Below are 57,204 nucleotides of genomic sequence, written 5' to 3'. Positions count from 1 at the left end.
TCGGCGTCTGCCTGACGCTATCGGCGGTCGCACTTCTGGCGGTCGCCTTCAGGGAGCAACTCGGGCGACTGATGCGCAGCAGACCGCGGCTGCTTGCGGCGGCCTCCAAATCGATCGAGGCCGTCGCCGGAGCGATCCTTCTCGCGGTCGCTGGGTTCGAGCTTTCGAGGTGGGCCGGCCTCGCCTTCCTGTTCGGATGGGTCAGCAATGTTGCGATCTGGTTCCAGCAGACCTTTCCGATCTTGATGCAGAGCGGCTAGGCCACCGGCTGCCGACTTTCCATACATGTGACAGGTGGTGCGTGGGCTCCTCCGTTTCCTCCCGCGCCGTCGCTCGTCGTGTGCACGAACCGACGGGCAATGCGGCTTTTTGCGGGGCCTTTCGAGAAAAGCGTCCCACGTTGCGGGATAGCCCAGTTGTCAAAGGGCACTCCTCAGCACTCGCAGAACATCTGGCATCCGCCCACCGACCCTGCCATAAATGAGCTTCATCGAGGGAGGCATCGTGATGCAGAGGAATGCGCCGGACTTCAGCCTTGAGGGCAAGGTGACCTTAGTGACGGGAGCAAGCCGTGGGATCGGTCGAGCTTGCGCACTTGCCTGTGCCGCAGCAGGTTCCGATATCGTTTTGGGAGTCCGCGATGTCGCAGCGTCGGCGGGCCTGGTTGCTGAACTGGAGGGCGCGGGACGAAAAGTTCTGCCCGTTGAACTGAACATTCCCAATAAGGCCCATATCGCGCAAGCCGTTGGCGCGGCGATTGCGACGTTCGGCCGGATCGACATCCTCGTCAACAATGTCGGCGTGGCTCCGGGCAATCTCGCGGAACTCGTCGAAGAGAAGGACCTTGACGAGATACTCGATGTCAACATCAAGGGTACCTTTCTGATGACGCAGGCTGTGGGCCGTCACATGATCAAGCGCAACGGCGGCAGGATCATCAACATCAGCTCACAGGCCGGTACCGTGGCACTGCGCGGCGAGGCAATCTATTGCATGAGCAAGGCGGCCATCAATCACCTCACGCGTTGCCTTGCAGCCGAATGGGCACGCTATAACGTCACCGTAAATACCGTATCGCCAACCTTCATTCACACCGATGGCACAGCACCTTTTCTATCCGATGCCGACAATCTCGAAGCGACGCTCGCTCACATTCCGCTCGGCCGGATCGGCGAAACCGATGATGTGGTGGGTGCCGTCGTCTTCCTTGCATCACCGGCTGCGAGCCTGATCACCGGCGCTAATCTGCTGGTGGACGGTGGATGGTCCGTCGCCTGAAATCCCCGAGGAGTCGATTTCTTGGCGACTTGCAGACGCCAATGAGGGATCTAGATTCCCTGGATGAAAACCTTCGAATCCGACAACGGCTCTCGGCAGAATTCGCTTCGTCAGGTGCTGCGCAAGCTCGATAGGGCCGACGGCAGGCAGGCGGTCGCCTTTCGGCTGGTATTTGCTGCCATTGACGTCGCCATTCTCGCCTTCTTCCTGCTCGGCCCGTACCTGCGATCCGGTCCGTCCTATCTGATCATCGACTATGCGATAGCAGTGTGGATCGCCGCCGAGATGGTGGGCCGGGCGATCGCCGCATTCTCTCTGCGCGAGTGGTTTCGGCGGCCGATGACCTGGATCGACTTTGTGGTGCTGGCCACGCTGTTGCTGCCGGACCTGCTCTACAATTTCGCTTTCCTGCGGATCATGCGGTTCTGGGCGATCGGCAGGAGTCCGCTGCTTAGGGACTTGCTGCGCAAGGCCGGCTATTCATACCTTCTCGACGTCGTCCGGGCGGTAATCAATTTCCTTGTGTTCCTCTTCATGGCAACCGGGTTCGTCTATACGTCCTTCTTCTACAACAGGGAGGGAGGCGAAGGATTCGTCGATGCGCTATACTTCACGGTCGCGACGGTGACGACGACGGGATTCGGAGACATCACGCTTCCGGGAACGCTGGGCAAGCTCACTTCCGTTGTGACGATGATCGTCGGCATTTCCCTTTTCGTCAGGCTTGCTCAGGCAGTGGTCCGCCCTCACAAGGTGACCTATTCCTGCCACCGATGCGGCCTTCAACGCCATGACGCGGACGCCGTTCATTGCAAGGCGTGCGGAGAGGTCTTGAACATACCGGACGAGGGATCGTGACTGTCGACCCTGGCTAGACGATACGCCAGAAATTCGCACGCAGTCGTTGTCTAGAGCGGTTCAGCTTTCGGAAACGCAGAATCGCTCTAACTTTTTGTTTTAAAGCGATTCCGGACGGAAAACCGCCTTCGCACTTTTCCTGGAATTGCTCTAAGAGGGCGCCCAAGATCGTATTGGGACAACCAGTGAACGTGGAATCTTGCAAGCGAGCCACGTCTTCAGGTTGGAGCGCAGCCCCGCAGATGTTGTTGTGCCAGCTCATTGGTTTGCGCCGCCCTGGCGCACCATTTCAAATCGGGTCCGTCGGATTGCAGCCCGCCCATACCGGGGAGCACGCCGCTGCCGCCGACATCATCCTGTCGCGAGAGGATTATCCGCATCGTGGGCTGTTGCGAGATCGGTCGCCAGTTCATACGTTCTGTCATCCAACCTCACAGGAGCAGAAGATGCAGATCGACCTCACAGGCAAGATCGCCCTGGTTACCGGATCCACTGAAGGCATTGGATACGCAATCGCCCGCCAGCTCGCGAGGGCGGGTGCGGACGTGGTGGTCAACGGCCGGTCCGAAGAAAAGACCGCAAAGGCCGCCGACCGCCTGAAAGGCGAAGGCGCCAAGGGAAGCGTGACCGCGGCGGCAGCGGATCTCGCGACCGCTGGCGGATGTGACGCTCTTGTCGCCCAAGTTCCTGACGTCGACATCCTCATCAACAACGCGGGCATCTTCCAGCCGCTAGACTTCTTCGATGCGGACGACGAGGTATGGGACCGACACTGGCAGGTGAACGTTATGTCCGCCGTCAGGCTTTCGCGCGCATATCTTCCGGGCATGCAGAAGCTCGATTGGGGCCGCGTCATCTTCATCGCGTCTGAATCCGGCTTTAACATTCCGGTCGAGATGATCCACTACGGTGTCAGCAAGACCGCAGACATCGCGGTTGCCCGCGGCCTTGCTAAACGCATGGCTGGCACGGGCGTCACCGTGAACTCCGTCCTTCCCGGCCCCACGCTTTCGGAAGGCGTCGAGGCGATGCTCGCCGAGGAACGTGCGAAGACGGGGAAACCGATCGAGGAGGTGGCGGCGGACTTCGTCAAGAAGCACCGCGCCGGTTCGATCATCCAACGGGCCGCGAGCGTCGAGGAAATTGCCAATCTCGTAACCTATCTGGCCTCCCCTTTGGCGTCCGCAACGACTGGAGCTTCGATGCGCGTGGACGGAGGCCTGATCGACACGCTCTGACGGACTCCACCGACCGGCCACTGAACCGTCTTCGTCGGAAGTTGTCTCCGCAATGCGCTGCAGTGGCGGGCTATTTGGCAGCCTCCGAAGTCCTCCTATTCTTACCGTTTCGCAGACCAGTCGCTTGTCGAAAATACGGAGCTCGAAGTAGCCTCGATCTTTCGGCCCGCCATGGTCCGTTGGCCCGGCTAAACCACGGCACGTCAAGGAACCGCTGGCGACCGCCAAAGTTTAGCTTTGAGAACATCAGCGCAGATGAGTTCAATGGAAAACGCGGCGAAAGACTTGGCGAACAACGTCGACGGCTCGATGGCCGTCGCGTCGCGGCAATCGACGACTAGCTTGGGAATTCGGCATGAACATCGAGACGATCCTTTTCGGGCCGAGCGACTGGGTCCCGAACAACCCGCATCTTCCTGTATTGCTTTACAGAGGGCTGTTTGCTGACGGCAGACCGACCGATTTCGAACGTCGCTTCGCGGCAAACGGTTGGACAGGCATCTGGACAAACGGTGTCTTCGATTATCAGCACTACCATTCCGGTGCCCATGAAGTGCTGAGAATTGCACTTGGTAGCGCCACGCTGCTGATTGGTGGTCCCGGGGGGCAAGCAATAGCGGTGGCGGCCGGAGACTGTATGGTGCTACCAGCCGGGACAGGGCATCAGAATCTCGGCTGCACGTCGAACTTCCAGGTCATCGGCGCTTATCCTAAGGGACAGCATGCCGACATTCAGACTTCGGCTGCTTCAAGCGAAACGCTGACGAAAATCTCGTCAGTACCCCTACCCCACACCGATCCCGTTCAAGGACCATCGGGATTTCTCATCGAGAAATGGCGGTAGCAGGCTTGCCGCGTTCGCTGATCTGATCGGCTCCACCTCCATCAGCACCACGCCGGCAGTAAAAAGCCAGGCCTGCACCTATGCCGTGGTATGGCTTGCCCTGTCCCTCGGCCCCACCCGCCCTTATCCCTCGACCAATCGATCGCAAACACGGCTCCATGTAGCGTCGTCGATGCCGTGTTTAAGGCGGCGGTCAGAAGGAGACGAACATGAACCTTGAAACAAAGATGAGCCTGGAAAACACCGCACACACCGGCAGACCTCGGCTCGACGAATTGGTTCCGTCGCGCTACGCGGTGCAGGTCGGCGAGATTGAGGTGCTGGTGGTCAGCGACGGAGTGCTACCGCTCCCTACCGCGATGCTGGGACACAACATCGATCCCGCCGTCCGAGCGGCCTGGCTGAAAGACATGTTCCTGCCGGCGGATGCTTTCGACTGGGCGCTGAACGTGGTCGTGGTACGCAGCGGCGACCAGACCATACTCCTCGACGCCGGGCTGGGGATCGACCCAGACTTGCATCTGCCACGGGCGGGGCAGCTGATCAAGCGATTGGAAGCCGCCGGCATCGATCTTGCGTCGGTGACCGACGTGGTGCTGACCCACATGCACATGGACCATATTGGCGGGTTGCTCGTCGACGGGGTGAAGGACCAGTTGCGTCCGGATCTGCGGATCCACGTGGCGGCGGCCGAGGTCAAATTCTGGGAGGCGCCCGATTTTTCCCGTGTCTCCATGCCGCCGGGGTTCCCGGACGCGCTTCGGGCGACTGCCAAGCGGTTCGCCGAAGGGTATCGCAGCCACTTCAGGCTGTTCGATGACGAGTACGAGGTGGCGCCGGGCGTTGTCGTCCATCGCACCGGCGGCCACACCCCCGGGCACAGCGTGATCCGCGTGGCGTCCGGCGGCGACAGGCTGATGTTTGCCGGCGACGCCGTGTTCGCGGTCGGGTTTGAACATCCCGACTGGTTCAACGGTTTCGAACATGACCCCGAGGAGGCGGCGCGCGTTCGGGTTCGTCTTTTGCGGGAACTGGCGGGGACCGGCGAGCAGCTGGTGGCGACGCACCTGCCGTTCCCGTCCGTCGGCCGGGTGGCGGTCGACGGCGACGCCTTTCGTTGGGTGGCGGCCTTCTGGGACTACTGATCGCTTGTCGGGTTGGGATCTTAGAGCGTGTACTCATCGCGTAAATGAGTCCACGCTCTATCGATTTGTGTCTGCACAATTCCGGACGCAAAACCGCTACACACTTTTGCTGGAATTGCTTTGTTTCTACGCAATTCCGGGCGCAAAAACAGCTACACAGTTTCGTTGGAATTGCTTAAGTCAGATCCTGACCCGCCGATCATCCCCGCGCCCTGGAAGACCTCTTGGCCGAAATCGTCAGCCTGCTATTGCCGTTCTTCGGCCTGATCCTGATCGGATACATCGCCGCCAAGGCGACGAAGCAGCCGGCCGAAGCGCTCGGCTGGCTGAACACCTTCATCATCTATGCCGCCCTGCCCGCTCTGTTCTTCAAGCTGGTCTCGCGCACGCCGATCGAAGAACTGACGCGCGTCGATTTTATCGCCACCGATATCGCGGCGACCTATGCAGTCTTCATCCTGCTTTTCGCCATCGGCCGCCTGGTGCGCGGCAATTCGCTTGCCGATTGCACCATCCAGTCCTTTGCCGGCGCCTATGGCAATATCGGCTATTTGGGACCTGGCCTGGCGCTATTAGCGCTCGGCGAAGGCGCTGCCGTCCCGGTGGCGCTGATCATCTGCTTCGAAAACGCGCTGCATTTCATCGTGGCGCCGGCACTGATGGCGGCTGCCGGCGACGACAAGCGTTCAACAGGCCAGCTTGTCGCCGATATCGTCCGGAAGGTCGCGCTGCATCCCTTCATCCTGTCGACGGCGGCAGGCTTTGCGGTGGCCGCCTTGCACATCGACCAGCCGCTGGCGTTTCAGCGCCTCGTCGATTATCTCGCCCAGGCGGCGGCTCCTTGCGCGCTTTTTGCCATGGGCGTGACGCTGGCCCTGCGGCCTCTGAAGCGGATCCCGGCAGAAATCCCCTATATCGTGCCGGCGAAGCTAATCCTGCATCCGATCGCGGTTTTCATTGCGCTGACGGCGGTGGGTGGTTTCGAGCCGGTCTGGATCCAGGCCGCCGTGCTGCTCGCCTGCCTGCCGACCGCGACCAATGTCTTCGTCATCGGTCAGCAATATGGCGTCTGGCAGGAGCGCGCCTCGGCGACGATCCTGATCACGACGGTGTTTTCGGTGGTGACTGTTTCGCTCTGGCTGATCGTAATCCGCTCAGGCCTTCTTCCGCTTCAGCTTTTCCCGTAGCGCATCCGGAATATCGCGGAAGCCGAGGCCGGGCTCGATGCCTTCGCGCATGACGATATTGCGCAGCGGCGGTATCGCCGAGAGGATATGCAGGCCGGCAGCCCGCAGCATCTGGACGGGCAGGAAATCCGAAAGCAGCGAGCGGTTGAGAAGATCGACACTGGCCGTGCGCGTCATGATATCGGCGCGACGCTTGCGGTCGAAGCTTTCGCCGGCGTCGGCCGGGACCGGCAGTTCCGCCCGGTCGCAAAGGATATCGGCAAGCGCCATGATATCGCGCAGGCTGAGGTTCAGCCCCTGCGCCCCGATCGGCGGGAAGACATGGGCAGCCTCGCCGATCAGCGCGACGCGCCCCTTGCCGAAACGATGCGCCATCATGCCGGACAGCGGCCAGACCTGGACGCCCTCCTCGACATCAACCTTGCCGAGCATGGATTGCATGCGCGCCTCGACAAGAGCGCCGAGTTCGGCAAGCGGCAATTCCAGGCGGCTTGCCGCCTCAGCGGGATCCTGTACCCAGACGAGGCTGGAGCGGCTCCCCGGCAGTGGCACCTGCGTGAAGGGGCCGTGTTTGGTGTGGAATTCGGTCGAGATATTCTGGTGCGGCAGCGAATGGGCGAAATTCAGCACCATGGCCCACTGCGGATAGGACCAGTTGCGCACGGTAATGCCTGAGGTCTCGCGCAGCTTCGAGCTGCGGCCATCGGCGCCGACGGCAAAATCGGCCGACAGCGTCTCGCCGCCGGTAAGGGTAATCGAGACTGACACGGCTGATATCTCGATCGATTCGGCCATACCGGTGAAGCGGGTGATATTGCCCTCGCCGGCAGCGGCCTCCTCGAGGATATCGATCAGCGCCCTGTTGGGGAAATTGTAGCCGAAGGCGTCCAGGCCGACATCGGCCGCGCGGAAGGTGGTGGTCGGCGCGCGCAGCAGCCTGTCGGTGCCGTCGACGATCCGCATGCTGGTGAGAGGGGCGGCTGCGGGACGAAGCTTTTCCCAGAGGGCCAGGCGGTCGAGGAAGCGGATCGACTGATCCATCAGCGCCGTGGTGCGCCGATCCTCCTTCGGAGCAATGGGGGCAACCAGCGCCACGCTGCGACCACCGCGTGCCAGCGCGATTGCGGCGATCATGCCGGCTAGACCGCCACCGATCACCGCCACTTCGAATGTCTTCATGCTATCGTTCCGCCATCGTAATAAGGCGGACCGGTCGCTTATGCGGCCGGCTTCGCCTGACGGCGCCAACTATAGCCCTTGCCGGCTTCGGCGTCACGCACTGCCGGCTGATAATGATGGGGAATGGCGGGAAGACGGTTTTCGGCCAGACGCTTCAGCGCCGTGGGATTGTTGACCGAAAAGCTGTCGATGCCGACGCGCAGCATCAGCGGGATCTGATCGATCAGCACATCGCCGACGGCGCGCAGCTCGTTGGTGTAACCCAGGCGCTGGCGCAGCAGCGAGGCATGGCTGAAGGCGCGGCCGTCATTGAAAGCCGGAAAGGCGACGGCGACGATTTCGAGGCGATAGAGGTAAGGCTCCAGCCGGCGCACGTCGTCGGCCGGCTTGATCAGCACACCGAGGCCGACATCGTTGCTTTCGTCGGCCTTGGCGATCAGTTCGTCGAGACCCAGCAGCGGCTTCTGCTCCTCGGTCGCCTTTACTTCGTCGGTCTCGATCACCCAGGGATCGTTTTCGACAAAACCGGTTTCTCTCCAGATCTTCGTCATCATCCCCTCCTTATGCCGCTTCGGCCGCCGCGCCATAGAGCGCGGTCTTGAAAGGCTGCGGTCCGACGCGGCGATAGGCGGCAAGGAAGTTCTCGGATTGATCGAGGCGCAGGCCGAGATAGGTGTCGACGATCGTCTCGATCGCATCCGTCACCCGGTCCGGCTCGAAGCCGCGGCCGATGATCTCGCCGATCGAGGTATGTTCGTCGCCGGAGCCGCCGAGCGTGATCTGGTAGAGTTCGGCGCCCTTCTTCTCCACACCGAGCAGACCGATATGGCCGACATGGTGATGGCCGCAGGCATTGATACAGCCGGAGATCTTGATCTTCAGCTCGCCGATCTCTGCCTGGCGTTCGGCATTGCCGAAGCGGCGCGAGATTTCCTGCGCCAGCGGAATGGAACGCGCATTGGCGAGCGCGCAGTAGTCCAGCCCGGGACAGGCAATGATATCGGTGATCAGGCCGGCATTGGCTTCGGCGAGATTGATGGCGACGAGGCTGCGATAGACGGCTTCGAGATCGGCAAGTGCCACATGCGGCAGGATCAGGTTCTGCTCATGGCTGACGCGGATTTCGTCGAAGGCATATTCCTCGGCGAGATCGGCGATCGCATCCATCTGCGCATCGGAGGCATCGCCCGGAATGCCGCCGATCGGCTTCAGCGAGATCGTCACCATACCGTAATCGGGGTTCTTGTGCGGCTGCACGTTCTGCTGGACCCAGCGGGAGAAACCGGAATCGGCCTTCTTCCAGCGGGCGAGGTTTTCCCAGCCTTCGGCCCGCTGGGGCAAATCAGGCGGCGCGAAATAGGCAGCGATCGACTGGACGTCCTTTTCCGGCAGTTTGAGCTCGGTATCCTTCAGCGCTGCGAATTCGGCCTCCACCTGGCGTGTCAGCTCCTCGGTGCCGGTTTCATGCACGAGGATCTTGATGCGGGCCTTGTACTTGTTGTCGCGGCGGCCGTGCAGATTGTACACGCGCACGATGGCCGTGGTGTAGGAGAGCAGGTCTTCCTCAGGCAGGAAGTCACGGATCAGCTTGGCGATCATCGGCGTACGGCCCTGGCCGCCGCCGACATAGACGGCAAAACCGATCTCGCCCTTGTCGGTCTTTTTCACATGCAGGCCGATATCATGGACCTGGATTGCGGCGCGGTCGCGCTCGGCGCCGGTGACGGCGATCTTGAACTTGCGCGGCAGGAAGGAGAATTCCGGGTGGACCGACGACCACTGGCGCAGGATTTCGGCGTAAGGACGCGGATCTGCGACCTCGTCGGCGGCGGCACCCGCGAAGTGATCGGCCGTGACGTTTCTGATGCAGTTGCCCGAGGTCTGCAGCGCATGCATCTCGACGCTGGCAAGGTCGGCCAGCGCATCTGGAATGTCGGACAGTTTCGGCCAGTTGAACTGCAGGTTCTGGCGCGTGGTGAAATGGCCGTAGCCACGGTCATAGGTGCGGGCGATATGGGCGAGCATGCGAAGCTGGCGCGAGCTCAGCGTGCCATAGGGAATGGCGATGCGCAGCATGTAGGCGTGGAGCTGCAGGTAGACGCCGTTCATCAGGCGCAGCGGCTTGAACGCGTCCTCGGCGAGCTCGCCGGAAAGGCGGCGCTGGACCTGATCGCGAAACTGCTCGACGCGCTCGGTAACAAAGGCATGGTCAAATTCGTCGTAACGGTACATCGTCTTCCTCAGACTGCAATGAATTCGGGATCGGCAGGAGCGTAGCCCGGGGCATATTCCATGGTCGGGCCCTGTGCGCGGATGCGCTCGCGAAGGCGAAGCGGCCAGAGAATGCCGTTGGTTTCCTGAACGTCGACGACGGCGACGTCGACGACCTCGTTGTCGGCATAGGATTTCTTGCCGATCGCCTCCAGCGCCGCAACGGCTTCGGCATGACGGGCAACGAGCGCCTCCTGCAGCGAGGTGGACCACTTGCCGTTTGCATCCAGCCAGACGGCAATGCCGTCCGTCAGCCGGTTGGCGGTCAGAACCTTGTCACCCATATTCAGCTCCTTGCAAGTTCCTCAAGCCGGGCGTTTGCGCGCACCAGTGGCTCGGACAGTTCGAAATTGGCGCCGGCGACCGCATCGCCGATGATGACCATGACAGGTCCGGTCAACTCGTCGCGGCGCTGCAGATCGGGCAGGTCGGCGAGCGTGCCATGCAGCAGGCGGCGATCGGCGCGGCTGGCATTTTCGATGACGGCGACGGTGGTTTCGGCGGGAATGCCCGCCTGCATCAGCCGCTCAGCGACGGAGGCAGCAACCGTGCGGCCCATATAGACGGCGATCGTCGCGCCGGAAACGGCAAGGCTTGCCCAATCGGGCAGTACATCGCCGGTGAGATCATGGCCTGTGGTGAAGACCAGCGAGGAGGCGACGCCGCGCAGCGTCAGCGGCAGCTCGAAATCGGCAGCGGCGGCGAAAGCCGAGGTGATACCGGGCACGACCTCATAGGTGACGCCCGCAGCGCGCAGTGCGGCCATCTCTTCGCCTGCCCGGCCATAGACCAGAGGATCGCCGGATTTCAGGCGCACGACCCGCTTGCCCTGGCGGCCGAGATCGACCAGCAGGTCGTTGATTTCTTCCTGGGACTTCGAGTGGCAGCCCTTGCGCTTGCCGACGGAGAGCCGCTCGGCATCACGGCGGCCCATATCGACGATGGCCTGCGGCACCAGCGCGTCATAGACGATGACGTCGGCTTCCATCATCACGCGCTGGGCGCGCAGCGTCAGCAGATCTTCGGCACCCGGTCCGGCGCCGACCAGCCAGACGTGGCCAGCGACCTTGTCCATCGCGTGCAGCAGCCGGTCGGCGGCATGGCGGGCCTGCGGCAGGTTGCCGTTGGCGACCGCATCGGCAACGGCACCGGAAAAGAAACGGCGCCAGAAGACCCGGCGGGAGACGCCTTTCGGAATCAGTTGTTCGACGGCCTTGCGGTAGCTCGTCGCCAGCCCGGCAAGGCGGCCGAGCGAGGGCGAAAGAAGCTGGTCGATCTGCGCGCGGATCATCTGCGCCAGAACCGGCCCTGCCCCTTCAGTGCCGATCGCAACGGCGACTGGCGCGCGGTTGACCAGTGCCGGCGTGAAGAAATCGCAGTAATCCGGCTGATCGACGGCATTGGCCGGAATTCTGGCAGCGCGGGCAGCATCGACGATGCTGCGGTCGTCGGCCTCATTGCCGGTTGCGGCGAAGACGAGTGCTGAACCCTCGACCTGTTCGGCCGAGAAGGCAGCGCGCACGGTCTCGATCCGGTTGGCAATCAGGAAGGCATGGTAATCGGCTTCCGGCCGGTCGGCATAGGCGACAATCCGCGCCCGCGTGTTGAGCAACAGCCGCACCTTGGCGAAAGCTTCGTCGCCATTGCCGAAGACAGCCGTCTTCTGGCCTTCCACGCGAAAGAAGGCGGGAAATACCGAAAGCTGTTCAGTCTTGGGAGGCATCATCAATCCACTTCGAGGTTGCCGGAATATGCCCTTGATCGACAAGGGATTGAAGGAACAGAAATTCGAAAGCCCAAGCAAGCGGGTATTCTTTTGCTCGTGCCGTCAATGATTTGAGAAAAGTCACCCGTGCGGCCCAAAAGCCGCATATTTCTCAGCCCGCTTGCTGCAGCGCAGTATAAAGCCTGTGACAAAAGACGTCCACCGGCGCTTGACGCATTTCACTCGCACCGCCAAGGCGATAGACTGAGGAAAACTGGAGGGTCCTCATGCCTGATAAGACCATTGCCTCCCGCCTGCTTTCGGTCATGGAAGACGATATCCTGCCGCTGACGGAGCGTGGCGTTTTGCTTGGCAACAAGGTGTTCGGTGCGGCGATCTTAAGGAAATCCGATCTTTCGCTCGTCGTCGCCGAGACCAATAACGAGCTGGAAAATCCGCTCTGGCACGGCGAGGTCCATACGCTGAAGCGCTTCTACGAGCTTGGCGACAAGTCGCCGACGAAGGATTTGATCTTCCTTTCGACGCACGAGCCCTGCACCATGTGCATGTCGGCGATCACCTGGGCCGGCTTCGACAATTTCTACTATTTCTTCAGCCACGAGGATTCGCGCGATGCCTTTGCCATTCCGCACGACCTGAAAATCCTGAAGGAGGTCTTCGGGCTTGAACCCGGCGGCTACCGCAGGCAAAACGCCTTCTGGAACAGCTTTGCCATTGCCGATCTCGTCGAGACCGAAGAGGCTCAGTTGAAGACCGCGCTGAAGGCGCAGACCGCCCGCATCAAGGCGCGCTACGACGCGCTATCGACCAGCTACCAGTCATCGAAGAGCGCCAACGACATTCCCCTGAATTGAGGGCCGCTGAACTGAGGCCATCGAACTGAAGCCCCCTGAACCGAGGCAACATGCAACCTTCCAAAGACATTTCGCGGCTGATCGAGATCATGGCGGCGCTGCGTCATCCCGAAACCGGCTGCCCCTGGGACATCGTGCAGAGTTTCGAGACGATCAAGCCCTATACGATCGAGGAGGCCTATGAGGTTTCCGACGCAATCGAGCGTGGCGACATGGACGATCTCTGCGACGAGTTGGGCGATCTGCTGCTGCAGGTGGTCTTTCACGCACGCATGGCCGAGGAGGCCGGCGAATTTTCCTTCGGCGACGTGGTCAACGCCATCACCGCCAAGATGATCCGTCGCCACCCGCACGTCTTTGCCCGCTCGGCGGCGGATACGCCGGACGCGGTGAAGAGACAATGGGACGAGATCAAGCAGGCGGAGAAACGCGAGCGCGCCGAGCGACGGTCACCGCGTGGCATCACCGAGGACTTCAATAGCGGCTTCCTCGGCTCGGTGCAGCGCAGCTTCCCGGCTTTGACGGAAGCGCTGAAGCTGCAGGAACGCGCCGCCAAGGTCGGCTTCGACTGGTCAGCGCCCGAGCCGATCCTCGACAAGATCGAGGAGGAGATCGGCGAATTGCGGGTAGCCCTTCGCGAAGGCGATCAGGCAAAAGTCAGCGACGAACTCGGCGACCTGATCTTCGCAGTCGTCAATATCGGCCGGCATGTGAAGGCCGATCCGGAACAGGCGCTGCGTGGCACGAATACGAAATTCCGGCGTCGCTTCAGCCATATAGAACAGGTTCTTGAAGCAGAGGGCGAGACGCTGGAGGCAGCCACTCTCGAACGCATGGAAGAAATCTGGCAGGCGGCGAAGGCGATTGAAAGAGCTATGACGTCGGGGGTTGAGTAAGCGGAACGTTGCCACATCTCCCTTCCCACCGGGGGGAAGGGAATGCCTTACCGCTCCCAATCTTCCTTTGAAGACTTCTGTCCGTTGCCGATGCGGCGTTCGAGTTCGGTTGCCTCGGTTTCGGAGAGGCGCAGATCGAGCGTGATCGTGCCGTCCTCATTATCCTCGCGGCTGTCGACGATCGCGTGATCGTAAAGCCAGGGCAGCAGCGCCAGCTTGTCGACCGGAAGGCGGATCGTTGCTACGGTCATGACGCCTGACAGTCTGCGGCTGATCTCTTCCATCAGCGTGTCGACGCCCTCGCCGCTGACGGCGGAAACCGCGACCACGTTGCTGGCGCCGGCCGATTTCTGCACCATGGTGTCGTGCACCTCGGGCTCCAGCCGATCGATCTTGTTCCAGACCTCGATCAGCCGTTTTTCGGCTTCGGCCTCGTCGATGCCAAGATCGTTCAGGATGCGCATCACGTCGGAGCTCTGCGCCTGGTTGTCGGCATCGGACATGTCGCGGACATGCAGGATGAGATCGGCTTCCAGCACCTCTTCCAGCGTCGCCCGGAAGGCGGCGACCAGATGGGTCGGCAGGTCGGAGATGAAACCGACGGTGTCGGAGAGGATGACGGTGCGGCCGTGCGGCAGCTTCATGCGCCGAAGGGTCGGGTCGAGGGTTGCAAAGAGCATGTCTTCGGCCAGCACGCCGGCGCCGGTGATGCGGTTGAAGAGCGTCGACTTGCCGGCATTGGTATAGCCGACCAACGCCACGATCGGGTGCGGCACCTTGCGGCGCTTGGCGCGGTGGAGCTGGCGGGTGCGCACAACTTGCTCCAGCTCGCGTTCGAGCTTGATGATGCGGTCCTGCAGCATCCGCCGGTCGGCTTCGATCTGGGTTTCGCCCGGGCCGCCCATGAAGCCGCCACCGCCGCGCTGGCGTTCAAGGTGGGTCCAGCTTCGGACCAGGCGGCCCTTCTGATAATTCAGATGGGCGAGGTCGACCTGCAGCGTGCCTTCCTTGGTGGAGGCGCGGCGGCCGAAGATTTCGAGGATGAGACCCGTCCGGTCGATGACCTTGGCGTTCCATTCCTTTTCGAGGTTGCGCTGCTGCACCGGCGTCAACGGATGATCGACGATGACGAGACCGGAATCGCGCTCGTCGAGCAGCGCCTTGATCTCCTCGATCTTGCCGGTGCCAAGCAGCGTGGCCGGTCTCGGATCATTGACCGGGACGATCGAGCCATTGACGACATCGAGATCGATCGCCTGGGCAAGGCCCGTCGCCTCTTCGAGCCGGCTTTCCGGCGTGCGGGTCGAGGCCGATTCGCTCTGGCCGCCGCGACTGCGCGATTTCAGAACCGGCACGACGACGGTCGCGCGCATGTCGTCCCTGTGCTTGGCGGCCTCAGGGATGATCGAATCGTTCTTGGTATCGCGTGTCGAAATGACGGCTGATCCTGTTAGGACGCGGCTTCTTCGCTCTCGAACATCTGCATGGGCTGGCCCGGCATGATCGTCGATATCGCATGCTTATACACGAGCTGCGAGTGGCCGTCACGGCGAAGAAGAACACAGAAATTGTCAAAAGACGTAACAACGCCCGTGAGTTTCACGCCGTTGATCAGAAAGATTGTCAGGGAAATCTTTTGCTTGCGAACAGTATTGAGAAATAAGTCCTGAAGATTCTGAGAACGTTCCGCCATCGCGCCGCTTCTTTCTTTATTGCCGACCTGATCTGGCCGGTAGAATATCAATCAACCTCACCATGCGAAGACCGGTGGCATCCTCATTCCACCTGTCCAGCAAATCTTGGTATCAAATCGCAATCTTTTCCGCAACGTCGAAAAAGGCCTCGCGGACTTTCTGCGAAACGCTGCCTGGATGACCGTTGGCAATGGGCTGGCCATCGACGGAAACGACTGGAAAACAAATGCTTGTGGCTGCAGTGAGGAAGACCTCGCGGGCTGCTAGCATTTCCGAAACGGAGAAGTTCCGCTCGGTGATCGTCAATCCCAGCTTGGCTCCGACATCCATCAGAGTGGTGCGGGTAATGCCGCGCAGGATGCCGTGTTCGGCCGGTCGCGTGACCAGCGTTCCGTCCGGATCGACGATCCAGACATTGGTCGCCGCCCCTTCCTTCACCATGCCGTCGCCGTCGACATAGATCGCTTCCTGGGCGCTGGCCTCCTTCGCCTGCTGGCGGGCCATGGCATTCGGCAGCAGGCCGATGGACTTGATGTCGACGCGATCCCAGCGATTGTCGACAAGGGTGATCGCCTTGATGCCGTTAGCGTTCTTGGCAGCGATGATCCTGGCATCGGTGCTCTTGGCGGTAATGACAAGCGAGGGCGGCGTCCCCTCGGCCGGGAAGACATGATCGCGGCGGGCGACGCCGCGCGTCACCTGCATGTAGAAAAGCCCGTTGCGGACATGGTTGCGGCGCAGCGTCTCGCGAATGACCTGCGTCAGCGCCGCCCGGCCCATCGGCCAGGCGATGCGCAACTCGCTAAGCGATCGGTCGAGACGGTTCAGATGGCGCGTGAGGTCGACGATATAGCCGTGGCGCACTTCGCAGACCTCGTAGACGCCATCGGCAAACTGGTAGCCGCGATCCTCGATATGCACACTGGCATCGGAATGCTTGACGTAACGGCCATTCACATAGGCAATTCTCGGCATGGGAAACCTGGTCTTCCGGGAAGCAATATGGGACGCGGCGCGGCGTCGGCCGCGCCGGAAACGATCAGACTCCGAGCGACTTCAGCTTGCGGTGAAGCGCCGAACGCTCCATGCCGACGAATTCCGCGGTGCGCGAGATATTGCCGCCGAAGCGGTTGATCTGGGCGATCAGATAATCCTTCTCGAACATCTCGCGGGCTTCGCGCAGCGGCAGCGTCATGATGTGATAGTCGTTCTTGGCGGACACCTTGGGCAGCATGTCGCCGAGATCGGTCGGCAGCATGTCGGCGGTGATCGGCGCATCGGGGCCGTCGGTGCGGGCAAGGATCATCAGCCGCTCGATATTGTTGCGCAACTGGCGGATGTTGCCGGGCCAGTCATGCGCCTGCAGCACGGCCATGGCGTCGTCGCCGATACGGCGCGGACGGATGCCGGCCTGCTCGGATATCTGGCGCATCAGTTGGTCGACGAGGAAGGGAATGTCCTCGCGCCGTTCGGCAAGTGCCGGCACACGCACCGGCACGACAGCGAGGCGGTGATAGAGATCTTCGCGGAACCATCCCTCGGCGATGCGGCTCTCGAGATTGTAGGCGGTCGAGGAGATGATGCGGACATCGACCTTGACGCGCTTGGAACCGCCGACCCGCTCGAACTGCTGATCGACCAGCACGCGCAGGATCTTGTTCTGCGTCTCGCGCGGCATTTCGCCGACTTCGTCGAGATAGAGGATGCCGCGATGGGCTTCCTCGAGCGCGCCGATCTTGCGCGCCTGGCCGGGCGTGCCCTCGGTGCCGAACAGCGCCACTTCCATGCGGTCGGGCGTGATATTGGCGGCGTTGATCGCAACGAAGGGGCCGTTGGCGCGAGCCGACTTCTTATGGATCATCCGCGCCACCAGCTCCTTGCCGGAACCCGACGCGCCGAGGATCATGATGCGGCTGTTGGTCGGTGCAACCTTCTCGATCGTCTGGCGCAGCTGCGAAACGGCAACCGAGGTGCCGATCAGCTCCAGCGCGTCGCCGGTGCGGCGCTTCAGATCGGAGACCTCGCGCTTCAGCTTGGAATTCTCCAGCGCGCGTTCGGCGATCAGGATCAGCCGGTCGGCCTTGAAGGGCTTTTCGATGAAATCGAAGGCGCCACGCTTGATCGCCGAGACGGCGGTCTCGATGTTGCCATGGCCTGATATCATCACCACGGGCAGTTCCGGATGGCGGGTCTTGATCTCGTCGAGCAGCGACAGACCATCGAGCTTGCTGCCCTGCATCCAGATATCGAGGAAGATCAGCCGCGGCACGCGATCGGAAATCGCCGCCAGCGCGCTGTCGCTGTCATGAGCCGTGCGCGTCTCGTGCCCTTCGTCGGAGAGAATGCCGGAAACGATCTCGCGAATATCGTGCTCATCGTCGACGACGAGAATATCAGAGGCCATAAACGCTTTCCTTGTCATTGGCTGCGGGAGCAGCAGGCGTCGGATCCAGGCGTGGCAGATGCACGCGGATCATGGCCCCTCTTCCCCGGTCAAAATCGGCGGGCGCATCATGCAGCTCGAGCTGCCCGCCATGTTCCTCGATGATCTTCTTGACGATGGCGAGGCCGAGGCCGGTGCCCTTCTCGCGCATCGTCATATAGGGTTCCAGAATGCTGTGACGGTTCTCCACCGGCAGGCCGCGGCCATTGTCGATCACGTCGACGGTGAAGCGATCGCGGCCGGTATCGAGTGCGGCGCGGACGAGAACCTTGCGTTCGTCCCGCTCGTCGCTCGGAACGGCCTCGATCGATTCGACGGCATTCTTGATGAGATTTCCGAAAGCCTGGCCGAGCATGCGGCTGTCGAACAGACCCTCCAGCGGCTGGTCGCCGAAATCCTGCTCGAAGGTGACGTGATGGTTGCCCATTTCGCGTAGGAAGATCGCGTCGCGCAGAATATTGCGCAGGTCGCTCGGCTCCTTGGTCGGCTTCGGCATGCGGGCGAAAGCGGAGAATTCGTCGACCATGCGGCCGATATCGCCGACCTGGCGGATGATCGTATCCGTGCACTGGTCGAAGACCGTCCGGTCATCCGGGTCGATCTGCTTGCCGTAGCGGCGCTGGATGCGCTCGGCGGACAGCTGGATCGGCGTCAGCGGGTTCTTGATCTCATGAGCGATGCGCCTTGCCACGTCGCCCCAGGCGGTCGAGCGCTGGGCGATGACGAGATCAGTGATGTCGTCAAGCGTGATCACGTAGGACTCGCTCATGTCGCGCACTTCCTCGCGGGTCACCTGCACGCTCAGTGTCCTCACAGTGCCGCCGCGCACCAGCGCGATCTGCTTGCGGAAGTCGCCGCGATGACGCACCGCCGCCTCGGTCAGCACGTGATCGACCTCCGGCGCGATGTCGACCAGCTGCTTTCCGAGCATCTCGTCGGCCGACAGCGACATCAGCGTCTCGGCCGAGCTGTTGACGATGGCGATGCGGCGGTCCTGCTCGACGCCGATGACGGCGGCAGTGACACCCGATAACACCGCCTCGATGAACCGGCGGCGGTCGTCGACCTCGTCCTTGGCCTCGAGGATCTCGTCGCGCTGGGTGCGGATTTCCGAGATCATCTTGTTGAAGGTGCGCGACAGATTGGCGACGTCGCCGTCGACGGCATGCACCGGCACAACGATATCCATATTGCCCGATGCAACGCTGTCGGCCGCCGTGATCAGCAGGCGGATCGGCCGGACGATGCGGTCGGCGACGGCGATTGCGGTCCAGATCGCCGCCAGCAATACGATTAGCGCGAAGCCGATATAGAGCACGGCAAAGGCGACCTGCAGCGAGAAGCGATTGGCCTCCATCGAGCGGTATTCGGTGGCGTTCTCCTCCATCATGCGCATAGCGCCCATGACCTTGGGATCGACGGCGCGCACCGTGTAAAGGAAGGTGCCCTGGATGGCATCGAGCTTGATAATGGCGCCGACGAGGTTAGTGACGCCCGGCGGGATCAGCGTCGGCTGGCCGGCAGCCGCCTTTTCCAGCGCGTCCTGCGGAATGGCCGGCAGCGGCTTTTCAGTGGCTATATCGGCCTGGACGATCACCGAGCCGTCGCGCTCGACGAGGAAGGCACCAAGCAGGCCGCGGCCCCTCGCCTGGCGGGTCATCAGATCGGCAAAGCCGGTCCTGTCGAGGCTATAGAGTGCGCGGTTGCGCTCCAGGTCGTTGGCCATGGAGACCGTCTGCCCCTGCAGATAGCTGGCATTCTCCATCATGTAAGCCTGGCCGATATTGCGCGACGAGCTGACAATCGACTGGGTGCGCAGAGCAAACCAGCGGTCGAGACCGGCATTCAGCGTGATACTGGCGAAGATGGCGACGAGGATCGCCGGCGTGATCGCGACGATCGAGAAGAGCACGACGATGCGGATGTGCAGGCGGGCTGCCGCACGGCCGCGAGTGCGCGCCTTGAGCAGCCTTGCCACCTCACGCCCGATCAAGGCGAGCAGCGTCAGGACAAAGAAGGAATTGACGATCACCGAGGTGATGACGACATGGGACGTCGGGGCGATCGGCGTCAGGCCGAGCAGCACGAAAAGCGTGGCCGTGGCGCAGAGAAGCGCGCCGCCGGCGAGCACCAGGCCGGGCACGGCAAAAAGGGCGCGGCGGTCGGTCACCGTCGTCACCGTCTCGCCTGCCGCCGGCGATACCCCATCCTGCGTCATTCGGCCTCTCTTCAGACGGCACCCGCCGCCCTCGCCATCCGATCGAAAACCAAGCAACGCCGGCTTAAAAAAGCCAGCGCTGCAACGACTCGATCGGGAGCGAATTTCCAAAACCCTTGCGTGACCTTTAAGCAACGCATTGTGGCGAAAATGCAACGCGCCTCGTCACATTGTCAAGCCGTGCCTCTCTCGAAAGCCTTAATCTGACCCGCCGAGGAAGGTTTGTTTTCTCTAGAAGCGCCGTGGCCCTTCGGGTTTGTTTCCGACGATCGTGTCGATCCGCTCCAGCACGTCAGACGTCATCTTATCTCGGTGTGAGAGGGCCGCAAGATTGTCCTGCAGCTGGCTGGCGCGCGAGGCTCCAAGAATGACGGTCGAGACGTTGCGGTTGGCGAGGCACCACAAAAGGGCGAGATGCGTGATCGATAGGTCGATCTCGTCGGCGAGCTTTGCCAGCTCGCCAACTTGTTTGAGCTGGGCGCGGCCGGCATCACTGGACCACTTTTCCTTCAGCCATTCATAGCCCGGCAGATTCATACGGCTGTCGGCCGGCACACCATTATTGTATTTGCCGGTCAGGACGCCCGAGGCGAGCGGTGACCAGATCGTGGTGCCAAGGCCGATCAGGTCGTAGAGCGGCAGATAGTCAGATTCGACCTTCTGGCGTTCAAAGATGTTGTACTGCGGCTGCTCCATGGTCGGCGGCGTCATGCGCAAGTCCCGGGCAACGGCATAGGCTTCCGTCAATTGCTGCGCGGACCATTCCGACGTGCCCCAATAGAGCACCTTGCCCTGGGCGACGAGATCGTGCATCGCCCGGACCGTTTCCTCGATCGGTGTGTCGATATCCGGGCGGTGGCAGAAATAAAGGTCGAGGTAGTCGACCTGAAGCCGCTTGAGCGCTGCGTGGCAGGCGTCGGTCACATGCTTGCGCGACAGGCCGCGCTGCGTCGGCTTCTGGCCTCCCCAGAAGACCTTGCTGGAGACGACGAAGCTGTCGCGGCTCCAGCCGAGCCTGCTGAGCGCCTCGCCCATCACGATTTCGGACTTGCCGCTCTCATATCCCTCGGCATTGTCGAAGAAGTTCACCCCGTTGTCATAGGCAAGCTTCATGAGGTCGACGGCGTCGCCTCCATCGACCTGCTTGCCGAATGTCACCCATGAGCCGAAGGAGAACTCGCTCACTTGCAGACCCGACTTTCCCAAACGTCGATATTCCATCATGCAACTCCCGCAAATTATGAACATGTGCCGGCCTGTCACCGGGGTCGGCGTCGCCCGATTGATCGACGACCGATTGGCGTAATCTATGGCATGCGTAACGATATGCGAGGCTCAGCCGGCCAAGTTGACCAAAACACGATGTCGCAGTCCGCGTCAGCCCCGACCGTAAAGAAAAGGGCGCTCCACGACATCAGCCGGAGCGCCCGTGGCATGCAATCGACGACGTTTGCGGCGGAGGTCGACAGCAGCAACGGCAGAATGACGAGATTCGGAACGGATAGGCAACATGCGATTGGCATCTGCGACATTATCGCCCGCTGATTGATCCTGTCGTCCACCGGATATCCACAGCTCATCCACAGGCACGGCGACGATGATCGCAGCAACTTCAATGACATTCGCCTCTCGACAAAACACTCCTCACAAATGCTTATGTGACTGTCGAATGACACCGCATCTTTGTTTGTCTGCTTGGATATAAACCATGGCCTGGCTCAGATAGGCTCATCTCTCCTCCCGACCGTGGCGGCGGACGCCGGGAGGGGTGGGCGGTGGGCAAACATGAGGGCCCGCCGCCTTCTTTTTATCGCGCCCCCGAGCAGGCTCAGGCGGTGCGGGAACTCCTGTAGACCGAGACCCCAAGTTCCCTGATCTTCTTGCGCAAGGTGTTGCGGTTGAGACCGAGAAGATCGGCCGCCTTGATCTGGTTGCCGCGTGTCGCCGTCAGGGCGGCGAGGATCAGCGGATATTCCATTTCCGTCAGCACGCGATCATAGAGGCCGGGCGGCGGCAGATTGTCGCCGAAGCCTGCGAAATAGCTGCGCATGTTCTCTTCGACGGCTTGCGCGATCGTCATCGAGCCGCTGCGCATCGGCCCCTTGTCGATCGGGCTGTCGGGCACGTCGGAACGCAATTCAGCGTCGATGATCTCGCGGGTGATCACTTCCTGCGGATAGAGCGCCATCAGGCGGCGGATGAGGTTTTCCAGCTCGCGGACGTTGCCCGGCCAGGCATAGGCCTTCATCAGTTCGAGCGCTTCCTGATCGAAACGCTTGGAGCCAAGACCTTCCTTTTCGGCCTGCTGGATGAAATGGCGCACCAGATCGGGAATGTCCTCGGCGCGATCGCGCAGCGGCGGCAGGCGCAGCGGCACGACATTGAGGCGGTAATAGAGATCTTCGCGGAAGAGGCCCTGGTTGATCGCCTGCTTCAGGTCCTTGTTGGTGGCGGCAACGATGCGCACGTCGGTGCGGATCGGCGTGCGGCCGCCGACGGTGGTGTATTCGCCCTGCTGCAGGACGCGTAAGAGCCGCGTCTGGGCATCCATCGGCATGTCGCCGATCTCGTCGAGGAAGAGCGTGCCGCCTTCGGCCTGCTCGAAGCGGCCGGTCGAGCGGGTCTGCGCACCGGTGAAGGCGCCCTTCTCATGGCCGAAGAGTTCTGATTCGATCAGGTCGCGCGGGATCGCCGCCATGTTGATTGCGACGAACGGGCCGTTGCGGCGCTTGCCGTAATCATGCAGCGCGCGGGCGACGAGTTCCTTGCCGGTGCCGGATTCGCCGGTGATCATCAGCGTCAGGTCCGTCTGCATCAGGCGGGCGAGCACACGGTAGATTTCCTGCATCGCCGCCGACCGGCCGACGAGCGGCATGCCGTCCTGCATGTCGTCTTCGAGCTTGGCGGGCTTGCGCTTCGGCTCGGCCAGCGCACGGCCGATGATGCCGATCAGCTCGGTGAGGTCGAAGGGTTTCGGCAGATAATCGTAAGCGCCTTTCTCCGAGGCCTTGATGGCGGTCATGAAGGTGTTCTGGGCGCTCATGACGAGGACCGGCAGGTCGGGCCGCGCCTTCTTGATGCGCGGCAGCAGATCAAAGGCGTTCTCGTCGGGCATCACCACATCGGTGACGACCAGATCGCCCTCGCCTGCCGAAATCCAGCGCCAGAGGGTAGCGGCGTTGGAGGTGATGCGGACGTCATAGCCGGCGCGGCTCAAAGCCTGGTTGAGCACGGTCCGGATGGCCGCATCATCATCTGCAACGAGGATCGTGGCTGTCATCGAGAAGGTCCTGTCGAGCTTGCTATAGAGGCGTCTTCAAGCGAGGCGTCCTTCGACGCCGGCATGAGAACGCGGAATGTCGTGCGGCTGTTCTGGCTGTCGCATTCGATGATGCCGCCGTGATCGCCGATGATCTTAGCGACCAGCGCCAGGCCGAGGCCGCTGCCGTTCGGCTTGGTGGTGATGAAGGGATCGAAGAGATGCGGCAACAGATCGAGGGGGACGCCGGGGCCGTTGTCGTGGACGCAGAATTCCAGCGGCAGCGAGATCTTTTCGCGCGTGCCGGCGACCGAAAGACGGATGCCAGGGCGATAGGCCGTGGTCAGCATGATTTCGCCGTCCGGCCGATCGCCGACCGCTTCGGCGGCGTTCTTCACCAGATTGAGGAAGACCTGGACGAGCTGGTCGCGATTGGCATAGACGGCCGGCAGCGACGGATCGTAACTCTCGGTGACGCGGATGTTGCGGGCAAAACCCGCCTTGGCGACGGCCTTCACATGATCGAGGACGGAATGGATATTGACCGGCATGCGGTCGACAGGGCGTTCGTCGGAAAAGACTTCCATGCGGTCGACCAGCGAGACGATGCGATCGGTCTCGTCGCAGATCAGCCGGGTCAGCGCCCGATCGTCGTCGTCCGCAGATTGTTCGAGCAGCTGGGCAGCACCCCGGATGCCGGAGAGCGGATTCTTGATCTCATGCGCCAGCATCGAGGCAAGGCCGGTCACCGAGCGGGCGGCGGCGCGATGCGTCAGCTGTCGGTCGATCTTGTCGGCCATCGACCGTTCCTGAAAGACGATGACGACGGCGCCGGGCTCGCTGAGCACAGGGGCGACGTAGAGATCGACGAGCTTGTCCTGGCCGAGGCGGGGCGAACTCAGGTCGACGCGATATTCGTTGACCGGCGCCTTGCGCTCGCGCACCTGGTCGATCAGGGCGAGCAGCGGGCTGCCGAAGGGAATGAAGGTCGAGATGCGGTAACGCGCCAGATGCGAGGCGCTGGCGCCGAAGAAGGCCTCCGCCTCCCAATTGGCGAAAACGACGAAGCCGGATTCGTCGACCATGACGACGGGGTTCTGGATGGCGTTCAGCACGGCCATGGCGACGGTCCCGCCGGCATGATCGGACGGAGATGTCATATCCTTCATCATGCCGCCTCCCGGCTGTCGACAATATTCACAGCCAGCGCATCGTAAAGGCGCGCGGCCACTTCGCGCGGATCGCGCGAGGTCATGATCTCCGCCTTTTCAGCGCCTGACAGATCAGGCGCGAAACGCTGGAGATACCAGCCAAGGTGCTTGCGGGCGTGGCGGATCGCCACCGCTTCGCCGTAGAAATCCAGCATCATCCGGTAGTGCTCGACGGCGATCTCGGCGATCTCCGGGGATTGCGGTGGGGGCGCACCTGATATGACGCCGGCATGCCACGGCCTGCCCTGGCAGCCCCTGCCGATCATCACGGCATCGGCGCCGGATCGGCGCAATATTTCCTGCGCATCGCCCGCGGTTTCGACATCGCCGTTGGCGATCAGCGGAATGGAGATCACCTCGCGGACGGCGCGAATCGCATCCCAATCGGCGCGGCCTTCATAGAATTGCATGCGGGTGCGCCCATGAATGGTCACAAGCTGGATGCCGGCCGCCTCGGCGCGGCGGGCGATATCAGGCGCGTTGATCGAATTCTCATCCCAGCCAAGGCGCATCTTCAGCGTCACCGGAATGTCGACCGCCTTGACCGTCGCCTCGATGAGGCCGAGCGCGTGATCGGGATCACGCATCAGCGCAGAACCCGAATAACCGCCGATAACCTTCTTTGCTGGGCAACCCATGTTGATGTCGATGATATCGGCGCCGTGATCGGCGGCGATCTTGGCCGCCTCCGCCATCCAGTGCGCCTCGCGCCCGGCAAGCTGCACCATATGCGGCCGGAAGCCCGCAGCACTGAGCCGCGACCAGGATTCGGCCGTGTCATTGACCAGTTCGCGGCTCGCCACCATCTCGGTGACGACGAGGCCGGCGCCGAAGCGCCATGCAAGCTCGCGGAAGGGCATATCCGTGACGCCGGACATCGGCGCCAGCACAGCGCGGTTCCGCACGGACACGGGTCCGATTCGAAAAGGCGCTGCGAGGTCCTGGGAAATCAAATGATTATCTTTCGGGCACACAATAGAACTGCATTATTTTTAGCCATTATTCCCTGACTTGCCAAGGGGGCTGAGAGGGGAATTGATATTTTTCGGGCAGATGCTGGAAAAGGCCAAAGCAAGACGTTAGAGCACTCGGGTCAATTCCGCATATTTTAGGGGATTTATGCTGCAAATGCCTTCTAAGCAACCGATATCCGCTGGAATTGTCATCGTGGCGGCTGGCCGCGGCGAGCGCGCAGGATCCTCCAAGGAAGGCCCCAAGCAGTATCGCATGATCGGCGGCAAGCCGGTTATCGTGCATACGCTTGAAAACTTCATGACATGGGAAGCAGCAACTGAGATCGTCGTCGTCATTCATCCCGATGACGAGGCGCTGTATGCGAGAGCCTTCCGCCATATCATCTCGGCAACGCCGATCGAAACGGTGCATGGGGGCACCACAAGGCAGCAATCCGTGCTTGCCGGCCTCAGATACCTCAAGGACAAGCAAATCAGCCATGTTCTGATCCACGATGCCGTGCGGCCGTTCTTCGATCATGCGCTTCTGGACCGCATCGCCAAGAGCCTTGACGCCGGCGCACAGGCGGTGCTGCCGGCGATCCCGGTCACCGATACGCTGAAACGCGCCGACAGCGCCGGCACAGTGCTGACAACGGTTTCACGCGAGCATCTCTACGCGGCGCAGACGCCGCAATCTTTCGCCTTCGAAACGATCCTCGAGGCGCATGAGAAGGCGGCCGCAAGCGGACGAAGCGATTTCACCGACGATGCCTCGATCGCCGAATGGCTAGGCATTCCGGTGACGATCGTCGAGGGCACGGCCGACAACGTCAAGCTGACAGTCAAAGACGATATCGCCATGGCCGACGGCAAGCTGTCGTCTTCGCTGCTCCCTGACGTGCGCACCGGCAACGGCTACGACGTACACCAACTCGTAGCGGGCGATGGCGTGACGCTCTGCGGCGTGTTCATTCCGCATGACCAGAAGCTGAAAGGTCACTCGGATGCCGACGTTGCGCTGCATGCGCTGACGGACGCGCTGCTCGCCACCTGCGGCGCCGGCGATATCGGCGATCATTTCCCGCCATCCGACCCGCAATGGAAGGGGGCAGCCTCGCGAATCTTCATCGAGCATGCCGCCCGGATCGTGCGCGAGCGCGGCGGCACGATCATGAATGCCGACGTCTCGCTGATCGCCGAGGCGCCAAAGGTCGGCCCACATCGCGACGCCATGCGGGCGAAACTATCGGACTATCTCGGCATCGATATCGAGCGTTGCTCGGTCAAGGCGACGACCAACGAGACGATCGGCTTCGTCGGCCGGCGTGAAGGCATCGCGGCGATCGCCACGGCGACCGTCGTCTATCGCGGAAGGAAATGATGAGCCTTTTTCCTCAGGATATCGTTTCGACGGCGGAGACGATCATCCGCGACTTCACGGCTGCAGGGCTGATGGTCTCGACCGCCGAATCCTGCACCGGTGGGCTGATCGCCGGGGCGCTGACGGAGATTTCGGGTTCGTCCGCCGTCGTCGACCGCGGCTTCGTCACCTATACGAATAGCGCAAAGATGGAGATGCTCGGCGTGCAGGCGGAAACGCTTTCGCGTTTCGGGGCGGTTTCCGAGGAAACGGCGCGGCAGATGGTGCATGGCGCCCTCTTCCGCTCACGCGCCGAGATCGCCGTTGCCGTCACCGGCATTGCCGGCCCCGGCGGCGGATCGGCGGAAAAACCGGTCGGCCTCGTGCATCTCGCCGCCAAGTCGCGCGCCGGCACGCTCATCCATCGGAAAATGCTCTATGGCGATATCGGCCGCAGCGAGGTTCGACTGGCAACGATCAGGACGGCGCTGGAGATGGTGCGCTCGCTCCTTGCTGCCTGAGGCGGGTTCGCTCATCGGGCCGGCGTGTAGATCCTGTTTGCGCGCGTCTCGAAGGCTTCGGTGAACATGCGGAAGGCGCGGTCGAACATCGAGCCCATCAACGCGCCTAGGATGCGGCTCTTGAACTCGTAGTCGATGAAGAAATCGACGGTGCAGCCGCCAGATGGCGTCTCGGCAAAGTGCCAGCGATTGTCGAGATATTTGAACGGGCCATCGATATATTTGACCTCGATGACGTGTTCGGCCCGGTTCAGCAGCACCTGCGTCGTGAAGGTCTCGCGGATCGCCTTGTAGCCGACCGTCATGTCGGCGACGAGCAGGATCTTGCCGTCGCGCTCCTTGCGGCTCCTGATGGCGAGCGCTTCGCAGAGCGGCAGGAATTCCGGATAACGCTCGACATCGGCGACGAGATCGAACATCTGCTCGGGCGTGTGCGGGACGGGACGGTGCGTTTCGAATTGCGGCATAGGCGGCACTTAAGCGGGCCGGCCGAGAAGATCAAGAAGCTCGCGCATCTGGGCCTGGGATTTTAGCTGAAGAACCGGTACTTCGGGGCCATGTGCGGCGATGCCCGCGACGAGTCGCGGCGCGAATTTCTCCTCGAAGGTCCAGATGAAGCGGAGGAATTCCCAATCGACCTTCTCGATACTGCCCGGCGCCATTTCGGGACGAGTGCGGCCGAGCCATTTCGCCCACCGGCTGATTGCGCCCCAGATGCAGACAAGCCGCGGCATGCGGACCCAGACGACGAAATCAGTGCGCGGCAACCGAATGTCCAAGGAAGACGGGTTCGTGCCGTCCATGATCCAACGTTCTTCGAGGATCCGGATGGCGATGATATTTTCGAAGCTGACCACGCAACATGCCGTATCAAATATGATCCGAAGGCTGTTGCGTCTCACTCGCCATGGTGAGCAAATAGAAATAAAATGAGTATCCTATACAATGCTCTTTATATGCCGTCTATACTCAATTTATTGAAATAGTATAATTATACATACTCTAGAACCCGTATAATAATATCGCTTGCCTGCCCAATATTCACAACATATACATTGCCGAAAATTATAGGTGTGGCACGAATGAGCTTCCTGACAGAGCATTTTATCAGAAACGCACAAGATATACTTTCGGCCGGGAGCATACCGTTAGACTCGAAATTTTTACAGGCTGAGTTTTTGTCCGACCACCGATTGAGGAGCCGGCAATTCCTCTGTGATCTGTTCCCCAAGGGTGGTGTCGGCGCAGAGTTTGGCGTGTTCACCGGATTGTTCTCGACCATTCTGCTTGACCGGGCCAAACCGAAGTCCGCCTATTTCGTCGACCCTTGGTGGTTGATTTTCGGAAATTTTTATCCGGACTGGGGCATCTATACCGCCAATGGCCGGCTATCGACGAGCCGCGCCCACCATGTGGCCTCGCGACGTATCAAAAGGTCTGCGCAAGGCGCAAACGTATCGGTCCATGTCGACTATTCCGTGCCTTTCCTTGAGCAACTTCCTGACGACCATCTCGACTGGGTCTATCTGGATTCTTCGCACTCCTATGATGGCACGGCCGAGGAGCTCAAAGTGCTGCGGCGTAAAGTCAAATCGAGCGGTATCATCGCCGGCGACGATTGGCATGACGCTCTCGATCATACCCATAGCGGCGTCGCGGTCGCCGTTCGCGAAGCAGTCGGCGCTGGCGCGTTCGAGATGATCGGCAGCTACCCCGCGCTGCAATGGGCGATCCGCCGGCCCTGAGCTACATTGCAGTTGCATTTTTGATTTGATGGAGACGTAGCGAAGGCCGCTCGCTCGCGGGAGCCGCTTTGCAAGCGTGCTCTTGCCGCTGCCGGGACAGCCGCTCGCCAGGATACGGTCGGCTTCGTGTAGCGCGCAAAATCGAATGGCAACAGAAACTCAATTCTATGGCTGCTGAAACGGAGTGTTGATCCAGCCTTAAACGGGAGCCGGTCTTCATTGATGAGCGGGTAGTGGGATAACTAGAGTTCCGGGATTTGGGCCATCTTCCGGCGACTCTTGCGGGTTACACTTCGACCAGAGCCGTGAGATCCTGATAAGACATCCCCATCGACTGCCCAAAGAAAAACCGCGGCGAAAATCGCCGCGGCCGACACAAAAAGCAAATGCCGGCTCTTACTCGGCCGCCATCAATAGCTTCTTCTCGCGCGCCGCTCTTAGCCGGGCAAAGTCGTCGCCGGCATGGTGAGAAGAGCGTGTCAACGGGCTCGAGGCGACCATCAGGAAGCCCTTGCTGTAGGCGACGGTCTCGTAGGACTTGAACTCGTCGGGTGTGACGAAGCTTTCGACCTTGTGGTGCTTGCGGGTCGGCTGCAGGTACTGGCCGATCGTCAGGAAGTCGACATCGGCGGTGCGCAGATCGTCCATCAGCTGCAGGACTTCGTTTCGCTCTTCGCCGAGACCGACCATGATGCCCGATTTGGTGAACATGGTGGGATCGAGTTCCTTCACCCGCTGCAGCAAGCGAACGGAATGGAAGTAACGGGCGCCGGGGCGAACGGTCAGATAGTTGCCGGGCACCGTTTCCATATTGTGGTTGAAAACGTCGGGCTTGGCGGCGACGACGCGTTCCAGCGCACCCGGCTTCTTCAGGAAGTCGGGCGTCAGGATCTCGATCGTCGTCATCGGTGAGGCCGCACGGATTGCCCAGATCACCTTTTCGAAGTGTTCGGCGCCGCCGTCCTCCAGGTCGTCACGGTCGACCGAGGTGATGACGACGTGGGATAGGCCCATCTCCTTGACCGCCTTGGCGACGTTCTCGGGCTCGGCCATGTCGAGCGCATTCGGCTTGCCGGTGGCGACATTGCAGAAGGCGCAGGCGCGGGTACAGATTTCGCCCATGATCATGAAGGTCGCGTGCTTCTTGTCCCAGCACTCGCCGATATTCGGGCAGCCGGCCTCCTCGCAGACGGTGACGAGCTTGTGCTCCTTCACGATCGCGCGCGTCTCGGCATAACCCTTGGAGGTCGGCGCCTTGACGCGAATCCAGTCCGGCTTGCGCATGACTTCCGTATCAGGCCGATGCGCCTTCTCCGGATGCCGCACGCGCTTGGCGTCGGGATTGATCGTATCGAGGATAGTCACCATTGCAGTTTCAGCTTTCTACCGCCCCTATGCGGCAAATCTCATTCGGATCTAGCGCCGCACCAGCCGCGCAAGGAATATCAACAAGCAGGCGCCGAGGAAACCCGTCACGAAATAGCCGAGCCGCCCGCCGACCACCTCGAGATGAAACTGCGCGAGGATGGCGCTTGCGACGACCGAGCCGACAATGCCGAGCACGATATTCAGGAAAATCCCGTATCGCGCTTCCATCAGCTTGCCAGCGAGCCAGCCCGCAAGCCCGCCGATGATGATTGCCGAAATCCAGCCGACGCTTTCCATGCCTTCCCCTACCCTCAAGTTGGCCCTCAGTTACGCTTCAAGCGACCGCTCTCGCGATCAGAACCACGATGATGGCGCCGACGGTGGCGTGGATGATCTGCACCACCAGCGCGTTTTCAATGCCCAGCGAAATGCCGAGCGTGCTGAACAGATAGCCGCCGACGAAGGCGCCGATGATGCCGCTCAGCAGGCATCTTATCAGCCCGCCGCCACCGACGACCAGGCTTGCAAGGAAGCCTGCAACCAGGCCGATCAGCAAAAACACCAGCAACGCCTGCGTCTCCATAGACATGATGATTTCCTTTCGTTTTTTCCACCCCTGGGGATGGCTTTGCCACCCCGGGATAAAGGGCAGCTTCGGAAATTCTCAAGCGTTCAGCACACGGCCGTAAGCATCGAGCACCGCTTCCTTCATCGTTTCGGACACAGTCGGATGCGGGAAGATCGTGTGCATCAGCTCTTCCTCGGTCGTTTCGAGGTTCATCGCGACGACGAAGCCCTGAATGAGCTCGGTGACTTCGGCGCCGACCATGTGGGCGCCGAGCAGTTCGCCGGTCTTCTTGTCGAAGATCACCTTCACCATGCCCTGGTCTTCGCCGAGCGCGATCGCCTTGCCGTTTGCAGCGAAGGAGAAGCGGCCAACGCGGATGTCGCGGCCCAGTTCCTTGGCTTTGGCTTCGGTGATGCCGACGGAGGCGACCTGCGGATTGCAATAGGTGCAGCCCGGGACCTTGCCCTTGTCGGTCGGATGGACATTCGGCAGGCCTGCAATCTTTTCGACGCAGACGACGCCCTCATGTTCTGCCTTGTGCGCCAGCATCGGCGGGCCGGCGACATCGCCGATCGCATAGATGCCGGCGATATTGGTCTTGCCGTAGCCGTCGATGACGACGCAGCCGCGGTCGGTCTTAACGCCGAGCGCCTCGAGACCGAGGTTTTCGATATTGCCCTGAACGCCGACGGCCGAAATCAGCCGGTCGGCAGTGATCTGCTGCACCTTGCCATCGGCCGTCTCGACATGGGCGGTAACGCTGTTCGTGGCCTTGTCGACCTTCGAGACCTTGGCGCTGGTGAAGATCTTGAGGCCGCGCTTTTCAAGCTGCTTGCGGGCGATCGCCGTTATCTCGGCATCCTCGACCGGCATGATGGTCGGCATGACCTCGACGACGGTCACATCGACGCCCATCGAGCGATAGAAGCTGGCGAATTCGATGCCGATCGCGCCGGAGCCCATGACGATCAGCGACTTCGGCAGCACGTCCGGCTTCAGCGCCTCGAAATAGGTCCAGATCAGCTTGCCATCCGGCTCGATGCCGGGCAGCGCGCGCGGGCGGGCGCCGGTAGCAATGATGATATGCTTGGCGGTATAAGTGCCCTCGCCGCTCTTGACGTTCTTCGGCAGCGGATGCTGCGGCTCGACGACCGGCTTCGACGACTTGCCGACGACGATCTCGCCCGCCTGGGTCCCGGTCGAAGCCTTGGTGATCTTCGCTTCGCCCCAGATGATGTCGATCTTGTTCTTCTTCATCAGGAAGCCGACGCCGGCATTCAGACGGGCGGAGACGGCGCGCGAGCGGCCGACGACGGCTTTGGCATCCGGCTTGACCGTGCCTTCGAGAACGAGGCCGTAATCCTTGAAGTGATTGGAGTGGTCTAGTATCTCGGCCGAGCGCAGCAGCGCCTTGGTCGGGATGCAGCCCCAGTTCAGGCAGATGCCGCCCATATGCTCGCGCTCGACGATCGCAGTCTTGAGGCCGAGCTGGCTGGCGCGGATGGCGGCGACATAGCCGCCGGGGCCGGAGCCGATAATGATGACGTCGTAGGATTCAGCCATGTGTTTCCTGCCTTTGTTACGCTGCGCTGCGGGTCATGAGCACCCACGCATGTCTCTTGCTGTTTTCGAAGAGCGGCACGGCATCGGCGCGCGCAGCCTCCAGGAATCCGTTTCTTCCATAAAGCGACAAAGCCGCTTCGTTGTCGCTGGCGGTGATCAGGCTGACGGGCCGCCGATCCGCCCTGTCGATCTGATCGTCGAGCAGCCTCTGTCCGATGCCGATGCCGCGCAGATGGCGATAGACGCCGAGACTGCCGATGAACCAGCTTCCGACCACCGCCTTCTGCAAGGCAAGCATCGGTGCGGTCGCCGGAACCGTCGCCTCGATATCGCCTATCCCCTCACCCAGCGCATGGCCGATCGCCACACCCGCGACCTCGCCATAGGCCTCGGCAATGACGGCATCCCGCCAGCCGCCGACAGCCTCCTCCTCGCCCATCTTCAGCCGGCCCAGCTCCAGCGGCGTGTCACTCACGCCGTTTTTCACACCGGCAAACCAGAGCCAGGAGGCAAAACCGCGCGATGCGATATCCGCCAGAATCGCCAACTCCGAAGCATCCCGCCGTGAGGCCTGCCGGAGGGCGATGAAGGAGGTCATGCTCAGATCCCCAGCATCATCCGCACGATCGATTCCAGCCCGCGCCCAAGCGCACGCGTATTCTCCGCATCGAGGTGAATGCCGTCGATCGGTGTGGTCTTGGCGACGGAATTGCCGTCGAAGAAGCCACAACCGAGTTCGTCGGCAAGATCACGATAAAGCGTTGCAAGTTTTGCCGATTCCTCGATGCCGCCGGGAAACGATGCGGCGAAGGGCACATTGCCCGTCGCGCGGATCGCCGGCGGCGCCACGATCAGAATCTCCGGCCCATCGAATTCGAAGGGCCAGGCATGATTGCGGATCAGCCGCACGAGCCGGCTGATGCCCTGGCATGCGGCAAAAGCCGAGCCTGCCACGACCGGCTTCATGTCATTGGTGCCGAGCAGAAGGATGACGAGGTCGAGCGGTGCATGTGTCTGCAAAATCGTCGGCAGGATGCGCGCACCGTTGCGGTCGCAATCGGCGAGATGGTCGTCGAAAGCGGTGGTGCGCCCGTTCAAGCCTTCGGCGATGATACGCGCGTCACCGCCGAGCGCTGCCTGAAGCATGCTCGGCCAGCGATTCTTGTAATCATGACGGCCGATCGTCTCGGCGTCATAACCCCAGGTCAGCGAGTCACCATAGCAAAGAACGGTCTTGGTCATTTCCGCCTCGTGCCGCTATCAGACCAGCATGCCCATCGGGTTCTCGATGTAGCCCTTGAAGGCCTGGAGCAGTTCGGCGCCGAGCGCGCCATCGACGCAGCGATGGTCGGTCGAGAGCGTGACCGACATCACGGTGGCAATCGCCATTTCACCCTTCTTGACGACGACCCGCTGTTCGCCGGCGCCGACCGCGAGGATCGTCGCATGCGGCGGGTTGATGACGGCTGAAAACACCTTGACGCCCATCATGCCCATGTTCGAGACGGAACTGGTGCCGCCCTGATACTCCTCGGGCTTCAGCTTGCGGTCCTTGGCGCGCTTGCCGAGATCGCGCATCTCGTTGGAGATCACCGACAGCGTCTTTTGCTCGGCCTTGCGGATGATCGGCGTGATCAGGCCGCCGGGGATCGAGACCGCGACGCCGACATCGGCATGCTTGTGCTTGACCATGTTGTTGTCGGTCCAGGAGACGTTGGCATCCGGAACGTCGCGCAGCGACAGCGCCATGGCCTTGATGACCATGTCGTTGACCGAGAGCTTGTAGGCCGGAGCGCCGCCATCCTTGCGCGGGGCCGCATCGTTGAGCTGGGCGCGCAGCGCCAGCAGCGCATCGAGCTCGCAATCGACGCTGACGTAGAAATGCGGGATCGTCTGCTTGGATTCGACCAGACGCTTGGCAATCGTCTTGCGCATGCCGTCATGCGGCACGAGCTCGTAGGAGCCCGGTTCGAAGAGCTTGAGCACGGCCTCCTCGGAAGCGCCCTTCGGTGCAGCAGCGGCCGACGCCGGCGCGGCAGCCTGCGGGGTGGCAGCGGGTGCAGGCGCAGCGGCAGCCTTGGCGCCACCGCCGGCAACGGCCGCCTCGATGTCGCTCTTGACGACGCGACCGTGCGGGCCGGAGCCTGCGACAGCCGAAAGGTCGATACCGGCTTCCTTGGCCAGACGGCGGGCAAGCGGCGAAGAGAAGGTGCGGTTGCCATCAGCCGAAACCGATGCGGGTATAGCGGCGGGTGCGGGTGCTGCAGCCGGAGCGGACTGGGCCGGAGCCGGGGCAGCCTCGGCCTTCGGCGCGGCCGCACCGTCTGCCTTCGGCGCTGGGGCGGCGGAACCCGCACCACTTGCGGCAGCGGAGACATCCTCGCCATCGGCGGCGAGAACCGCGATCAGCGCATTGACCTTGACGCCTTCGGTGCCGGCCGCAACGACGAGCTTGGCAACCGTGCCTTCATCGACGGCTTCGACTTCCATTGTCGCCTTGTCGGTCTCGATCTCGGCGATCACATCGCCGGACTTGACCTTGTCGCCTTCCTTGACCAGCCATTTCGAAAGGTTGCCTTCCTCCATGGTCGGAGAGAGGGCGGGCATCGTGATATTGATCGGCATCGAAACACCCTCCCCTTATTTGTAGCAAACAGCCTTCACCGCATCGACCACTTCGCCGACGTTCGGAAGAGCGAGCTTTTCGAGATTGGCGGCGTAAGGCATCGGAACGTCCTTGCCTGCGATCGTCAGGATCGGCGCATCGAGATAGTCGAAGGCCTGCTGCATGACGCGGGTGGCGATTTCGGTGCCGACGGAGGACTGCGGATAACCTTCCTCGACGGTGACCAGACGGCCGGTCTTCTTCACCGATTCGATCACGGTCGGCAGGTCCATCGGGCGGATGGTGCGAAGGTCGATCAGTTCGACGTCGATGCCGAGCTTCTCGAGTTCGGCGACAGCCTTGGTAGCATAGCTCATGCCGATGCCGAAGGAGACGACCGTGACGTCCTTGCCCGGACGATGGATGCGCGCCTTGCCGATCGGCAGGACGAAATTGTCGAGCTTAGGCACATCGAAGTGCTGGCCGTAGAGAATTTCGTTTTCGAGGAAGATGACCGGGTTCGGATCGCGGATCGCAGCCTTCAGCAGGCCCTTGGCATCGGATGCCGTGTAGGGCATGACGACCTTCAGACCGGGGATGGCGCTATACCAGGCTGCATAATCCTGGCTGTGCTGGGCGCCGACGCGAGCCGCAGCACCATTCGGGCCGCGGAAGACGATCGGAGCGCCCATCTGGCCGCCGGACATGTAAAGCGTCTTGGCGGCAGAATTGATGATCTGGTCGATCGCCTGCATGGCGAAGTTGAAGGTCATGAATTCGACGATCGGGCGAAGGCCGGCCATGGCGGCACCGACGCCGACGCCGGCAAAGCCATGCTCGGTGATCGGCGTATCGACGACGCGGCGGGGGCCGAACTCCTGCAGCAGCCCCTGCGTGACCTTGTAGGCGCCCTGATATTCGGCGACTTCCTCGCCCATGACGAAGACGTCTTCATTGGCGCGCATTTCCTCGGCCATGGCGTCGCGAAGCGCTTCGCGCACGGTCGTTGACACCATTTCGGTGCCGGCCGGGATTTCGGGGTCGTTCGGAACGACGGCCTTCGGCTCCGCCGGAAGCGGTGCGGAGGCAGAACCGGTGTTGGTCGGCTTCTCTTCCTGGGCAACTTCCGGAGCTGGTGCGGCGGCCGGCTTGGCGGCGGAAAGATCCGCGGCCGATTCGCCGTCCTGCAGCAGCACGGCGATCTTGGTGTTGACCTTGACACCTTCCGTGCCGGCATCGACGAGCAGCTTGCCGATGATCCCTTCATCGACGGCTTCGACTTCCATCGTCGCCTTGTCGGTTTCGATTTCGGCAATCACGTCGCCGGAGGTGACCTTGTCACCTTCCTGCTTCAGCCATTTGGACAGTGTGCCTTCTTCCATGGTCGGAGAGAGGGCGGGCATGAGGATATCGATAGGCATGGGTTCCCTCCCCGATTAGAGCAGAATGTCGGTATAGAGCTCGGATGCATCCGGCTCCGGATCGGCCTGGGCGAAATCGGCGCTGTCGGCGACGATGTCGCGGACATCCTTGTCGATCGCCTTCAGATCGTCTTCGGAAGCCCAGCCCTTTTCGACGAGGCGCGCCTTCACCTGTTCGATCGGGTCGTGATCGGAGCGCATCTTCTGCACTTCGTCCTTGGAGCGATACTTCGCCGGGTCGGACATCGAGTGACCGCGATAACGATAGGTCAGCATTTCGAGAATGATCGGGCCCTTGCCGGAACGGCAATGTTCGAGCGCCTCGTCGGCCGCCGCCTTGACGGCGCGGACGTCCATGCCATCGACCTGAATGCCGGGGATGCCGAAGCCGGATCCGCGAAGCGAGTAGTTCGACTGCGCGGTGGCGCGGGCGGTCGAGGTGCCCATGGCGTAACGGTTGTTCTCGACGATATAGACGATCGGCAGCTTCCAGAGAGCAGCCATGTTGAAGCTCTCGTAGACCTGGCCCTGGTTGGCAGCGCCGTCGCCGAAATAGGCGATGGAGACATTGTCATTGCCGCGGTAGCGGTTGGCAAAGGCAAGACCCGTTCCGAGCGAGACCTGGGCACCGACGATGCCGTGACCGCCGTAGAAATGCTTCTCTTTCGAGAACATGTGCATCGAGCCGCCCTTGCCGTGGGAATAGCCGCTGCGACGCCCGGTCAGTTCCGCCATGACGCCGCGGGCTTCCATGCCGGTTGCCAGCATGTGGCCGTGGTCGCGATAGGCGGTGATGACCTGGTCGCCTTCCTTCTGCGCCATCTGCATGCCGACGACGACAGCTTCCTGACCGATGTAGAGGTGACAAAAGCCGCCGATGAAGCCCATGCCGTAAAGCTGGCCGGCCTTCTCCTCGAAGCGGCGGATCAACAGCATCTCGCGATAAGCCTTCAGCTCTTCATCGCGATCGAAGTCGGCTACCGGGCCTCCATTCGATGCTTTGGCTGCCGGTTTTGCTGCAGTTTTGCGGCTGGAAACGGTCGCGGTCTTTCGCGGCGCCATTCAACCCTCCCTATGGGTTTGTCGTTTCTTGGTGGCGCGTACCATAGGGAAGAAATATGACCACAGCAATGCCATAATTGCATGGCTCGTATTCGGTGCTAAATTATTGGAAAAACTATGAAAATTCCAATTAACCTGTTTCCGGTTAATTGGAATAGTGGTTGAATACGACGATCTCGTCGGCGCGCGACATATTGAGCTGATAGCGCGCTTTTTCGTCCAGCATATCCTTGTCGAGCGAGCCATCACTCAAGAGCGCGACCTGATTTTCCAGATGTTCGCGCTTTGCCTTCAGGACGGCAAGCTCTTTTTCACGCGCGACACGCTGACGCTCGAACGTCTCCGTCGCGCGCAGGCCGTAATCGCCATGAATGCAATGATAACCGAAGTAGGAAAGGAAGGCGACCGTCATGGCCGGAATGACGAAGCGACCGATTCTTCTCTTCTTATGATGCTTTGTCCACATACACGCATGCTCTTGAACGCATTACCAATTCGTTCAATCTAGCGCGCAGAGATTAACCGTTCGTTGACTCTAAAAAACGGGCAATAAAAAACCCGCGCCGGGAAGGCGCGGGTCAAGCGTTGAAGATCAGATCCGATCAACCGCGAATGATCGAGCGGCCGGCATACTGGGCCTGCGGGCCGAGGCCTTCTTCGATGCGGATCAACTGGTTGTACTTGGCAAGACGATCGGAACGCGACAGCGAACCCGTCTTGATCTGGCCGCAGTTGGTGGCGACCGCGAGATCGGCGATGGTCGAATCTTCGGTCTCGCCGGAGCGGTGGGACATGACGGCGGTGTAAGCCGCCTTGTGCGCCGTGTTGACGGCATCGAGCGTTTCCGTCAGCGAGCCGATCTGGTTGACCTTGACGAGGATCGAGTTGGCGACGCCCATGCGGATACCGTCGCGAAGACGGGCGGAGTTGGTGACGAAGAGATCGTCGCCGACGAGCTGGGTCTTTTTGCCGGCCAGGTCGGTCAGCGTCTTCCAGCCATCCCAGTCGTCCTCTGCCATGCCGTCCTCGATCGAGATGATCGGATAGTTGGCGGCGAGCTCGGCCAGATATTCGGCCATGGCGCCCGATTCCAGCGTGCGGCCTTCACCTTCGAGAACGTATTTGCCGTCCTTGAAGAATTCGGTCGAGGCACAATCGAGGCCGAGGCACATGTCGTCGCCCGGCTTGTAGCCGGCTTTCTCGATCGACTTCATGATGAAGTCGAGAGCTTCCGGCGCGCTCTTCAGTCCCGGGGCGAAACCGCCTTCATCGCCGACATTGGTGTTGTGGCCCTGGCTCGCAAGTTCCTTGCGCAGCGTATGGAAGACTTCCGAACCCATGCGCACGGCTTCGGCGATCGAATCGGCGCCGACCGGCAGGATCATGAATTCCTGGAAATCGATCGGGTTGTCGGCATGGGCGCCACCATTGATGATGTTCATCATCGGCACCGGCAGCAGGCAGGCGGAAGCGCCGCCGACATAACGATAGAGCGGCAGGCCGGACGCCTGGGCAGCAGCCTTGGCGACGGCGAGCGACACGCCGAGGATGGCATTGGCGCCGAGGCGCGACTTGTTCGGCGTGCCGTCCAGCTCGATCATGATGTTGTCGATCTGGATCTGATTTTCAGCGTCGATGCCGCCGATCGCGTCGAAGATCTCGGTGTTGGCGGCTTCGACCGCCTTTTCGACGCCCTTGCCGAGGTAGCGCTTGCCGCCGTCACGCAGTTCGACCGCCTCATGCGCGCCCGTCGAGGCGCCCGAGGGAACGGCCGCGCGGCCCATGCTGCCATCTTCGAGATAGACATCGACTTCGACGGTGGGGTTGCCACGGCTATCGAGAATCTCGCGGGCGATGATATCGGTGATTGCAGTCATGGGTTCTTCCTGCTCGGTGGGTGATAAGTCGGTTCGAAACCTGTCTTAGTCGAAGGCGTGCAAATTACAATGCTGCAATTTCCAGCCTTCGAACCAGCCTTCCGATGTGGCCTATAGCACGATCATGTCAGACTGTTGAACGTCAAGCCTTGGCGACCGTATCGAAGGCAAGCAGCTTTTCAAGCAGCCGCGGCATGTCCTTGAGATAGACCATGTTGGGGCCGTCGGAAGGGGCGTTGTCAGGGTCCTGGTGGGTTTCGACAAAGACGCCGGCGATACCGGTAGCCACCGCTGCGCGCGCCAGCGTTTCCACGAATTCCCGCTGACCGCCGGAGGATTCGCCCTGCCCGCCCGGCTGCGCCACGGAATGGGTCGCGTCAAAGATAACGGGCGCGCCCATCGCCGCCATGATCGGCAGCGAACGCATGTCGGAAACCAGCGTATTGTAGCCAAAAGAGGCGCCGCGCTCGCACAGCAGCACGTTCGGATTGCCGCTGGCATTGAGCTTCTTCAGGACGTTCCTCATATCCCAGGGAGCGAGGAACTGGCCCTTCTTGACATTGACGACACGGCCGGTCTTGGCGGCGGCGATGAGAAGGTCGGTCTGGCGGCAAAGAAAGGCCGGAATCTGCAGGACATCGACGACCCTTGCCACCTCCCCGCATTGCTCGGCGGTATGAACGTCGGTCAGGACGGGAAAACCGAATTCCTTCTTGAGGTCGGCAAAGACCTCCATGCCCTTTTCGATTCCGATACCGCGTTCAGCCGAGAGCGAGGTGCGGTTCGCCTTGTCGAAGGAGCTCTTGTAGACGAGGCCAATGCCGAGCTTTCCGCAAAGCTCCTTCAGCGTGCCGGCAACCATGAAGGCGTGGTCGCGGCTCTCCATCTGGCAGGGACCGGCAATCAGCGACAGGCGGCCGGTATTGGAAAAGATGACCTGGCCTTGGCCTTCGCCGATCTTGACTTCGGAATTCGTATCAGTGCTCATCGTGTTTCCTCGAAGGCGAAGAGCGTACCCTGCCCGGGCGCGGGCTTCACCAGAATGCGATTGTTCTTGCGCGTGTATGTCACCCCGTTAGCAGCCAAATGCGCTTCTGTCACGGCAAGATCGGCGACAGCAAAGAGGATTGCCCGGCCGCGCAGGCCGCGATCTGCGGATGAGACGGCGATGTCGAAATAGGCCTCCAGCCCTTCCGGCGTCATCAGGCTGATTTTCGCATTCGATGCCGCAATATCGACGCCGAAACCGGTTTTCTCGACTGCCGATTGCGCCACGGCAAGGCTGACGAAGGCAGCGAAGGCGGCCGGCTCCGGCGTGCAAAGCGCGATCTCGACTATGCCGGTGACGCCATTGGCATGCGTCTCCAGCGCGGCGCGGTCGGCCGGCAGCGGATTGACGCGCTCGACGGTGAAAAGCAGGAGATCGGGCGCGCGCAGGTCGCCGGCGAAAGCCAGCTTGAAGCCGGCAATCGTCTCGGAACCGTCCGGCATCGTCATCGGCCGGGTGAACTGCAGCATCTCGCCGGCGCTCGATCCGTTGCCGACGAAATTCTGATGATCGATGCCGGCATCCTTGCTGCCGAAAGCCATCCCCGAAAGCCCCTCCTCGCAACAGCGGAAACGGAAGGCCTGGTTGCGGGCAGTGAAGACATTGCCTTGCCGCGCCGATGCCTCGCTCTCCTCGACGCTCGCAATCCCGAGCGGCTCCAGATAGGTCTTGTCGGCAAAAAAGACGCAGGCATTCTCCGTTCCGAAGGGATGGCGCGCATCGGCGGCAACGGTGAAGCCGAGCTTGCCGAGCCTCTCGCGCGCCAGATCGATGTTGACGACCGGCAGCACGACATGATCCAGCGGGTGCGGTTTGGCGGAATGCTCGTTCATGATGTCCCTCCTGGAAACGGCAAGAGATTTGCGACGGCGCGCCCCTCAACGCAAGAGATGTGTCCCAATCCGGCGAATGAAAATAAAAATCTCAACGAGTTGGCGCCAAGTTTTACGGAAATTTAGCTACTTGCGGAACACATATGGAACATATAGTGTCTGTTCTGGATTTGTTTCAATCACGAGGTCACAACGTCGATGCTCACGCGCAAACAACAGGAGCTTCTCCTTTTCATTCATGAGCGCATGAAGGAATCCGGCGTTCCGCCATCTTTCGACGAAATGAAGGATGCCCTGGACCTCGCCTCCAAGTCCGGGATTCATCGCTTGATTACAGCGCTTGAGGAGCGAGGCTTCATTCGCCGCCTACCGAATCGCGCCCGCGCGATCGAGGTCATCAAGCTTCCGGAGGCCTACAGCCCCAGCATTCAGCCCCGGCGCGGCTTTTCGCCGAGCGTCATCGAGGGCAGCCTCGGCAAGCCGCAGCCGGTTGCTACTCCTGCTCCCGCAAAACCCGTCGCCGACAACGCCAACTCGGTCTCCGTGCCGGTCATGGGCCGAATCGCTGCCGGTGTGCCGATCTCGGCGATCCAGAACAATACCCACGACATCGTCGTTCCGGCCGACATGCTCGGCTCCGGTGAACATTATGCGCTCGAGGTCAAGGGCGATTCGATGATCGACGCCGGCATCTTCGACGGCGACACCGTGATCATCCGCAACGGCAGCACCGCAAGTCCTGGCGACATCGTCGTTGCTCTCGTCGACGACGAAGAAGCGACACTCAAGCGCTTCCGCCGCAAGGGCGCCTCGATCGCGCTGGAAGCGGCCAACCCAGCTTACGAGACCCGGATTTTCGGGCCGGACCGTGTCAAGGTTCAGGGTAAACTCGTCGGTCTCATTCGCCGATATCACTGACATTGGCCAGGCCGGATTCGGTAAAACTGTTGCTGCGCCAGTCATAGGCACGATGGCGCATCCATGGCCGCGACAATACATCGAATGCGGTTGCGACCTCCAGGCCGGTGTCCGTGAAGCGCAACTCGATGGAACCGGTCCTGCGCAACGTCTCACCGGTGAAGAGCGTCGCACCTGAACGGCAATTGTTGAAGCGAAGGCGGACCGACGTCACGACGATATCGGCCGCGTCGCACGCCGGGCCGAGATAGGCGGCGTTGTCGATGACGGTTACCACCCGACCATTGCCAAGCCTTGATATGCACCAGGCCTTCTTGACGCAGGAAAAGCGGTTTGCGTCACCGCCCGCTGCGGCCGTCCGCATCGCGGTCCTTGCTTCGTTCTGCTGATCGCGGGAAAGCCTGACGCGGCGGTCTTCTCCCTCAGGCGGGATAGCAGGACCATCCAGCATCTTCGGCGGATCATGCCTCGGCAGGACCAGCGCTCTCTGCCACTGGTCGAAGATGAAGTCCGGCGGTCTTTCACGGTTGGAAGCCATTGCCGCCGCCTCGACGACCGCGACGAGACTGCCATCCTCCGAAATCACCAGATCCGGCGGCCGGGGAACCGGCAGAAGCAGCAGGATGAGTGTTGCGACCGCGATGATCGATGTGCCGACATGGCGCAACCGGGTGCGGAGCAGCGTCAGCAGCAGAAAGCCTGCCACGGCGACGGCGAAATACCAGGCGGGCAAGCGGCCGACGTCGATATTGCCACCCCAGCCGGACACCGTCTTTGCGACCGCGATCACCAAATCGAGGCCAAATCCGACGATCTTCCAAGCCCAAACATCCAGACCGAAAGGCATGAGCAGCATCGCCAGCAGGCCTGCCGGCATGATGATGAAGGAGATGATCGGCATCGTCGCGAGGTTTGCCGGCAGGCCGTAGGCGGTCAGGCGATGAAAATGCTCGATCGAAAACAGCGCGGTTGAAAAACCGCCGATCAGCGAGGTCAGGAAGACGCCGCCGAAGAAACCGGCAACCGTAACGAACGGCCGGATGATCGGCAGCTTCAGAAAGGCGTTTTCGCGGACGCGCCGGTCCTTCCACAGCTGATAGCCCGAGACCAGCGCCAATGTCGCGGCAAAGGACATTTGGAAGCTCGGTCCCAAGACCTCGGACGGCGAAATGGCGATGATGACGAGAGCGGAGAGAGCGACATTGCGCAAGCTGATCGACGGCCGGTCGAAGAAGACCGCAATCAACATGATGGCCATCATGATGAAGGCGCGTTCTGCAGAGACCGCAAAGCCGGAGATCAGGAAATAGGCGGTGACGGCGATGAGCGCGCCGGCGGCAGCGATCTTCTTTGTCGGATAGGCCTCGGCGACGCCGGGAAAAAGGCTGAGCAGCATCCGGAAACCGACGAAGAAGATGCCGGCCGACAGCGCCATGTTGAGACCGGAGATGGCGATGATATGAGCCAGGCCGGACTGGCGCAGCGCCTCCGTCGTCGCATCCGAGATGGCCCGCCGCTCGTCCGTCACGAGAGCGGCGGCAAAAGCACCGGTGTCGCCGGGCAGGATCGACCGTATGCGATCGCCGATGCCGCTGCGCAGCCGGTACAGTCCTTCGAGCAAAGCTTCCGGCGTCGATCTCGCAGCCTGGGGACCTGCCTGCAGATCGGCCTTCGTCGGTGCGCCGTAGAAGAAGCCATTCGCGCCGATGCCGTCGAAATAGGCACTGAAGGAGAAGTCGTTGAGCTCGGGAAGCGCTGGGCCTGCCGGCGGCGTCAGCCGCGCCCTGCCACTGATGATATCGCCGATCTCGAAGGCCGCGTCGGCGCCGCGGGCGATCACGGTTATGCGTTCGGGCGGCCGCTTCACCTGTGGCGCCTCAGTGCCGGTGACGGCAAGAATGTAGCGCCACCGCCCGCGACCGTCGCCTTCACGCCGCTCGACACGGCCGGTCACCGTCGTCGTCACGGCGGAATCGAGGATCATAGTGGAAATCCGCCAGCTCTCGAGCTGCGCAGAGACCATGCCGCAGGCCACGAGCGCAAGCGCCAGCAGCGTTGCCCGCACCGCCGCCCGGCTGCGGCTGGCGATGAAAACTGCCACGGTCGGCGCCAACAGGCAGAGCAGCGATGCAACGAGAGGAAAATCCGATGCCGCGAGAAACCAGACGGCTGACCCGGCGCCGAGGAAGACCGGCGAGAACAGCAGCAGGCGGCCGTGGTCCGCCTCCTCGCCCAGCATGCGCATGCCGGCCCGTAGCAATTGCGAAGCTGCGGCCGGCAGCCGGTGGCGCAATGGTGTCGCCGACTGCGTCCGTGTCGGTCGCGTTACCGCGACAGGTGGTGAAAAATTGGAAGTGTTAGCAGCGCCTTCGCCTGCTTCCGGCCGCAATTCGACTGTCGTCAACTCCTGCATGAACCGCCCAAGCCCGGCTGCGAAGGCGGCCAGAATGCAACCTCCAATCAAATCCGGCAAGAATAATCGATTGAAATACGAGGGAAAATCGCGAGCGCCAAAAGACCAGTCGAATCATCGGCTTCCGATATGCGTGCGGCTCATCGCTGCAGTGCCTAAAAGATGATACCGCAATGCACAAAATGCCGTCACGGTAACTTGGCATTAGCCTCGCGATCATATAGCTATCGGTGAGGACGCTTAACCCCTATGGCGCTTTTATGGCGCCACCGCCATTTCGGAGGATCAGCATGACGGATCAAAGCGCTACAATAAAAATCGGTGACAAGTCTGTCGACCTTGCTGTCAAAAGCGGCACGATCGGCCCGAGCGTCATCGATATCGGTGCCCTCTACAAGAACACCGCTTCCTTCACCTACGATCCGGGTTTTACCTCGACCGCATCCTGTGAATCGAAAATCACCTACATCGACGGCGACGAAGGCGTCCTGCTGCATCGCGGCTATCCGATCGAGCAGCTCGCCGAGCACGGCGACTTCCTCGAAGTCTGCTACCTCCTGCTTTACGGCGAACTGCCGACCACCGTGCAGAAGAAGGATTTCGATTACCGCGTGACGCACCACACCATGGTGCACGAGCAGATGAGCCGCTTCTTCACCGGCTTCCGCCGCGATGCGCATCCGATGGCCGTCATGTGCGGCTGCGTCGGCGCGCTGTCGGCCTTCTATCACGACTCCACCGACATCACCGATCCGCACCAGCGCATGGTCGCCAGCCTGCGCATGATCGCCAAGATGCCGACGCTTGCCGCCATGGCCTACAAATACCATATCGGCCAGCCCTTCGTTTATCCGAAGAACGACCTCGACTATGCCTCGAACTTCCTGCGCATGTGCTTTGCCGTGCCTTGCGAGGAATATGTGGTCAATCCGGTGCTTGCCCGCGCCATGGACCGCATCTTCATCCTGCATGCCGATCATGAGCAGAATGCCTCGACCTCGACCGTCCGTCTCGCCGGTTCGTCGGGCGCCAACCCGTTCGCCTGCATCGCCGCCGGCATTGCCTGCCTCTGGGGCCCCGCTCACGGCGGCGCCAACGAAGCAGCGCTCAACATGCTGAACGAAATCGGCACGGTCGACCGCATTCCGGAATATGTCGCCCGCGCCAAGGACAAGAACGATCCGTTCCGCCTGATGGGCTTCGGTCACCGCGTCTACAAGAACTACGATCCGCGCGCCAAGATCATGCAGAAGACGACGCATGAAGTGCTCGGCGAACTCGGCATCAAGGACGATCCGTTGCTCGAAGTGGCGATGGAGCTGGAGCGCATCGCGCTTACCGACGAATATTTCATCGAGAAGAAGCTGTATCCGAACATCGACTTCTATTCCGGCATCACGCTGAAGGCGCTGGGCTTCCCCACGACCATGTTCACCGTGCTCTTCGCGCTTGCCCGCACCGTCGGCTGGATCGCGCAGTGGAACGAGATGATCGAGGATCCGGAACAGCGCATCGGCCGTCCGCGCCAACTCTATGTCGGCGAACCGAAGCGCGATTACATCCCGGTTTCGAAGCGCTGATCGCTTTAAAAGAACCAAAAAGAAAACCCGATCAGAAACGACCGGGTTTTTTCTTTTTCAGCACGTCGAGAAGGATCTCGGCAGCGTGCTCGCCGGGCGGCTTTTCGGTCTGCATGCGTTGCCAGACGAGATCGTAACCCTCGTTCATCGCCTTCAATTGGAACGTGTCAGCCGACAGCCGCTCCATCCAGCGCGCCAGGCTGGCGCCGCGGACGATCTCGTTCAGATATTCCGGCACGACGGCATAATCGGCGATGATATTGGGCAATGCGCCCGTCCACACCTTGATGCGCAGGCTCAGCAGGCGGATGATCCAATCCGTCTTGTAAACGGACACCGTCGGCACGCCGGTGAGGGCGAGTTCGAGGATCACCGTGCCGGAGGCTGCCATCGCCGCATCCGCTTCGGCAAAGGCCTTCCATTTCTGCGCCGACCCGACCACCACTTCAGGCGGCGTGGCCCAGCCTGCGACGAGACCCTTCACCAGCGCTTCGTTGTGCGGCACGGTCGGCAGCAGGAAGCGCATCGGGCCGTTGCGGGCGACAAGTTCTTTGGCGGCATCCTCGAAGAACGGCAGGAGCTTGGCGACTTCGGAGGATCTTGACCCCGGAAGCATCAGGATCGTCTTGCCCGCTCTCTCGACGGATGCGCGCCCGGCGCGCAGCCGCCGCGCTTCGAGCAGCGCCGGGTCGGCGATCAGGCGATGGCCGACATAGGTGGTCTCGGGCCCGCCGAGCGTGTGCATGACTGCCGGCTCAAAAGGCAGGACGGCGAGCACATGATCGACATAGGCGAGCATGCGCGTGGCGCGATATTCCTTCCAGGCCCAGACGCTCGGACAGACGTAATTGACAACCGGCAGATCGGGCAGCGCGGTGCGGACACGCTTGGCGACGCGATGGGTGAAGTCCGGGCTGTCGATGATGAGAAGAATATCCGGCCTTGCGGCGATGATGGCAGCCGTCGTCTGGCGGATCAGGGTATAGAGCTTCGGCAGCCGGCTCAGCACCTGGGTGATGCCCATGATCGACAGCTCGGAGAAATCGAACAGGGATCGCAAGCCTTCCGCTTGCAGCCCCTCGCCGCCGACGCCGACGAGTTCCACCGGTCCGCTATGAATCCGCTTCAGGGCGGCGATGAGATCGGCACCGAGCAGATCCCCCGACACCTCGCCGGCAATGACGGCAATCTTCAGCGGCGCCCCGTTCATTCGAGCCCCCATGCCGGCAGGCCGCGATCGATGCCGCAGACGAAAAGCCCGGCCTCATCGGCGGTTTTAATGACGGCGGCGCGATCGAGCACCAGCGAGCGGCCGGCCTCGACGGCGACGCCGGCAAGGCCGGCTTTCCTCGCGTTCAGGACCGTGGAAACGCCGATCGCCGGCAAGTCGGCGCGGATATCCTGTTGCGGCTTGCAGAGTTTGACGAGTGCGCCACGGCGGCGCGGCGAGATGCGCCCGGCGGCTCTGAGACCCGCGACACGCTCCAGCATCTCGTCCGTGCCCTCAAGACCCTCCAGCGCGACGATGCGCCCGCCGATGGCGACGGCGCCCTGGCCGACATCGAGCCGGCCCAGCATCTCAGCGGCATCGGCTGCGCGCCTGATATCGCGCCGGTCTTCCTCGCCAGGCGCTGCAGCGCCAAGCGGGCCGACGTAGGCAAGAAGGTCGGGAGCGATCTCATGAGCGCCGACGACGCGGCGGCCGTTTCCCTCGATCAGCCGGATCACCATCTGCAGCACCGTATCGTCGCCGCCGGACAGCAAGGTGCGGATCGTGGCCGGCATCTTCATCAGCGTGCGCAGCGTCGGGCGCACCTCGCGCCATTCCGGCCGGCGCCGCACGCTTCCGGACATGACGACACGGCCGATGCCGTAGCGATTCAAGAGGCCCTCGAGAGCTGCAAAATCGCCGACGCCGATGACGGCATGGTCATACCCTTCCCAGCGCCGGTCGCTTTCGTCCTTCAGCGCGACGATGACGGGATTTTCGCCCGCCGCGCGCGCAGCTTCGGCGACATAGGAAGGCAGAAGGCCGCCGCCGGCGATGATCGCCAGCCGGCCCGCAGCGGTATCGCCGGAAAGAGTCACGGACTAGCCCTTCTGCCCCCGGGTTGGCGAGGACAAGGCGCGGTCGCTGTCGGCGGCGATGAAGTCGAGGATGTGGACCGCCTGCTCGCAATCGGCATATTCTTCGCGGATGGCGGCGGCGTTTTCGCGGACGGAGCCCGGTCCTTCGAAGATCGACTTGTAGGCGCGCCGCACCCTGTGAATGACGGCGCGGTCGACGCCGGCGCGCGTCATGCCGACGACGTTGAGGCCGCTCAGCAGCCCGGGATTGCCGTTCAGCATGCCGTAGGGAATGACGTCGTAACTCACTGCCGAGAGCCCGCCGACGAAGGCCTGACGGCCGACGCGGGTAAACTGGTGAACGGCCGAGCCGCCGCCCAGGATGACGCGATCTTCGATGACGACATGGCCGGCGAGCATGACGTTGTTCGACATAATCACATGGTTGCCCACCCGGCAGTCATGCGCGACATGCGAATTGGCAAGGAAGAGGTTGTTGTCGCCGACGATCGTCTGACCGCCGAAATCGGCCGTGCCGGTATTCATCGTCACGCCCTCGCGGATCGTGCAGTTGGCGCCGACCGTCAGCGTCGTCTCCTCGCCGCCGTGATGCACGCTCTGCGGATCGCCGCCGACGACCGCCATCGGGAAGATGCGCGTGCCCTTGCCGATCACGGTGCGGCCGGTGACGACCACATGCGACAAAAGCTCGACATTCGCATGCAGGACGACGTGCGGCCCGACATGGCAGAAGGGACCGATCTTGACGCCCTCACCGATGCAAGCGCCGTCCTCGACGACAGCCATCGGATGAATGCGGGCGCTTTCGGCGATAGTGCTCATGCCTGATCCTTACGAACGATCATCGCGCCGATATCGGCTTCGGCGACGAGCGCGCCGTCAACCTTGGCGTCACAATGAAATTTCCAGATATTGCCGCGCTGCTTGTGCTTCCTGACATGGAATTCAACACGATCGCCGGGGACGACGGGCTTGCGGAAGCGCGCATTCTCGATGGTCATGAAATAGACGAGGTTGCCGGGCTGGCCATCCTTCTTGGCACAGATCGCACCTGCGGTCTGAGCCATGCCCTCGATCAAGAGAACCCCGGGCATAATCGGAGATTCCGGAAAATGACCGGTGAAATGCGGTTCATTCACCGTGACGTTCTTGATGCCGATCGCAGTGTTGTCGCCATCGATCTCGATGATCTTGTCAACCATCAGAAACGGGTAGCGATGCGGCAGCAGTTTCATGATCTCGATGATGTCAGCCGAAGAAAGCGTTGTCGTGGCTTCCTCAGTCATTTTGCTCGCCTCCAGGTTTCTTCCCGCGCAGCTTCGTCTTTGACATCTGTTGCGCGACATCTCTCAGATAGTCATTCAGCGGACGCCCAGGTGTACCACCATATTGTCCGCCAGCGGCAAGATCGGTCATGATACCGCTTTGGGCGGCGATCTGCACGCCGTCGCCGATCGTCACATGCCCCTTGATACCGACCTGGCCGCCGATCTGAACGCCATTGCCGATCTTCGCGCTGCCGGCAATGCCGACCTGCGCAACGATGGCGCAATGGCGGCCGATCTGAACGTTGTGGCCGATCTGTACCTGGTTGTCGATCTTGGTGCCTTCGCCGATGACCGTATCGTCCATGGTGCCACGGTCGATCGAGGTGTTGGCGCCGATCTCGACATTATCCTGGATAATCACTCGGCCGATCTGGACGATCTTGATCATGCCGCGCGGGCCCGGCGCATAACCGAAACCATCCTGGCCGATGCGGGCGCCGTTGTGGATGATGACGCCATTGCCGAGCAGCGCGCAGAGAATACTCACGCCGGCCGCAATCGAACAATCCCGGCCAATCTTGACATTCGGACCGATGATGCTGTGGGCGCCGATGCGCGTCCCTTTGCCGATCTCGGCATGCGCTCCGATGACGGCCAGCGGCTCGACGATCACGCCCTTTTCAAGCTTGGCGCTCGGATCGATCACCGCACTTGGCGCGATCTCGCTTTCACCGGAAAAGACGACCGGACGCAATGCCGCGGGATAAAACAGGCCGCCCGCCATCGCGAAAGCCGCATGTGGATTGGACGACAGAATGACCGGGATATGGGGGGGTACGAGATCGGCGAGCGCCTTGTCGCAGATCACTGCCGAGGCTTCGCATGTCGCCAGTTCATCGCGGTTACGACGCGACAGGATATAACAGACATCGCCCGCCCGGGCCCGGCTGATGGGGGCAACGGACCTGACGATAACATCGGCATAGTCGGAATTGGCAAGTTCCGCCCCAAGAAACTCTGCCAGCTCAGCGAGCTTCAGACCTTCATGGGGCAGAAAAAAAACGTTTTGCTCCATCGGCAATGCTCCAGAACGGAATTGAGTCTTACAGTTCCGGACTGCCGATATCAGAATTGGTTGTTGATGCCAAACTTGAAGTTCTGCGTCTTGTCGAAGTCTTCCTTGAGGACCGGGATTGCGTAATCCAGACGCAATGCACCGAACGGAGACTGCCAGACGACACCGACACCGACGGAAGCGCGCAGAGAAGCGCTGGTGCCCTCGGCCTGATCGGACCCGAGAAGCTCGACATCATTGCCAAACAGCGTGCCGGCATCGGCAAAGACTGCGCCTCGCAGATTGAAGTCACGCGGGAAGCCCGGCATCGGGAAGGTCGCTTCAGCAGACGCCGTGAAATAGGTCGTGCCACCGAGCGGGTCATCGTGGTCCCCGGTGATGCGCGGGCCGATACCCTTGTTCTCGAAACCGCGAATATCGCCGTTGGTCAGCGTGAACTGGTCGAAGACGTTCAGGTGGTCGCCCAAGGGAACGACATAACCAGCCGAAGCGGAGAGCGAGCCGATGATATCGGCATCGTCGGCAAGCAGGTGGTAATAACGGGCCTTGCCGTAGATCTTGTAGAACTGCGAGTCGCCGCCGAGGCCGGCAAGTTCGTGCGTCGCCGTCGCATAGATGCCTTCACGCGGCAGGACGGTGTCGTCAAGCGTGTTGTAGGTCAGCGTCTGCGAGACGGAAGAGCGTGTCCACGGGCTCTCGTCGACCAGATTGGCGTAGGTCGCCGAAAGATCAGAGGTATCGCCGTCATACTTCATCTGCTTGTAGTTATAACGGAAGGTCGTCGCCAGATCTTCGGTGATCGGCGCGGTCACACGCAGGACGACGCTGGTTTCCTCGTAGTCATAGTCGTCGTTGCTCGACGTTTCGCTGCGGTTGACGTCGAAGCCTGCCGCCAGACGATAGCCGAGGAAATAGGGTTCGGTGAAGCTGACACCGTAGGCGCGCGAGCCTTCCTGGCCGCCACCGGCCGAGATGCGGATGTACTGGCCACGACCGAGGAAGTTCTTTTCCTCGATCGATGCTTCGAGCAGCAGGCCGTCGCCGCCGGCGGCATAACCCGCGCCGACACCGAACGAACCGGTCGACTGATCCTGCACGTCGACGACCACCACGACGCGGTCCGGCGAACTGCCCGGCTGGGTGGAGATATTGACGGAAGAGAAGTAACCGAGCGCTTCGAGGCGGCGCTTGGCCTTGGTGATCATCTGCTGATTGAAGGCATCGCCTTCGCTCATGTCGAATTCGCGGCGAATGACGTAGTCGCGCGTGCGGCTGTTGCCGCGGATCTCGATGCGCTCGACATAGGCGCGCTCGCCCTGGTCGACCAGATACTCGACACCGATCGTGTTGTTGTTGAGGTCGCGATTACCGCGCGGCGTGACGCGCGCAAAGGGATAACCGGCAGACGCCACCTGATCGGAGATCGCCTCGATCGACTTCTGGACTTCCTTGGCGTTGTAGACCTGACCTTCGCGGGTGCGCACCAGCGGCTGCAGCTGCTCTGAGCCGACGCCTTCGACGGTCGACTGGACGGTCACCGGTCCGAAGTCGTAGCGCTGGCCTTCCTCGATGTTGAATGTGAGCGTGTATTTGTTGGTCGCGTCGTCGAAGGTGGCATCGGAAGAGACGATGCGCATGTCGGCGTAGCCGCGATTGTAATAGAACTGACGCAGCGCTTCTTCGTCGGCGTGGAGCTTGTCTTCGTTGTAAACGTCCTTGCGGGTCAGGAACGAAAGAAAGTTCGAACGCTTGGTGGCGATCACGGCAGCCAGGCGGCCGGCGCTGTAGGCATTGTTGCCGACAAAATTGATCGAATCGATCTTGGTGCGGTCACCCTCGTTGATGACGAAGGCAAGGTTGACGCGGCCTTCGCCGAGCGGCACCACCTGCGTCGTGACTTCGACCTCGCTGCGGCCGGTGGCAGCATAAGCTTCCTTGATCGACTGGATGTCGGCCTGGATCTGGGTGTCGCTGTAGGGGCCGGCAGCGTGGGTCTGGACGATCGTCGCGAGCTTGTCGTCCTTGATCTTGCGGTTGCCGTTGAAGACGACCTGATTGACCAGTTGGGCTTCCTGAACATTGACGACCAGCGTGCTGCCGGAGACCGAGATCTTGACGTCGGAGAAATAACCCGTGCCGTAGAGTTGCTTGACCGAGGCATCGATATCGCTGTTCGAGAAATTCTTTCCGGGAGCGATGGTGAGGTTCGACCGGACCGCTTCCGCGCCGACACGGCTTGCGCCGCGCACATCGATGCGCTGGATAACCGCGGCCTCAGCGGCCGTAGCGGAAACGAACGTCACAGCACCTGCGCCCGAAGCAACAACACCAGCAGACAGCGCAACCGCCGATACTGCGTTCAAAAACTTTGAACCAGCCTTCATTTCACCCATTACCTTTTGTTTCCCTCGTCCCCGGCTCCAGGAGAACCCGATTCCGGTCACGTGTGTCGTTTTACCCGCTTTTGACATACAAGCAAGGCAGGTCGTTAATTTCTGTTTACTTCATTTGCAAGCGTGACCCATTCGCCACTACAGCCTTGAAACATCGTAAATAAATAGTAATTAGCCTCGCCTTGCTCGTTTACCCTCTCAACGAGCCAATGTCGTTCCAGGTCGTGAAAACCATCAATGTCAGTATCATCGCCAGGCCGATGCGAAATGCAATTTCCTGGGCCGAAGAGCCGAGCGGTTTCCCCCTCACCGCTTCCACCGCATAGAACATCAGGTGGCCGCCATCAAGTACCGGAACCGGCATCAGGTTAAGCAATCCTATCGAAACAGAAAGCACCGCCGCCAGCTGCAACACCGCGCCTATCCCAAGCGACGCCATCTGGCCCGAAGCTTGCGCCACGCGGATCGGCCCGCCCAATTGATCGGCGCGCATCGTTCCGCTGAAGATGTTGCCGATATATTTGAAGGTGCCGGTGACAATGTCGCGGGTCTCGATCACAGCCTCGCGCAGCGACTGCAGCGGCGTATAGGTCTTCAGGCGGAAGTTGCCGGCCTCCCGGCTGGTGACGATGCCGATCTGGCCGAGCTCGACCTTGTTACCGAACTGGTCGGTCTGGTCCACGCGCTGCGGCACCATCGGCACATCGAGTTTCTGGCCGGCGCGCTCGATCGTCACGACGATCTTCTGGCTCGGGCGGATGCCGACATAGCGGCGCACGTCGTCGAAGGTCTCGACCTTACCGCCGTCAATGGCGACCAGCAGATCGCCTGGAAGGATGCCGGCGGCAGCGGCTGCGCCGTCTGGCTTGACCTCGGCAACGACAGGATCGGCGATCGTGCGGCCATAGACCGAGAAAAGAATGGTGAAGATGGCGATCGCCAGCAGAAAATTGGCGATCGGGCCAGCCGCGACGGTTGCAGCGCGTTTCCACAGCTTGGCGCCGGCAAAGGAGCGCGCCCTGTCCTCCTCGGACATGGCGGCGATCTTGTCGGTGTCGGGCTTGCTCGAGGCATCCTCGTCGCCGAAGAACCGGACGTAGCCGCCAAGCGGGATCACCGAAATCTTCCAGCGCGTTCCGTGGCGGTCGGTGAAGCCGAAGATCTCCGGACCGAAGCCGACGGAAAAGGCAAGGATGCGAATGCCGCTCCAGCGCCCGACGAGGTAATGGCCCATCTCATGCACAAAGACGAGCAGTGACAGCACGAGGATGAAGGTAACGATGTTCCCCATCAGAAATGCGTATATGCCGCTCATCGTTTCCATGAGTCCTTTCCGTCAGACTGCCGTGTTGTCAGAACCCGAACAATGCCGCGCCAAGCGACGTCATTCCGGCCCCCTTTATCAGGGAAAAAACCCCAGCAAGCAAGAACGCCGAAAAACAGGCGAAAATCAGTCCGTCGACACGGTCCATGACGCCGCCATGGCCCGGAATGAGACGGCTCGAATCCTTGACGCCGAATTTTCGCTTGATGAACGATTCGAAAAGATCGCCCAGCTGGCTGCAAACCGAGAGAACGAACGCCACACCGGCGGCGATGATTTCAGCGCCCGGAAGCAGAAAATGGATGAGAACGACGCCGGCTACGACCGCCGAAATGGCGCCGCCGATTGCACCCGACCAGGTCTTTCCGGGCGAGATCGAAGGGGCAAGCTTCGGTCCGCCAAGCGCCCTGCCGACGAAATAGGCAAGGATATCCGTTGCCCAGACGACGGCAAAGACGAAGAGCATGGCGTAAAGACCAAGCCGGTCATCGCTTCTGATCGCGGCAAGCGCGAGGCCGGTGGCGCCGGCATAAAACAGGCCCACTGGCAACCAGCGGCTCGTGCCCTGCAAGATGATCAGGGCGATGCCGACGGCGGTGACGCCGGCCAGCATGCCGGCGGCGAATTCGAAATTGCCGACAAGCACCAGGAAGGCAATCGCCGCCTCGCCGATCCAGCCGACGGCATTGGCGACCCAATCCCGCGCGATGCCTGTCATTTTCGACCATTCATAGTAGATCAGCAGGCCGATCACGACCGCCAGCACACGAAAGGCAAGGCCGCCATACCAGGTAGCTGCAAGAACGATGGCCGCAAGAATCAGTCCTGAAACGATGCGGAGCTTCAGTTCCTGCTGCATCAGGTGCCGACCGCAGCCGCCTGCGACGACAGGCCGCCGAAGCGCCGGTCACGAGAGGCGAATGTCTCAAGCGCCGAGCGGAAGATCTCGGAGCTGAAATCCGGCCAATATTCCGGAAGGAAGATGAATTCCGAATAGGCGGCCTGCCAGAGAAGGAAGTTGGAAAGCCGCTCTTCGCCGCTGGTGCGGATAATGAGATCCGGATCGGGAATGCCGGCCGTGTCAAGTCGGGCGTTGATCAGCGCCGGTGTAATATCCTGCGCTCTCAGCCGGCCGGCCTCGACGTCGCGGGCGAGACTGACGACGGCGCGGGCGATCTCGTCGCGCGAACCATAGTTGAAGGCGATGACGAGCGTCAGTGACGTGTTGTCCTTGGTCGTCTCCTCCGCCTCCAGCAAGAGGCCCAGAATGTCGCTGCGCAGGCTGTGGCGGTCGCCGATCACCTTGATCCGCACGTTCTGGCGATGGAGTTCGGCGAGGTCGCGCCGGATGAAAGCCTTGAGCAGGCCGAGCAGATCGGAGACCTCGGCTTCGGGCCGGCGCCAGTTCTCCGAGGAGAAGGCAAAGAGGGTCAGATATTTTATGCCGGCCGCACCGGCGGCGCGGACTGTCTCGCGCACCGCCTCAACGCCCTTGCGATGGCCCATCGTGCGCGGCAGGCCACGCTGCTTGGCCCAACGGCCATTGCCATCCATGATGATGGCAACATGCTCTGGCACAGTCACAAATACAGATTCCGACATTTCCCGTCCGGTCTTTCCAGGCAAAGGCACAGATCCACTAGACCTGCATGATTTCCTTTTCCTTCTCGCCAAGCAAGCGGTCGATTTCGGAAATCGTCTCGTCCGTCATCTTCTGTACACGTTCCGACTGCGCCCGGCTCTCGTCCTGGCCGATTACGCCGTCTTTTTCGGCTTTCTTAAGGCCGTCCATGCCGTCGCGGCGGACATGGCGAATCGCCACCTTGCTCTTTTCGGCATAGTCGTGGGCCACCTTGACGAGCGACTTGCGACGCTCCTCGTTCAGCTCCGGCAGCGGAATGCGCAGGTTCTGGCCATCGACGATCGGGTTGAGGCCGAGATTGGATTCGCGAATGCCGCGCTCGACGGCGCTGACCATCGACTTGTCCCAGACGGAAACCGACAGCATGCGCGGCTCGGGCACGGTGATGTTGGCGACCTGGTTCAGCGGCATGCGCGAACCATAGGCCTCGATCGTCACCGGGTCGAGGATGTTGGCCGACGCACGGCCGGTGCGCAGCGATGCGATGTCGCTCTTGAATGCGGAAATCGCGCCGTCCATGCGGCGCTTCAGTTCCTTGATGTCGATACCTTCACTCATATGGATGCTCCCGTCTGGCGAGGGCTGCGCCGAAACCGCAGCGCAGCTTATATCAGTTGTCGGAGACGATGGTCTTGAGACCACCGCCCGTCAAGATTTCAGCAAAACCACCCTTCTCGTGGATCGAGAAGACGATGATCGGAATGGAATTCTCCCTGGCGAGCGCCACGGCGGCAACGTCCATCACCGCAAGCCCCCTGTCCAGCACTTCCTGGTGCGTCAGCCGGTCGAGGCGGGTCGCATCGGGATATTTCTTCGGGTCGGCGGTATAGATGCCGTCCACCTGGGTGCCCTTGAAGATCGCTTCCGCACCCATTTCGGCCGCACGAAGTGCTGCGGCGGAATCGGTGGTGAAAAAGGGGTTGCCGGTGCCGCCGGCAAAGATCACCACGCGTCCCATCGACAGATGATAAAGGGTTGCGCGCTGCGAAAAGCTCTCGCAGATCTCGGGCATGGAGATGGCCGAAAGCACCACCGTATCGATGTTCAGCTTGCGCAGCGAGGTTGCCAGCGCCAGCGCATTGATTATCGTGCCGAGCATGCCCATATGGTCGCCAGTCACCCGGTCGCCGCCCTTGGACGCTACCGCGACACCGCGGAAGATATTGCCGCCACCGACGACGACGCCGACTTCCACGCCCATATGCCGTGCCTCGGCGATGTCGGATGCAATGCGGTCCGCCACCGTCACATCGATCCCGAAACCCTGGCCACCCA

General features: G+C 61.5%; 54 protein-coding genes and 2 pseudogenes (2 of these 56 cut by a window edge). 14 read left to right on the top strand and 42 right to left on the bottom strand.

Translation table 11 applies throughout. From position 1 onward, the window contains the following. The 7 genes from RlegSU303_RS10120 to RlegSU303_RS10090 form a co-directional block, all read left to right on the top strand. Positions 1-260, top strand: partial view of an urease accessory protein UreH domain-containing protein gene (locus tag RlegSU303_RS10120; protein WP_222353443.1) — the final stretch only. It extends 547 nt beyond the left edge of the window; only the last 260 of its 807 coding nucleotides appear in the window; its start codon lies beyond the left edge, outside the window; it ends in the stop codon at positions 258-260. Between the two features lie 247 nt (positions 261-507). After that, the gene (locus RlegSU303_RS10115) at positions 508-1,278 is read left to right on the top strand and encodes an SDR family NAD(P)-dependent oxidoreductase (protein WP_026158671.1); all 771 of its coding nucleotides are present in this window, start codon (positions 508-510) and stop codon (positions 1,276-1,278) included. 63 nt (positions 1,279-1,341) lie between these two features. Next, complete coding sequence (locus RlegSU303_RS10110; RefSeq protein ID WP_131630398.1) at positions 1,342-2,136, top strand: ion transporter; 795 nt, start codon at positions 1,342-1,344, stop codon at positions 2,134-2,136. Between the two features lie 446 nt (positions 2,137-2,582). Continuing rightward, on the top strand, positions 2,583-3,374 hold the full coding sequence (locus tag RlegSU303_RS10105; RefSeq protein ID WP_168280311.1) for an SDR family NAD(P)-dependent oxidoreductase: 792 nt from the start codon (positions 2,583-2,585) through the stop codon (positions 3,372-3,374). Positions 3,375-3,729: 355 nt separating this feature from the next. After that, on the top strand, positions 3,730-4,218 hold the full coding sequence (locus RlegSU303_RS10100) for a cupin (protein WP_231283781.1): 489 nt from the start codon (positions 3,730-3,732) through the stop codon (positions 4,216-4,218). 209 nt (positions 4,219-4,427) lie between these two features. After that, positions 4,428-5,363 carry an MBL fold metallo-hydrolase gene (locus RlegSU303_RS10095; protein ID WP_231283780.1) on the top strand — a complete coding sequence of 312 codons (936 nt, stop codon included), beginning with the start codon at positions 4,428-4,430 and terminating at the stop codon, positions 5,361-5,363. Positions 5,364-5,587: 224 nt separating this feature from the next. Beyond that, the gene (locus tag RlegSU303_RS10090) at positions 5,588-6,550 is read left to right on the top strand and encodes an AEC family transporter (protein WP_017960324.1); all 963 of its coding nucleotides are present in this window, start codon (positions 5,588-5,590) and stop codon (positions 6,548-6,550) included. On the opposite strand, the gene RlegSU303_RS10085 is transcribed toward RlegSU303_RS10090, so the two are convergent. From RlegSU303_RS10085 to cysG, 5 genes are read right to left on the bottom strand one after another with little or no spacing between them, the layout of a single operon-like run. After that, positions 6,518-7,729: a UbiH/UbiF family hydroxylase gene (locus RlegSU303_RS10085; RefSeq protein WP_168279547.1), complete on the bottom strand. Its 1,212-nt coding sequence runs from the start codon at positions 7,727-7,729 to the stop codon at positions 6,518-6,520. The genes RlegSU303_RS10090 and RlegSU303_RS10085 overlap by 33 nt on opposite strands. A 38-nt stretch (positions 7,730-7,767) precedes the next feature. After that, positions 7,768-8,280, bottom strand: coding sequence for a DUF934 domain-containing protein (locus RlegSU303_RS10080; RefSeq protein WP_026158670.1), 513 nt, complete (start codon positions 8,278-8,280; stop codon positions 7,768-7,770). 10 nt (positions 8,281-8,290) lie between these two features. Then, entirely contained in the window at positions 8,291-9,961 is a 1,671-nt protein-coding gene (locus tag RlegSU303_RS10075) for a nitrite/sulfite reductase (RefSeq protein ID WP_017960321.1), read from the bottom strand. Between the two features lie 8 nt (positions 9,962-9,969). Next, a complete protein-coding gene (locus RlegSU303_RS10070; RefSeq protein WP_011651871.1) occupies positions 9,970-10,284 on the bottom strand; it encodes a DUF2849 domain-containing protein in 315 nt (104 codons plus the stop codon). 2 nt (positions 10,285-10,286) lie between these two features. Then, entirely contained in the window at positions 10,287-11,723 is a 1,437-nt protein-coding gene (gene cysG / locus RlegSU303_RS10065) for a siroheme synthase CysG (RefSeq protein WP_026158669.1), read from the bottom strand. 269 nt (positions 11,724-11,992) lie between these two features. Between cysG and RlegSU303_RS10060 the strand changes: the two genes are divergently transcribed. Both RlegSU303_RS10060 and mazG read left to right on the top strand, forming a co-directional pair. After that, on the top strand, positions 11,993-12,580 hold the full coding sequence (locus RlegSU303_RS10060) for a deaminase (protein ID WP_168279546.1): 588 nt from the start codon (positions 11,993-11,995) through the stop codon (positions 12,578-12,580). 50 nt (positions 12,581-12,630) lie between these two features. After that, on the top strand, positions 12,631-13,476 hold the full coding sequence (mazG, locus tag RlegSU303_RS10055) for a nucleoside triphosphate pyrophosphohydrolase (protein ID WP_231283779.1): 846 nt from the start codon (positions 12,631-12,633) through the stop codon (positions 13,474-13,476). A 47-nt stretch (positions 13,477-13,523) separates the two neighbouring features. On the opposite strand, the gene hflX is transcribed toward mazG, so the two are convergent. The 9 genes from hflX to dusB form a co-directional block, all read right to left on the bottom strand. Then, positions 13,524-14,849, bottom strand: coding sequence for a GTPase HflX (gene hflX, locus RlegSU303_RS10050; RefSeq protein ID WP_017960317.1), 1,326 nt, complete (start codon positions 14,847-14,849; stop codon positions 13,524-13,526). 77 nt (positions 14,850-14,926) lie between these two features. Beyond that, positions 14,927-15,169 carry an RNA chaperone Hfq gene (hfq, locus tag RlegSU303_RS10045; protein WP_003539403.1) on the bottom strand — a complete coding sequence of 81 codons (243 nt, stop codon included), beginning with the start codon at positions 15,167-15,169 and terminating at the stop codon, positions 14,927-14,929. 112 nt (positions 15,170-15,281) lie between these two features. Further along, positions 15,282-16,145, bottom strand: coding sequence for a D-amino-acid transaminase (locus tag RlegSU303_RS10040; protein ID WP_017960315.1), 864 nt, complete (start codon positions 16,143-16,145; stop codon positions 15,282-15,284). Between the two features lie 64 nt (positions 16,146-16,209). Continuing rightward, positions 16,210-17,574 (bottom strand): nitrogen assimilation response regulator NtrX, encoded by a 1,365-nt coding sequence (ntrX, locus tag RlegSU303_RS10035; protein ID WP_017960314.1) that lies wholly within the window; start codon positions 17,572-17,574, stop codon positions 16,210-16,212. Then, a complete protein-coding gene (locus RlegSU303_RS10030) occupies positions 17,564-19,831 on the bottom strand; it encodes a sensor histidine kinase NtrY-like (protein ID WP_131622574.1) in 2,268 nt (755 codons plus the stop codon). The genes ntrX and RlegSU303_RS10030 overlap by 11 nt, the downstream gene beginning before the upstream one ends. 231 nt (positions 19,832-20,062) lie before the next feature. Beyond that, on the bottom strand, positions 20,063-21,052 hold the full coding sequence (locus tag RlegSU303_RS10025; protein ID WP_131622572.1) for a potassium channel beta subunit family protein: 990 nt from the start codon (positions 21,050-21,052) through the stop codon (positions 20,063-20,065). 607 nt (positions 21,053-21,659) lie between these two features. After that, positions 21,660-23,111, bottom strand: coding sequence for a nitrogen regulation protein NR(I) (ntrC, locus tag RlegSU303_RS10020; RefSeq protein ID WP_017960308.1), 1,452 nt, complete (start codon positions 23,109-23,111; stop codon positions 21,660-21,662). Continuing rightward, positions 23,108-24,262 (bottom strand): two-component system sensor histidine kinase NtrB, encoded by a 1,155-nt coding sequence (locus tag RlegSU303_RS10015; RefSeq protein WP_072638582.1) that lies wholly within the window; start codon positions 24,260-24,262, stop codon positions 23,108-23,110. Before RlegSU303_RS10015 ends, ntrC begins: the two co-directional genes overlap by 4 nt. Further along, a complete protein-coding gene (dusB, locus tag RlegSU303_RS10010; RefSeq protein ID WP_231283778.1) occupies positions 24,259-25,275 on the bottom strand; it encodes a tRNA dihydrouridine synthase DusB in 1,017 nt (338 codons plus the stop codon). The genes RlegSU303_RS10015 and dusB overlap by 4 nt, the downstream gene beginning before the upstream one ends. Before the next feature lie 145 nt (positions 25,276-25,420). Between dusB and RlegSU303_RS10005 the strand changes: the two genes are divergently transcribed. Continuing rightward, positions 25,421-26,638 carry a bifunctional 2-C-methyl-D-erythritol 4-phosphate cytidylyltransferase/2-C-methyl-D-erythritol 2,4-cyclodiphosphate synthase gene (locus RlegSU303_RS10005; protein ID WP_168279545.1) on the top strand — a complete coding sequence of 406 codons (1,218 nt, stop codon included), beginning with the start codon at positions 25,421-25,423 and terminating at the stop codon, positions 26,636-26,638. Then, the gene (locus RlegSU303_RS10000; protein WP_206121115.1) at positions 26,635-27,138 is read left to right on the top strand and encodes a CinA family protein; all 504 of its coding nucleotides are present in this window, start codon (positions 26,635-26,637) and stop codon (positions 27,136-27,138) included. Before RlegSU303_RS10005 ends, RlegSU303_RS10000 begins: the two co-directional genes overlap by 4 nt. Before the next feature lie 11 nt (positions 27,139-27,149). On the opposite strand, the gene RlegSU303_RS09995 is transcribed toward RlegSU303_RS10000, so the two are convergent. Together RlegSU303_RS09995 and RlegSU303_RS09990 are read right to left on the bottom strand one after the other, a co-directional pair. Beyond that, positions 27,150-27,605 (bottom strand): type II toxin-antitoxin system RatA family toxin, encoded by a 456-nt coding sequence (locus RlegSU303_RS09995; RefSeq protein WP_017993995.1) that lies wholly within the window; start codon positions 27,603-27,605, stop codon positions 27,150-27,152. Positions 27,606-27,614: 9 nt separating this feature from the next. Further along, positions 27,615-27,992 (bottom strand): annotated as a pseudogene (locus RlegSU303_RS09990) (AAA family ATPase); the annotation flags it as partial. 228 nt (positions 27,993-28,220) lie between these two features. On the opposite strand from RlegSU303_RS09990, the gene RlegSU303_RS09985 reads away from it, so the two are divergent. Beyond that, a complete protein-coding gene (locus tag RlegSU303_RS09985; RefSeq protein ID WP_231283777.1) occupies positions 28,221-28,883 on the top strand; it encodes a class I SAM-dependent methyltransferase in 663 nt (220 codons plus the stop codon). Between the two features lie 27 nt (positions 28,884-28,910). On the opposite strand, the pseudogene RlegSU303_RS09980 reads toward RlegSU303_RS09985, so the two are convergent. From RlegSU303_RS09980 to RlegSU303_RS09915, 14 genes and pseudogenes are all read right to left on the bottom strand, one after another. Further along, positions 28,911-29,030, bottom strand: a pseudogene (locus tag RlegSU303_RS09980) (AAA family ATPase); the annotation flags it as partial. A 249-nt stretch (positions 29,031-29,279) separates the two neighbouring features. Further along, positions 29,280-30,251: a lipoyl synthase gene (gene lipA / locus RlegSU303_RS09975; protein ID WP_003559117.1), complete on the bottom strand. Its 972-nt coding sequence runs from the start codon at positions 30,249-30,251 to the stop codon at positions 29,280-29,282. Positions 30,252-30,299: 48 nt separating this feature from the next. Continuing rightward, positions 30,300-30,548, bottom strand: coding sequence for a GlsB/YeaQ/YmgE family stress response membrane protein (locus RlegSU303_RS09970; protein ID WP_003539331.1), 249 nt, complete (start codon positions 30,546-30,548; stop codon positions 30,300-30,302). 37 nt (positions 30,549-30,585) lie between these two features. Continuing rightward, a complete protein-coding gene (locus tag RlegSU303_RS09965; protein WP_017960300.1) occupies positions 30,586-30,840 on the bottom strand; it encodes a GlsB/YeaQ/YmgE family stress response membrane protein in 255 nt (84 codons plus the stop codon). A gap of 75 nt (positions 30,841-30,915) precedes the next feature. After that, on the bottom strand, positions 30,916-32,382 hold the full coding sequence (lpdA, locus tag RlegSU303_RS09960) for a dihydrolipoyl dehydrogenase (RefSeq protein ID WP_017960299.1): 1,467 nt from the start codon (positions 32,380-32,382) through the stop codon (positions 30,916-30,918). 16 nt (positions 32,383-32,398) lie between these two features. Next, a complete protein-coding gene (locus RlegSU303_RS09955; RefSeq protein WP_017960298.1) occupies positions 32,399-32,980 on the bottom strand; it encodes a GNAT family N-acetyltransferase in 582 nt (193 codons plus the stop codon). 2 nt (positions 32,981-32,982) lie between these two features. Continuing rightward, entirely contained in the window at positions 32,983-33,624 is a 642-nt protein-coding gene (locus RlegSU303_RS09950; RefSeq protein WP_017960297.1) for an SGNH/GDSL hydrolase family protein, read from the bottom strand. Between the two features lie 18 nt (positions 33,625-33,642). Continuing rightward, on the bottom strand, positions 33,643-35,007 hold the full coding sequence (locus tag RlegSU303_RS09945) for a pyruvate dehydrogenase complex dihydrolipoamide acetyltransferase (protein ID WP_151517948.1): 1,365 nt from the start codon (positions 35,005-35,007) through the stop codon (positions 33,643-33,645). Positions 35,008-35,022: 15 nt separating this feature from the next. Further along, positions 35,023-36,408, bottom strand: coding sequence for a pyruvate dehydrogenase complex E1 component subunit beta (locus tag RlegSU303_RS09940; protein ID WP_168279543.1), 1,386 nt, complete (start codon positions 36,406-36,408; stop codon positions 35,023-35,025). 15 nt (positions 36,409-36,423) lie between these two features. Then, positions 36,424-37,470 (bottom strand): pyruvate dehydrogenase (acetyl-transferring) E1 component subunit alpha, encoded by a 1,047-nt coding sequence (gene pdhA, locus RlegSU303_RS09935; RefSeq protein ID WP_017960294.1) that lies wholly within the window; start codon positions 37,468-37,470, stop codon positions 36,424-36,426. A gap of 145 nt (positions 37,471-37,615) precedes the next feature. After that, the gene (locus RlegSU303_RS09930) at positions 37,616-37,936 is read right to left on the bottom strand and encodes an FtsB family cell division protein (protein ID WP_017960293.1); all 321 of its coding nucleotides are present in this window, start codon (positions 37,934-37,936) and stop codon (positions 37,616-37,618) included. 136 nt (positions 37,937-38,072) lie between these two features. After that, a complete protein-coding gene (gene eno, locus RlegSU303_RS09925) occupies positions 38,073-39,347 on the bottom strand; it encodes a phosphopyruvate hydratase (protein WP_017960292.1) in 1,275 nt (424 codons plus the stop codon). Positions 39,348-39,489: 142 nt separating this feature from the next. Then, positions 39,490-40,335, bottom strand: coding sequence for a 3-deoxy-8-phosphooctulonate synthase (gene kdsA, locus RlegSU303_RS09920; RefSeq protein ID WP_094086053.1), 846 nt, complete (start codon positions 40,333-40,335; stop codon positions 39,490-39,492). Beyond that, entirely contained in the window at positions 40,332-41,228 is an 897-nt protein-coding gene (locus RlegSU303_RS09915) for a VOC family protein (protein WP_131629404.1), read from the bottom strand. Before RlegSU303_RS09915 ends, kdsA begins: the two co-directional genes overlap by 4 nt. Before the next feature lie 198 nt (positions 41,229-41,426). Here RlegSU303_RS09915 and lexA point away from each other — a divergent pair, with 198 nt between their 5' ends. Then, a complete protein-coding gene (gene lexA, locus RlegSU303_RS09910; RefSeq protein ID WP_131629405.1) occupies positions 41,427-42,146 on the top strand; it encodes a transcriptional repressor LexA in 720 nt (239 codons plus the stop codon). On the opposite strand, the gene RlegSU303_RS09905 is transcribed toward lexA, so the two are convergent. Next, positions 42,127-44,559: a ComEC/Rec2 family competence protein gene (locus tag RlegSU303_RS09905; RefSeq protein ID WP_168279541.1), complete on the bottom strand. Its 2,433-nt coding sequence runs from the start codon at positions 44,557-44,559 to the stop codon at positions 42,127-42,129. The genes lexA and RlegSU303_RS09905 overlap by 20 nt on opposite strands. 290 nt (positions 44,560-44,849) lie before the next feature. Here RlegSU303_RS09905 and gltA point away from each other — a divergent pair, with 290 nt between their 5' ends. Next, positions 44,850-46,139: a citrate synthase gene (gene gltA / locus RlegSU303_RS09900; protein ID WP_003539304.1), complete on the top strand. Its 1,290-nt coding sequence runs from the start codon at positions 44,850-44,852 to the stop codon at positions 46,137-46,139. Between the two features lie 31 nt (positions 46,140-46,170). Here gltA and lpxB read toward each other — a convergent pair whose 3' ends face one another. From lpxB to pyrH, 11 genes are all read right to left on the bottom strand, one after another. Next, positions 46,171-47,349 (bottom strand): lipid-A-disaccharide synthase, encoded by a 1,179-nt coding sequence (gene lpxB / locus RlegSU303_RS09895; RefSeq protein WP_168279540.1) that lies wholly within the window; start codon positions 47,347-47,349, stop codon positions 46,171-46,173. Beyond that, positions 47,346-48,227, bottom strand: coding sequence for an LpxI family protein (locus tag RlegSU303_RS09890; RefSeq protein WP_168279539.1), 882 nt, complete (start codon positions 48,225-48,227; stop codon positions 47,346-47,348). Before RlegSU303_RS09890 ends, lpxB begins: the two co-directional genes overlap by 4 nt. A 3-nt stretch (positions 48,228-48,230) precedes the next feature. After that, the gene (lpxA, locus tag RlegSU303_RS09885; RefSeq protein WP_077981108.1) at positions 48,231-49,049 is read right to left on the bottom strand and encodes an acyl-ACP--UDP-N-acetylglucosamine O-acyltransferase; all 819 of its coding nucleotides are present in this window, start codon (positions 49,047-49,049) and stop codon (positions 48,231-48,233) included. Next, positions 49,046-49,513, bottom strand: coding sequence for a 3-hydroxyacyl-ACP dehydratase FabZ (gene fabZ / locus RlegSU303_RS09880; protein WP_003539296.1), 468 nt, complete (start codon positions 49,511-49,513; stop codon positions 49,046-49,048). The genes lpxA and fabZ overlap by 4 nt, the downstream gene beginning before the upstream one ends. Next, positions 49,506-50,570: a UDP-3-O-(3-hydroxymyristoyl)glucosamine N-acyltransferase gene (gene lpxD, locus RlegSU303_RS09875; RefSeq protein WP_168279538.1), complete on the bottom strand. Its 1,065-nt coding sequence runs from the start codon at positions 50,568-50,570 to the stop codon at positions 49,506-49,508. The genes fabZ and lpxD overlap by 8 nt, the downstream gene beginning before the upstream one ends. A 50-nt stretch (positions 50,571-50,620) precedes the next feature. Then, positions 50,621-52,954: an outer membrane protein assembly factor BamA gene (gene bamA / locus RlegSU303_RS09870; protein WP_168279537.1), complete on the bottom strand. Its 2,334-nt coding sequence runs from the start codon at positions 52,952-52,954 to the stop codon at positions 50,621-50,623. 199 nt (positions 52,955-53,153) lie between these two features. Then, positions 53,154-54,287, bottom strand: a complete 1,134-nt coding sequence (gene rseP, locus RlegSU303_RS09865; protein WP_003539293.1) for an RIP metalloprotease RseP — start codon at positions 54,285-54,287, stop codon at positions 53,154-53,156. Between the two features lie 28 nt (positions 54,288-54,315). After that, positions 54,316-55,146, bottom strand: coding sequence for a phosphatidate cytidylyltransferase (locus RlegSU303_RS09860; protein WP_168279536.1), 831 nt, complete (start codon positions 55,144-55,146; stop codon positions 54,316-54,318). Next, positions 55,146-55,889 carry an isoprenyl transferase gene (locus tag RlegSU303_RS09855; RefSeq protein ID WP_017960280.1) on the bottom strand — a complete coding sequence of 248 codons (744 nt, stop codon included), beginning with the start codon at positions 55,887-55,889 and terminating at the stop codon, positions 55,146-55,148. The genes RlegSU303_RS09860 and RlegSU303_RS09855 overlap by 1 nt, the downstream gene beginning before the upstream one ends. Before the next feature lie 37 nt (positions 55,890-55,926). Continuing rightward, entirely contained in the window at positions 55,927-56,487 is a 561-nt protein-coding gene (gene frr / locus RlegSU303_RS09850; protein ID WP_018241888.1) for a ribosome recycling factor, read from the bottom strand. 52 nt (positions 56,488-56,539) lie between these two features. Further along, positions 56,540-57,204: the 3' portion of a UMP kinase gene (gene pyrH, locus RlegSU303_RS09845; RefSeq protein WP_003539289.1), read on the bottom strand. 58 nt of this gene lie beyond the right edge of the window; 665 of the gene's 723 nt are visible here — the last part of the coding sequence; its start codon lies off the right edge, out of view — the gene reads right to left on this strand; its stop codon occupies positions 56,540-56,542.

Origin of the sequence: Rhizobium sp. SU303, from assembly GCF_021052345.1 — a bacterium.
GTDB classification, from domain to species: Bacteria; Pseudomonadota; Alphaproteobacteria; order Rhizobiales; family Rhizobiaceae; genus Rhizobium; species Rhizobium laguerreae.
The sequence above is the reverse complement of the archived record's forward strand: the minus strand, read 5'-3'. Positions and strand labels throughout refer to the sequence as shown.

Coding starts and splice junctions, on each gene's coding strand:
- gltA (WP_003539304.1), top strand. CDS start 44,850: ATGACGGATCAAAGCGCTACAATAAAAATCGGTGACAAGTCTGTCGAC.
- RlegSU303_RS10100 (WP_231283781.1), top strand. CDS start 3,730: ATGAACATCGAGACGATCCTTTTCGGGCCGAGCGACTGGGTCCCGAAC.
- RlegSU303_RS10075 (WP_017960321.1), bottom strand. CDS start 9,961: ATGTACCGTTACGACGAATTTGACCATGCCTTTGTTACCGAGCGCGTC.
- rseP (WP_003539293.1), bottom strand. CDS start 54,287: ATGGAAACGATGAGCGGCATATACGCATTTCTGATGGGGAACATCGTT.
- lipA (WP_003559117.1), bottom strand. CDS start 30,251: ATGGTGACTATCCTCGATACGATCAATCCCGACGCCAAGCGCGTGCGG.
- mazG (WP_231283779.1), top strand. CDS start 12,631: ATGCAACCTTCCAAAGACATTTCGCGGCTGATCGAGATCATGGCGGCG.
- hflX (WP_017960317.1), bottom strand. CDS start 14,849: ATGCGCGCGACCGTCGTCGTGCCGGTTCTGAAATCGCGCAGTCGCGGC.
- RlegSU303_RS10060 (WP_168279546.1), top strand. CDS start 11,993: ATGCCTGATAAGACCATTGCCTCCCGCCTGCTTTCGGTCATGGAAGAC.
- RlegSU303_RS09945 (WP_151517948.1), bottom strand. CDS start 35,007: ATGCCGATCAATATCACGATGCCCGCCCTCTCTCCGACCATGGAGGAA.
- RlegSU303_RS09985 (WP_231283777.1), top strand. CDS start 28,221: ATGAGCTTCCTGACAGAGCATTTTATCAGAAACGCACAAGATATACTT.
- fabZ (WP_003539296.1), bottom strand. CDS start 49,513: ATGACTGAGGAAGCCACGACAACGCTTTCTTCGGCTGACATCATCGAG.
- frr (WP_018241888.1), bottom strand. CDS start 56,487: ATGAGTGAAGGTATCGACATCAAGGAACTGAAGCGCCGCATGGACGGC.
- RlegSU303_RS10105 (WP_168280311.1), top strand. CDS start 2,583: ATGCAGATCGACCTCACAGGCAAGATCGCCCTGGTTACCGGATCCACT.
- lpdA (WP_017960299.1), bottom strand. CDS start 32,382: ATGGCTGAATCCTACGACGTCATCATTATCGGCTCCGGCCCCGGCGGC.
- RlegSU303_RS09995 (WP_017993995.1), bottom strand. CDS start 27,605: ATGCCGCAATTCGAAACGCACCGTCCCGTCCCGCACACGCCCGAGCAG.
- RlegSU303_RS10070 (WP_011651871.1), bottom strand. CDS start 10,284: ATGGGTGACAAGGTTCTGACCGCCAACCGGCTGACGGACGGCATTGCC.
- lpxD (WP_168279538.1), bottom strand. CDS start 50,570: ATGGAGCAAAACGTTTTTTTTCTGCCCCATGAAGGTCTGAAGCTCGCT.
- RlegSU303_RS09855 (WP_017960280.1), bottom strand. CDS start 55,889: ATGTCGGAATCTGTATTTGTGACTGTGCCAGAGCATGTTGCCATCATC.
- kdsA (WP_094086053.1), bottom strand. CDS start 40,335: ATGAGCACTGATACGAATTCCGAAGTCAAGATCGGCGAAGGCCAAGGC.
- lexA (WP_131629405.1), top strand. CDS start 41,427: ATGCTCACGCGCAAACAACAGGAGCTTCTCCTTTTCATTCATGAGCGC.
- RlegSU303_RS10110 (WP_131630398.1), top strand. CDS start 1,342: ATGAAAACCTTCGAATCCGACAACGGCTCTCGGCAGAATTCGCTTCGT.
- RlegSU303_RS09860 (WP_168279536.1), bottom strand. CDS start 55,146: ATGCAGCAGGAACTGAAGCTCCGCATCGTTTCAGGACTGATTCTTGCG.
- RlegSU303_RS09930 (WP_017960293.1), bottom strand. CDS start 37,936: ATGTGGACAAAGCATCATAAGAAGAGAAGAATCGGTCGCTTCGTCATT.
- RlegSU303_RS09915 (WP_131629404.1), bottom strand. CDS start 41,228: ATGAACGAGCATTCCGCCAAACCGCACCCGCTGGATCATGTCGTGCTG.
- RlegSU303_RS10015 (WP_072638582.1), bottom strand. CDS start 24,262: ATGATGAAGGATATGACATCTCCGTCCGATCATGCCGGCGGGACCGTC.
- RlegSU303_RS09940 (WP_168279543.1), bottom strand. CDS start 36,408: ATGCCTATCGATATCCTCATGCCCGCCCTCTCTCCGACCATGGAAGAA.
- RlegSU303_RS09965 (WP_017960300.1), bottom strand. CDS start 30,840: ATGTCTATGGAGACGCAGGCGTTGCTGGTGTTTTTGCTGATCGGCCTG.
- RlegSU303_RS10030 (WP_131622574.1), bottom strand. CDS start 19,831: ATGACGCAGGATGGGGTATCGCCGGCGGCAGGCGAGACGGTGACGACG.
- eno (WP_017960292.1), bottom strand. CDS start 39,347: ATGACTGCAATCACCGATATCATCGCCCGCGAGATTCTCGATAGCCGT.
- cysG (WP_026158669.1), bottom strand. CDS start 11,723: ATGCCTCCCAAGACTGAACAGCTTTCGGTATTTCCCGCCTTCTTTCGC.
- lpxA (WP_077981108.1), bottom strand. CDS start 49,049: ATGAGCACTATCGCCGAAAGCGCCCGCATTCATCCGATGGCTGTCGTC.
- RlegSU303_RS10040 (WP_017960315.1), bottom strand. CDS start 16,145: ATGCCGAGAATTGCCTATGTGAATGGCCGTTACGTCAAGCATTCCGAT.
- RlegSU303_RS10005 (WP_168279545.1), top strand. CDS start 25,421: ATGCTGCAAATGCCTTCTAAGCAACCGATATCCGCTGGAATTGTCATC.
- RlegSU303_RS10115 (WP_026158671.1), top strand. CDS start 508: ATGCAGAGGAATGCGCCGGACTTCAGCCTTGAGGGCAAGGTGACCTTA.
- lpxB (WP_168279540.1), bottom strand. CDS start 47,349: ATGAACGGGGCGCCGCTGAAGATTGCCGTCATTGCCGGCGAGGTGTCG.
- RlegSU303_RS10080 (WP_026158670.1), bottom strand. CDS start 8,280: ATGACGAAGATCTGGAGAGAAACCGGTTTTGTCGAAAACGATCCCTGG.
- RlegSU303_RS09970 (WP_003539331.1), bottom strand. CDS start 30,548: ATGGAAAGCGTCGGCTGGATTTCGGCAATCATCATCGGCGGGCTTGCG.
- RlegSU303_RS10000 (WP_206121115.1), top strand. CDS start 26,635: ATGATGAGCCTTTTTCCTCAGGATATCGTTTCGACGGCGGAGACGATC.
- pdhA (WP_017960294.1), bottom strand. CDS start 37,470: ATGGCGCCGCGAAAGACCGCGACCGTTTCCAGCCGCAAAACTGCAGCA.
- ntrC (WP_017960308.1), bottom strand. CDS start 23,111: ATGACAGCCACGATCCTCGTTGCAGATGATGATGCGGCCATCCGGACC.
- RlegSU303_RS09950 (WP_017960297.1), bottom strand. CDS start 33,624: ATGACCAAGACCGTTCTTTGCTATGGTGACTCGCTGACCTGGGGTTAT.
- ntrX (WP_017960314.1), bottom strand. CDS start 17,574: ATGGCCTCTGATATTCTCGTCGTCGACGATGAGCACGATATTCGCGAG.
- RlegSU303_RS09905 (WP_168279541.1), bottom strand. CDS start 44,559: ATGCAGGAGTTGACGACAGTCGAATTGCGGCCGGAAGCAGGCGAAGGC.
- RlegSU303_RS10025 (WP_131622572.1), bottom strand. CDS start 21,052: ATGGAATATCGACGTTTGGGAAAGTCGGGTCTGCAAGTGAGCGAGTTC.
- hfq (WP_003539403.1), bottom strand. CDS start 15,169: ATGGCGGAACGTTCTCAGAATCTTCAGGACTTATTTCTCAATACTGTT.
- RlegSU303_RS10085 (WP_168279547.1), bottom strand. CDS start 7,729: ATGAAGACATTCGAAGTGGCGGTGATCGGTGGCGGTCTAGCCGGCATG.
- bamA (WP_168279537.1), bottom strand. CDS start 52,954: ATGAAGGCTGGTTCAAAGTTTTTGAACGCAGTATCGGCGGTTGCGCTG.
- RlegSU303_RS10095 (WP_231283780.1), top strand. CDS start 4,428: ATGAACCTTGAAACAAAGATGAGCCTGGAAAACACCGCACACACCGGC.
- RlegSU303_RS09955 (WP_017960298.1), bottom strand. CDS start 32,980: ATGACCTCCTTCATCGCCCTCCGGCAGGCCTCACGGCGGGATGCTTCG.